The organism is Enterococcus sp. 7E2_DIV0204 (assembly GCF_002140855.1).
Classification (GTDB): domain Bacteria; phylum Bacillota; class Bacilli; order Lactobacillales; family Enterococcaceae; genus Enterococcus_L; species Enterococcus_L lemimoniae.
Window position 1 is genome coordinate 1,854,963 of record NZ_NGKY01000001.1, and the last position, 57,671, is coordinate 1,912,633.

Consider the following 57,671-nt stretch of genomic DNA (forward strand, 5'->3'; position numbering starts at 1 on the left):
TGATATAATGTTTTACCTATTTTGTCAATGCTGTTTTTTATATTTTAATATCTGTGTTTTTTTTATGAGTAACTATATTTTGTATGTTATACAATAATTTTTATTCGCCGTCAAATCGCCGTCAAACTAAAACGAAGGGGGAAATGATTTATGGTAAGAAAAGGTGAAAATATTTATAAACGAAAAGATGGTCGCTGGGAAGGAAGATACATAAAAGGAAGAAAAAGTGATGGAAGTGCTATATACGGTTATGTATATAACAAAACATATACAGATTTAAAAGAAAGACTCTTAACCATGAAAGCACTCTATTCACATAACTATACCTTTAAAACAATTGTCTATCAAGGCAGTCTAAATGATTGGACTATGTGTTGGTTAACTGAAATACAAGGACAATTGAAACCTAGCACATATGCTAGTTACACAAACAAAATGCTAAAACATATCCTCCCTTTTTTAGGGGACCTCCCGTTACAATCAATTAAAACAGCAGATTTAAATGACTGGATCAAGAAAATAGAGCAAAATTTATCGCCTAACTCTATTCGAATCGTCTTTCAAGTGTTGATGTCTTGCTGTACAGCTGCAGTAAAAAGGGAATTGATCACGGAAAACCCTTGTAAACATGTTGTATTGCCTAAAAAAACAGCAAATAATATAAACGCGATCACATCGCAAGATCAAAGAAAATTAAAGGAAAAAGCTACAGCACATCCTAAAGGACTTGCGATAATATTAGCATTAGAAACTGGCATGAGGATTGGCGAAATAGCTGGATTAAAGTGGGAAGATGTTGATTTTTCATCAAATCTGCTGACTGTCCAACGTACAATTCAAAGAATCCAATTAATCAATGGTGTGAACCGAAAAACACAAGTTATTGAAGGAACACCTAAAAGTATCACATCTAAGCGAACGATCCCACTGTCTAAAAGTGTCAGCAAACTTTTGAATGATCAAAAGAAAAAAAGTAAGGGGAACTTTGTTTTAGGAGGAGATAAGCCCGCAGAACCACGTTTGATTTCAGTGTGGTTAAAAAAAATATGTCAAAGTTTCCACTTTCCAGCGATTCGTTTTCACCAACTTAGACATAGCTTTGCTACACGCTGTCTAGAAAAGGGAGTGAATATCGCCACGATCAGTGCTTTATTGGGCCATCATTCTACTAAAATGACCCTAGATATTTATGTAAGTTCTTTTATGTCAGAAAAAAGAAAAGCGATCAATTTAATCAGTTAGTCTAGCTACTTTTCAAAAATTTTAACATTTGGAAAGTAACTAGCTTTTTCTTTATTTTCATTTAACGATCCTTTTTCAAAAAGAAATGATTTCTTGACCTATAAAAGTTATCCAGTCAAGTTTCTACTGAATGGGAATAGAACTTAAGCCGTCAAATTTGCCGTCAGAAAATCTTTAGATTTCTGCTATTGATGGGTTTTGAGTGCTAGTTCTTGTTTGTTAATAAAACAAGAAAATAAAGACTAGAAAAAAATGAAGAGGAGGGAGCCAGATGGAAAATACAATTGGCATATTACATATCAGAGATGATTCTGAACAGAACGATAACATAGGTTTGTTGATAAATAGGGCTCTCAACGAACAACATTACTCGCTGATTGAAATTACTGATAAAAAACAAATAGGAACATTAGATGGCTTGATTATTAATTTGGAGAAATCATCTGATTACGTTAAGGCTTTTCAGTGGCTCATTGATTTAAAAGAAGAGCATTCCTTATTTATTTGGATTCTCAGTGGAGAAAATGATTCGGAGCTGACAAAACTCTATCCTCATTTAAGCAAAAACTCAGTGATAGAAATCATTCGAGCTGATCAAGGATTGGAGACCCTTGGAATCGTCATAAAGAATGCGCTCAACTATAAAAATCAGTTACTAAATAGAGAGAAACCAAAGAAAGAATGTGACAGTCATTTCTTAGACGAATCAAAGCTAAGCCTAGTGGTTCATGACAAAATAATAGCACTAACCCGAAAAGAATTCAAAATAATAGAGCTGTTATATGAAAATGTGGATAGTGTCGTTACCTATGACGAAATCAACAGCGCAATCTATGGTACTTCAACAGGTGAGTCGCTAGAAAAATACAGGGTTGCAAACTTTATTTTTCATATCAGAAATAAATTAAAAGAACAATCCTATTTTGAAATTGAAATCATCCGAACCAAGGGATATCTTCTTACTTATTCAAAAAAAGAACCATTTCTTTCTAAAATCCAATTAAAGAAATCCTACAATGACCAAGTATTAAATAGAATTTAAAGAGCTCAAGCAATTATGTAAAGAAATGGATGGCTAAATGTGTGAAAGAAAAAAAGAATTATTATCAAAAATATCGAAATTATTATCTTTGTGAACTCCTCCTACTAATTGGATGGCTCACTAATTTTGTGCTTTTTTCAAAATTTTATGAAGCAGCCATATTTTACGTAGATAAAAATGCCAAGTTTATGATTCAGTTATTGTTTATGGTGAATTATTACTTAGATGATCTACTAAAGTATCTATTTGCAACTTTTCTATTGATGACGCTCAATCTCTTCCTAATGTTGATGTTTTATATCAAAAATCAACGAGAAGCAATCAAGCAAAAAGAAATGAACTATTCAATGGTTGGATTTCTATTGATTATTGGAATTAATGTTATAGCGTTAATGAAGACGATTTTGTGGCCGCTATTCTTGTTGTTGTTTATCGTGTCCTTGACAATTGTTTATATCATATATGTCATTACAACCTATTTATATGAGGAAAAAGATGAACAATATGAAGAAAATGAAATCGTTAAATTGGAAGGTCCATTTCAAACAAAAGAAGCAGCCGAAAGCTATACTAAAGAATTTTTAGCTCATTGGACGGACCATTTTGCTAAAAAAGACTATCGCTTAATGGAAAGTATCAACCAAGATGAAAAAAATGGCTGGCATGTAGAAATTATCGTTCAATCCATTAAATAAGAATAAATATTAGTAGTTAGGAGACCTTTTTTTCATGAGAAAGATTAATACGATCTATGCAGCGATCATCTGCGTCTTTTCATTATTTTTTTTTGCAGACCATGTAAGTGCTGCAGATGATGATAATAATTTAGGCTATACAGTGACACTTGTGCAGCCGAACACACAAATTGATCCAAACAAAAGCTATTTTTATGTGAAAACAACACCAGGAGAAGCACAGACCTTAGAAGTCAGAATAAAAAGTACGCGAAAAGAGAATGTACAAATCAAGATTTATGGAACCAATGCGATCACAGGAGATGGAGGAACGATCGAATATAGTGATGACAAATCATACTACGACTCGACCTTAAAAGAACCGGTCACATCGATGCTTAAATTTCCAACGCCAGAAATCACCGTGGGTAACTATGAAGAAAAAACGGTGAAAATCCAATTGACTCCGTCAAAAGAAAAATATGATGGGGTGAAAATGGGCGCCATTGTCTTTGCTTTGGATCAAGGCGAAAAAGCGAAGAGTGGTGTGTCAACCGAATTCTCTTATCGTGTTGGTTTGATCACTTCTCAATCAGGTGATGAATTCAACAATGCTCAGACGCTAAATATGATCTCAGCAAAAGCCTCAATTAAACGAGGCAAAAAAATGGTTTTAGCGAACTTGCAAAATCCAGAACCGAAAGTCTTAGAAAATTTAAGCATCGTAGGTACGATGACTAAAAAAGGCACCGATGAAGTTGTTAAAAGAAAATCCGTAGAAAATTATAGCATGGCTCCTAATAGTTCATTTGATTTTGAAATGGATTGGGGAATCGCTAACCTACCGTCTGGTACCTACACCTTGAAACTGGATGCCTCTAATGACTATCAAGAGTGGCAGCTTAGCAAAGAATTCACGATTACCAATCAACAAGCCAAAAAAATGAATGAAGAAAGTGCTTTTAAAATCATTACGCCAACTTGGATCAAAATCACGACGATCGTCTTGCTAATAGTTGCCGGCATGATCATGCTACTGATCCTTGTAAGAAGAAAAAAATGGGCCAAACAGTGGAAAAAAATCAGAATTGCTAAACGAAAAAAACAAGGAAGTCAAAAGAAAAAAAGAAAAAAAATCAATAGAAAAGCTGGTGAATAAGGATGAAAAAACAGTACGTTATTTGGCCGTTGTTGATTGTGATGTGCGTATTTGGGAGCTTATTAAGTCAGTCGTCTCAGGTGTTTGCGGAACAAGAAAAAACGGACACAGGTATTTCGTTTAATCAGTTTATCGAACCAGAAAAACCCAAACCCCCGATTTACGAAACAAAACCGACTGGTTATCCTGATACGGATGGTGCATTGCCTCATTTAGGCCAAATGATGACGTCTTTTATCCTATTACTACTAGGTGTCGCGTGTTTGATCGTATTTTTAGGCGTTATTAGTTTACGGAAAGTGTATAGCATACATGTATAGGAGTGTAAGATGAGAGATTATTTATGGATTTATATATTAGGAGGAATTGCTTCTGCTTCATTGCTCTTTTTTCTGGCAACTCTTTCCAAAGATGTATTTTTAGTCAGAAAACTAAGAAAAAAAAGACTGGACCTAGCGATTAATTTCGGCTTATTAGCAGTGTCAATTACCAGTCTTACGTTAATTATCTACCTATTCGTCTTATTAAAAGATCAAATCAAACTGATTGGGTAGCATTAAGCAAAAAATCATTCTGTGGACAATTTATAACAGTAACTGTCGCCAATCTTATTTGTCTAAATAAGAAGGGTGATTAAATTTTGAAAAAAATACTATTTACAACATTACTTGCTTCATCAGCTTTGCTGATTTTTGCAAAACCTGCGAATGCAGAAGTAGTTGGAAGCGAGCAAACAGACTTGGGGATTCGTTTTGATACTGATGGACCAGTAAAACCTGGACCAGGACCATTTAAAGATAACTTAGCATTGGTATGGACACCATCTAAATTTGATTTTGGTCGTCAAGCAGCAACAGCGAATATTGCTACATACAGCAATACTGTAGCCGGAGATCAATATATTGTCGTGAATGATGACAGACAAGGAACTGAAACAGGCGGTGAAGGAACAAGAGCTGTTACAACTTCTGCTTGGAAAGTTTCTGCTACATTGTCTAAACTAGTTTCTAAAGACAGTTCAGCTACAGAATTGCCATCAAAATTAACGTTTACTTTAGGTGATCCACAATCATACGATATTGGTGAAGTTGATCCAGATACAAATGACTTCTTACCAAATCCAATTGAAGGAAACCTAGGCACACTTGCAGATCCTAACAATATTGTTGTGGGCAAAAACGTAACGTTAGAAGCGGGCAATACAACTGCAACAAACATCATTGCTAAAACACAAGCAGATGCTGTTAAAGGCGGTTTCGCTACAAAATTATCAGACACTAAATTAACAGTTACAACAGGTACAGGCGCTGCTGGTAAAGCATTTAAAGCTAGCGTGAACTGGAGTCTAGATAACACATACTAAAAGAAGAACTATTCTTTAGTATGTTGATTTAAATAGGTAAGTAGATTGGTTGACAGTTATTGTTATAAATTGTTCACAGAACTGAGTTATACGATAAGCATTGATTATTTTAGGAAGAGAGGTCAGTAAATGAAGAAGTATTCTACCTGTTTATTATTAATGATTTGTCTAGCATTCTGCTTTGATCCTGTTACCAGTTGGGCCAAACAAGATTCAACGAATTTGATCGATGGTTTATCGTATGAAGTGTTATATCCAGAGAATCAAAAGAATAAAAAACTGGGCTACTTTGATCTTGCCATGCAACCGGGGCAAGAGCAAAAAGTTTCTCTCAAACTATACAACTCATTGTCCAAAGAACTAACAGTCAATGTTAGTTTAAATACAGCAAAAACGAATAGTATCGGTAAAGTTGAGTATGGGCCCAATGATTTAAAGGCGGATTCTTCCTTAACAACTGACTTTATAAAAATCGTGAAAGGCCCATCAAAAGTCGTGATTCCTGCCAGAAGTAGTAAACAACTGGAGTTAATGATCTCTTTACCCAAAGAGATGACCCCAGGTTCAATTGCAGGTGGTATTCAATTACAGCCAGTAGCAGATAGCACGATGAAAGACCAAGGCAAAAAAGATATTGTCGTAAACGAATTTGCATTTTTAGTCGGAATGTTACTAAGAGTCGGCGACACTAGCAGCATCAAACCTGAACTTAAATTAAATAAAACATACATAGCATTCAAAGATGGTAAAAGTCATTTATTTGTGAATATTTCCAATAGTCGACCAGCATATGTCGAAGGGATGGAAGTAGAGGTTCAAGTAAGAAAAACAAACAAACAAAAGGTGTTATTTGAGTATCAAAAAAAGGACATGAGAATGGCGCCAAATTCAGTGATTGATCTTCCAATTGATTTAGCGGATAAAGGCGTATCAGCTGGAGATTATTCTGCTCAAATAAGTATCATATCAAAAACTGGTGATCGGTGGTCTTGGACAGAAGACTTTAAAGTCAACGTATTAGAAGCAAATAGTTTTAACCAGCAGTCAGTTGAACATAAATCAGATAGTAAGCCGATGTTATGGATGATTGTTGTAATAGTAGGTGTATGCGGACTTGTATTCCTTTCAAGTTACAAATTGATTAAACATAAGAAGCATAAAAGAACTGAAACTGAAAAGGCTAGAAAATAAGTCATTTTTGGAACAAAAATCACAAAGAAGAGAACGATAGAATAGGCAATCGGAAAACAACGCTAAAATTCTTCTTGAGCCTCGCCTCTAATCAGCAAGCAGCATATCCCCATTAATGATCTGGTTCGAGCAGTTGAACGAAATAGGTGATAGTGATACAAAGGAGGTGTTGCGATAAGACTCTACTTGGTAGCTGAACAAAAATAACAAAGAAAGGAGAAGAAAATGGAGAACAAAAAAAAGAATCTTTCTAAAATGAAAATAGTTGGGACTCTCATTGGACTAACCGCACTTGGTATTTTTTCTGTCACCATTTTGTTCACCACAACCAACCCAATACTAGCGAAACCGGAAAACAGTCTGGAAAAAGCAATGGATAAACGTGCTGAGCAAACAACTGAAAAATCAACAAAAAAGCTCCAACCAAGAAATTATCTAGCGAAATCTTTAGATCCAGTGGAAAATGAAGAAGGGTTAAAAGCAACTCCAAAAGTGTTGACATTAAAACAAAATGAAGCATTTCCTGATCTCAACAGCGAGGCAGGTCTGACAAAACTTTTTTCTGAAAGAGTTATACCGCAGCCAGAATATGGTGCTTTATATGAATATGTCACGGCTGATGGGACACCTGTTAACCCTAGTAGTGAAACAGTTGGATTTCAAACGATTTATGTAGAAATCACCGAAAATTATAATCTAACCAGTATTCGCGTTCCTATACCGGTAACTGTTACGGATTTAGGGACTTCTTTTTTGTTGGACGATCAGATTGCCCTTCAAACAGATAATACAAATGGGAAAATAATTCTATATCCAAATGAGATTGCAAATAAAACAGCAGAACAGCTACAGCAATTAGTCAAAACAAAATCCAATGTTCGCTCGTGGAAGTTGGAAGATGGGATCGCTGTTCCAGTTGAGGTGATCAACACTACGATTAGCGCTACTTCGGTTGGTGCCTATAAGGCTGAATTTGAAATTACGGTTGGAACCGGTGCACAAGAGCGAAAGGCTTCAATTCAAAAAGATGTCGTCGTTTTTGGTGCTGTTCCGCAAGCCTTTGTATCAGTTGCTCAAAACGCAACATTGAGCTTGGGAACAAGTCCAACTAATTTATTTACAAAGTTTCAAACAGTAAATAACGCTACTGCAACCAATGCAGTTTATCAATTTGTTGATGAGAATGGTGAGGCGTTAGAAAAATTTGATACTACAATTGTCGGATTTCATTGGGCCTATGTCAAGATGACAGAGAAGACCGATGAGTCTGTAACAACGACGATCAAAGTGCCAATCAATGTGACGAGTGCCGATACCACCGCTCTATTAACGAATAAAGTGATGGTAAAATCGGATGCAACAGTTATTCTTTATCCTGATGAAACAAAAGGAAAAAGTAAAGAAGAACTGATTGCCCTGATTCAATCTAGAGCGCATTTAAGTGCTTGGAACATGAGTACCGGGGCGGCAGTTCCAGTATCGTTTACAGACACAACAACGCTCAATAATTCTATTGGTGCATATAATGGAACAATCAAAGTCGAATTAGATGGCGTACAAGCCACTACAACACGAAATGTTACGGTATTTGGTGCGAATCCTCAACCGTTTGTGTCAGTTGCTCAAAATGCGACATTAGGCTTAGGGACAAATCCAACCAATCTATTTTCAAAATTTCAAACGGTAAACAGTACAATTGCAACGAATGCACTCTACCAATTTGTTAATGAAAATGGCGAAGTCTTGGAAAAATTTGATACCACAACTGTTGGGTTTCGTTGGGCTTATGTCAAGATGACGGAAAAAAACAACGACTCTGTTACGACAACCATCAAAGTGCCAATAAATGTAACGAATGGCGATACTACAGCCTTATTGGCGAATAAAGTGATGGTGAAATCGGATGCGAAGGTCCTTTTTTACCCGAATGAAACAAAAGGGAAAAGTAAAGAAGAGCTGATTACAATGATCCAAGCAAACGCTCATTTAAGTGCTTGGAACATGAGTACAGGAGCAGCAGTTCCAGTATCATTCACCGACACGACTGTAGTCAATAATTCAGTGGGTTCATACACAGGCACGATCAAAGTCGAATTGGATGGCACGTCAGCCACAACGACTCGAAATGTCACTATTTTCGGTGCGGATGTGAAATCTCCCTACTATTTTAAAGTAGATCAAAATAAAGACATGGCAATGGGGACGAATGCCGCCAATATTTTTTCAAAATATCAGTCTCTAAATGATGCGACGGCTACTAGCGCCACCTATGAATGGGTCAAAAATCCAGCAGGTGAACCTACAGAACCTGCAAATAAGTTTGATACGAGCAAAACAGGATTCCGCTGGGGTTATATCAAAATGACAGATAAAAAGGATCCAACAGTATCGACCATTATTCCTGTTCCTATTACAGTGACACTCGATAATCAAACGGTCATTGTTGAGTCAAAAGCAGGGATGAGTTTTAATTATCTGCCATTTTTGAATACAAGCGAGATCAAAGGGAAAACAGTTCCGCAAATCATTCAATTACTCACCAAAAAACTAGCGCCCAAAGCTTGGGATCTGACGTCAGGACAAGAACTAGATGCACGAATCACGAAATCTATGATCGTTAATTCTAGTAGAGGATCCAAAGAGGTATCGATTACGATTACTTTAGGAGAGCAGCTACTGACTTACAAATTTGAGGTTTTGGTTCTGCCAGATCAAGTTTTTGGAGAGAATACGCTAGATGGCTGGAGAAATGTTCCTTTGAATTCTACGGATGGTGTGATTACCAATCCATTAAACAATTCTAAAATGGGCTTTCCTGAAAGAGGAATTTCTGTAACATCGCAAAAAAATGAATTTGGCTTTATTATCAAAGATGGTGCTGGTAGAGGCTATGTTTATAGTGGTGGTGAAGGAAGAGTTTCAGATATTCCAGGAGTGAATAAGAATCCTATATATGGAACTGGTTGGTCTAGAGGAAGTGGAATTGGATATGATGCAGTTACTTCAAAAATCACATCTAAATATTTTCTACGAAAAGGGAACGAACTGAAGCAAATTCTAATAGATGAACCAAATCAGATTCTCTATGTTTACAACTTATCCTTGAACCGAAATTTGAACTTTAGTGTCCAATTAGATATGTATAATTTGTCCAATTCAGCAAAGAGTTTTTCAATGTTGGAAAGTGTGGATACGGATTATTATACCGATTCAGTTCCAATCTATGCATTAGGAAATAATAGTGGTTTTTATATCCAGCCTTCATCAGGCAAACGATTTACAATTCGTTTAAAAGATTCCAGAGGAAATTGGTTATCAGACTATACTAAATACATTGCTGGAGCGTATGGGAGTATTGGCGTTTCTGGTGGTTTTAACTATTTTGGCAATGATTATATGGGAACAGGCTCTGAAAGTAAAAATTACACGACAGGTCAAGTGATTGCGTCGAATGTCGATTCAGCTTACCAGCTAGGTGCACCTTGGAAAGATATTGCTCCAGATAGTGCGTTAAATACGGGTTATGAAATTTTTGCGGGTGATGAGCTTCCCTATATGCAAATCAAAGCGGATCCGGAAGTCTTCAATATTTACCCAGATTATGTAGAAGATTTTAAGACGAGCTACAAACTAAGTAAAATTCCTACAACAACGGATCACGGGACTGTTTATGTTACGTATCCAACCGGTGTTGAAGTTACAATGCCTTTTAGTGCAAATAGTCAAAAAGAATTTGATAGTCTGTTGACGATTCCGAGAACAGGCTTACCAGAACAGTTAAATGAAGAACCAGGGACAATCAAACACTACGATACGTCTCTACTCGCAATCAATGAAGCAGAAGGTCCTTATAATGGTCTACCATCACAAGATTATGCCGTAAAAATCAATGTATACAATCTTGGTGCTAAACCGATTCCCCAAATCATCAAAAAAGGAACAGCCTTCAATAAAAAAGCAGCTGAAATCATTCAAGAGCCTGTCATTTTACCTGGACATACGGCTTCCTATGAATACGAAGGCGCAATGCCGGATACTTCAGTTACAGGCTTAACTAGCGTGATGGTGCGGATGACGGATGCAAACCAACCAGATAAGACGACCTTGATCAAAGTGCCAGTTCAAGTGATTGATGAAATACCGCCATCGAAAGGGTTGTATATTGCAGCGAATAATTTTAATAGCCGACCAGAGCCTTTTCAAGATTTAACTGAAAGTGAAATCAACCAGCTAATTCTTAAAAAATCAGAAGCAATTGCTTGGGATGTAGCAACGGGTTCAAGTAAAGATATCAAGCTTTCTGTAGAATCAACGACGCTACCGCAAAATCCTGAACAAGGTACCTACAAAGCTACCTTGAAGGCTACCAGAGGAACCGAAACAGTCAAAAAGACGATTACGATCGATATTCAAAGCAATCAAAAAGTGAATGTGGAATTTGTCGATGAAACAGGTGAGCCCTTACATGATAAAATTACGTTTGATAAAGTAATTGGTACAACAATTGACTTAACCGAGGAAAAGGATGTTCAAAAAGCACTTGAAAGCATTTTGGCCAAAAACTATCAACTAGTGAAGAAGCCAGATAATGAAACAGCTATTCCAGTTACGAGTGAAGAAAGTACTGTTCAATATCAATTTAAAGGGACACTGTTTGTACAGTCTTCTCCGACTTTCTTGAATTTTGGACGTAAGACATTAGGGATACCCTTTATAAAAGTAGAACAAGCAAAATATGACAAACCATTGATTGTTTGGGACAATCGTAAAAATGGTGGCGCATGGGATTTAACAGCGACCTTAAAGAAACCATTGACTAGCCAAGAAGATCCAAGCAAAATTCTACCTTCAGCGATCCGTTATAAGATAAATGAGACAGAAACGGTTATCTTATCGGAAAATACGACACAACCGATAGCGGAAAGAACACATGAATCTAAAGGACAGTACAATGTAAGTAATGAGTGGGATAAAAATGAATCAGGCTTATTACTAGAAGTACCTTCTGGTGAAGTGTTACAAGCAGGTGGTTATCGAGCAACGATTTTATGGCAAGTAGAACAAACACCATAATAGTAAATGAAAAAGTTTCGCCCAAAGAATTCACTAATGGGCGGAACTTTTTCTACTCATTGGAATGGCTATCATCCTTCATAAAAAAACAGTAATAATCCATATTATTCGTCAGATCCAAAGAAATTTTATACAATATTAAGTGAGCAACAAACAAAGCGCTAATGGAGGAGATCAAAATGAGTAATGTTATGGAGCAATTAAGGAAATATGCACTTTTACGTGGAATTGTTTATATTATTTTTGGGCTATTGATTGTGATTAATCCAAGAAGTGTTTTCCAACTAGCCGTCTATTTTATTTCTGCTTATATTGCAATTATGGGCGTGCTAAATCTTTATGATGGGTTCAAAGTTAAAAAGGCAACGGGTACCTATGGAATGAGTTTTCTTGGCGGGATCGTTTTATTAGTCATCGCAGGAATCGTATTGGTTTTTGCTAAAGGGATCGTCAGTATTTTACCGATATTCCTTGGACTTGTAATCGTCATTGTTGGTGTCACTCGTGCAATCCAGTCAGTTAATTTACGTACCTATGTTAACGTTAGTTGGATGCCAATGCTGATTTATAGCGTGATTTTGATTATTGCAGGATTAGTGTTAACATTCAATCCTTTCAGTAGTTTATTAGTACTATTCCAATTATTTGGCGGGATCTTGATCTTTATGGGAATCGGCGAGATTGTGTCCTATTTCCAACTACGTAATATTGATTAAAAAAAAGAGCTGACTTCAGCTCTTTTTTTTCGCTATTTTAATGCTTCCAATTCAGCTTCAGCTTTACTTAATTGACCTTGTAATTCTTCAAGTCCCTCTTTACCTAATGAAACAGATTCGTCAAAATTTGCTTGAAGATCATCCATCGTATTTTCTGTTGCCATTTCTTCTGTTTGTTTTTGAAGTTTAGTCATTGAAGCAATTGATTCTTTTAAAATTGAGATTTCTTGAACCAATTCTTGTTTTCTTTTGGCATCCTCTTCGCGTTTTTTAGACTCTTTTTCAAATTGTGCCTCTGTCTTGGTACTTTCAGAGGTCTTTTTGCTTTTGGTTGTATCGCCGCAGCCAACAAGTCCCAACATAGCTAAAGAAAGTAGTATTAATAGTGTCTTTTTCATTTTTTTCTCCTTTTTCCTAACAAAAGATCTGAATGAAATCAAATGAGTAGCCATTTGTTTCATTCATTATTAACGGTATCATAAAAAGAAACTTCACTCAATATGAAAAACACTTTTAAAGAGAGCAAACTGTAAGTTTATTTTTGGTATATAAGTAAAAAATGAAGATTTTTTCATCATGATTTGATTGACCTTGTTTTAAATACTGGGTACTCTATATAAAAGGTGGGTGGGTAGATGAAGGACATAGTCATTTTGCTAGTGGAAGATGAAGCAAGTCTCGCTAATTTTGTTTCGGAAGAACTTCGATTTGAAGGATATGAAGTACTACAGGCAACGGATGGTGAACAAGGGCTAGAGATATATGAACAAAATCAAGAGAACATCACGATGCTATTATTAGATTGGATGTTACCCAAATATGATGGAATCACTGTTGCAAGAAGGATTCGCCGAACAAGCCAAGTTCCGATTATCATGATGACTGCTAGAGACCAAGTAACAGATAAAATTATTGGGCTGGATGCTGGAACAGATGATTATATTACAAAACCATTCGATATCGAAGAGTTATTGGCTAGGATCAGAGTAATCATCCGCCGCAAAGAGCAACTACAGAAACTTCAACAAGAGCCTGTATTATTTCAATATCATGACTTAACGCTAGATATAACGAAACGAGTAGTTAAACGATACAGCGAAGAAATCCAATTGACTCAAAAAGAATTTGAATTATTGGCAGAATTGATCAAGCATCCAGAAGAAGTACTTTCACGGGATGAATTATTAAATGCTGTTTGGGGTTATGATTATTTTGGTCAAACCAATACGGTAGATGTGTATATACGTTCGCTAAGAAATAAAATGGATTATGACCCGACTGGTCGTTTGATACAAACGGTTCGTGGAGTAGGCTATGCATTGAGGAAAAACAATGAAAAAAAATAGAGCGACTTTAAAACAACGGAAAAATACAACACAATTCCAATTGACCATCCGTTTTATTGGGTTACTTATCTCAGCTGTATTGATTTTAAGCTTAGCGATTATGGGAATTACAGTAGTAGAATTATATGAATCAACTGAAAAACAAGCTGATTTGTTAGAAGATTCTTTAAAAAATAGTGGTGGGAAAGATGCCAAAGAGTGGCAAAAAGTTCTTGTTGAAAACGGCTCTAATGATAGTTCTCTTTACTTGGTTCACGTTCAGTTAGATACTGGAGAAGTTATTTACTCTTCTGAAGATGCTAAAGAGGTATTTCAGAAATTTTCTCAAATGAAACAGTTCCTAGTATTTGACAAAATCTTATGGACAAGTGAGATCGAGCCATACTATTATGCAAGTTTCCAAAAAGACGAATCAAAGGTGACACTTTTAGTAGATATGGAGGATCAATTTGATCTTATCGGGAGAATTTTTTCGTTAACGATTTTTATCACGTTGGCTGTGATTGTTTTGGGATCATTGATTACGCATCGTTTTTCTAAAAATTTAAGTGGTTCGTTAGTCGTTATGGATGAGGAAATCAATCGATTAAACGTTTCAGATTCGAAACAACAGCAACTAACCATTCCAAAAACACCGCAAGAAGTTCAAAATATTTCGAAATCATTTAACCAATTACTAGAGAAGCAAAGAATGTATTTGAAACGGGAGCAACAATTCGTAACAGATGCATCTCATGAATTAAGAACACCGATTGCTGCGGTTCGGGGTCATGTGAATTTGATCAAGCGTCGTGGAAAATCACATCCAGAGGTGATTCCAACCTCACTTTCTTATATCGATAAAGAATCGAAACGGCTGGAAAGCCTTGTAGAAAAGTTGTTATTATTAGGTCGACTAGACACACAATTTAATACAGAACAGCTAGATTTGTCATCGATCATTCAACAAACGATCAATGAACTGAAGGTTATGATGACACAAGAGGCCGTCATTAAAATTGAAACAGGCATTTTTTTAGAGGGACAAGTAGAGCATTTTTATCAGATTACCCGCAACTTGGTTGAAAATGCAATGAAGTATACAGAGGCTAGTGGGACGATCACCGTTACACTTTTCTCAGATGAGGGGACAATCCAATTGATTGTCGAAGATTCTGGTATGGGCATTCCAGATGAAGAGAAAGCCAAAGTATTTGAGCGCTTTTACCGAGTGGATCGATCACGCTCTAGTGAAATTTCTGGTACAGGAATCGGATTATCGATTGTGAAAGAGCTCGTTGAAAAATATCAAGGGGACATTGCTGTGACAGATGTATTGCCTCAAGGAACTCGATTTGCAGTAACATTTAAAACACAGATAAAATGAAGAATTCTTCATTTAACTTTCATGTTGCTTTATTTTTTAGTATGATTTACTTGCTAAAATAATAGTGTAAAGTAAATCACCTAAAGGAAAATTGAAAGGAATGGATAGAATGAATAAAAAGATGATGGTAGTAGGCACACTATGTTTAGGTTTTGCTCTAGCGGGCTGTACAAATACGGATAAGTCATTGGAGGCAAACAAAGAAAGTAAGATGAGTACGAAAGTGAGTCAGTCAACAACACAAGATGTTAGCGGTACTTCAAACAGTACCACGAAAAAAACATCACAAAGAAAAGTAAGTGTAGAGGATGCAATTAAAGCTTATAATGAAGCATACCCAAATACTTCAATCACTTCTCTGGATTTAGATCCTTCATTTGGCATCTATTATTATGAAATCAAAGGTGTAGATGACTCTAAAGAATACGAAGTTAAAATCAATGCAGAGACTGGGGAATTAAAAAAAGAGCGTGAAGAAACACTAGATCAAGATGAACAAAATGGTGTGGAAAAGAAAAATGAAGCATTAGAGTTGAAGGGTATCTTATCAATAGAGGATGTCTCAAAAATCGCTGAAGATAGTGTGGGAGAAGGAACGGCGAATGAATGGGCATTAGAACGAGACCTATCCCTTACTTATTGGGAAGTCAAAGTGCAAACTGGTAATAAGGAGATGACTGTAAAAATAAATGCTCAAACAGGAGATGTTCTAGAAAAAGAATTAGACGACTAAAAAGGAATTAGACGATGTAATATGGGATCAGAGCAACTTGCTTTGATCTTTTTTTGTTCAAGTAGGGTAAAAGATGTACATAGGTGCTTTCGCATTCTCATAAGCTCCTAAATGACTTATAATTTAACCAGCTTAACAAAGAAAGAGGTCTGCATATGAAACATGAAATGATTTCGCCAAATAAAAATTATCCGTTTAAATTATTTTCATTCACATCCAGAAATCCTGACCGAATGATCTCAACTCATTGGCATGAAAGTACGGAGTTATTGTATTGTTTGAAAGGAAATCTAGAGGTCCGTTTTCCACAGACAACGTATTTGCTAGAACCTGGAGATACACTTTTTATCAATTCAAATATCATTCATTCTTCTAGAAGCCCAATACCTAATGAAGTATTTGTGATACAGTTTCCACTTCCTTTTTTGAAAGAAATGACACAGCAACAGTACAATGATCGTTTTCTATTTAATTTGATCCCGATAAAACGAAAAGATTTGAAAGTTCAAACGTTATTGAATGAAATTTATCAAAAATATCAGGAAAATGATTTATCTATGAATCTACTCGTCAAAAGTCGCATGATAGAGTTTCTTTCTGTGTTAACTAAACATTATAGTATACCGATAGCAACAAAACAGACGATCAAAAGCTTAAAACATTTAGAGCGGTTGAAACAAATCAATGAATATGTGTTGAAACATTACAATCAATCACTGAAGTTAGAGCATGTGGCAGAAGCGTTTAATTATGATCCAGCTTATTTTTCACGCTTTTTCAAAAAATATATGGGGATTCCTTTTTCTGAGTATGTCAATACGGTTCGTTTGGAAAAAGCTTATTATCAGTTAAGAGATACAGATATGACAGTGTTGGCTATTGCGTTGGACAATGGTTTTTTCTCAGTGAAGTCTTTTTATAATGTGTTCAAAAAGCATTACACCTTGTCGCCACAACAATACCGACAAAAATATTTTAAATAAAAAGTCATTATTTTTCCGATTTGAAGACGGATTTAGCACAGAAATAAACTGTGATACTCAGTATACTAAAATCAAGTAAAGCGCTTACTGGATATTGAGAGGAGAAATAAAAATGAAGAAAAAGCTACTCAGTTTTTTTGATAAAGTCAGTCCGTTTTTTGATAAGATGGGGACGAACCCTTATCTACAAGCCATTTCTGGTGCTATGATGTCAACGTTAGGTCCAGTCTTTATCGGCTCGATCGCTGTTTTGCTAGTTGTTTTTATGAATATGTCAAAGACGTTGCAAGGATTTACACAGTTTATTTCATTATTAGGAAAAGTGAATACATTTACGATTGGTTCTCTGGCCTTATATATTTCTGTTTTGATGGCAATCAATTTAGTTCGTAAACTAGATGAAAAAGAAGACTATGTGGCTGCGGGTATTATTTCTTTGATGAGTTTTCTATTGATCACACCGCTTGATAAAACAGCGGATGATGTTGCGGCATTGCCAACAACTTGGTTAAGTGCACAAGGGGTTTTCTCAGCAATGATCGTAGGATTGGTCGTCGGGCGTTTGTTTTTAGCAATTAAGCGTAAAGGCTGGACCATTAAAATGCCAGAAGGTGTACCGCCGATGGTGACACGTATGTTTGAGTCCTTGATTCCCACCGTTTTGATCGGGATTTTGTTTATTTTAGTTGATTTTGGTTTTAGTTTAACTACTTTTGGGAATATGCATCAATTTGTTTATACGATTATTCAAGAGCCGCTAAAAGGAATCGGTGGATCAATTGGAGCCATGATCATTTTAAGTTTGTTACAGCAAATTCTTTGGTTTTTTGGAATTCACGGTACAAATGTGATCTTGCCTTTAGTGACACCGCTTTGGATGGCAATGGATGTGGAAAATATGAATGCTGTCACGGCTGGACAAACACCGCCAAATATTGTTGGATTAGCATTCTTTAATATCATTACTTTTGGCGGGATGGCATTAGGTTTAGTCTTATTGATGTTGAAAGCGAAAAGTAAACAATATCGAGAAGTTGGTAAAATTTCAATCGTGCCTGCTTTGTTTGGTATTACCGAACCTGTGATTTTCGGTTCACCTTTAGTTTTGAATTTTGATTTAGCGATTCCGTTTATTTTTAATAATAGTATCGGTTTGATTCTGGCCTATGTTTTAACGAAGATCGGTCTAGTATCAAGATTTGTAGGTGTGCAGGCGATTTTTGGTTTACCAGTCGGCTTTCATGCGGCTGTCCAAGGAAGTATTTCCGTCATCATTTTACAATTAGTGATCCAACTCGTTTTGTCACCGATTCTGTGGTATCCATGGTTCAAGCGTTTGGATAAGAAAACATATCTACAAGAGCAAAGTGAAGAGGTGTAGAGAATGGAAGAAAAAGCATTAAAAGAGCTACTTGACTCATTGACTTGGGAAGAAAAAGTTGGACAGTTGGTGCAACTATCTGGTGATTTTTTCCATGCAGATCAGTTAGCAGTTGGCCCACAAAAAAAATTAGGGATCGATCAAAAGATCGTGGATCAAGTAGGATCAGTCTTGAATGTCACGGGAGCGGATAAAACGCGGGAAATTCAAGAGCGTCATTTAAAGAAAAGCAGACATAAAATTCCGTTATTGTTTATGGCGGATATTATCTATGGTTACCGTACCATTTTTCCAATTCCTTTAGGCTTAGGTGCAACCTGGAACCCTGAGTTGGTTGAATTAGCTTATCAGCAGACAGCAGAAGAATCGAACGCAGCAGGTGCTCACGTGACGTTTGCGCCAATGGTAGACTTAGTTCGTGATGCACGCTGGGGCAGGAGTTTGGAATCAACTGGAGAAGATCCCGTTTTAAATGCAGCCTTTGCCAAAGCTATGGTAACGGGACTGCAAAAAGATTTGCTTAATGGTGGTGGTATTGCTTCTTGTGTTAAACATTTTGCGGCTTATGGGGCGGCAGAAGGTGGTCGGGAATATAATACTGTTGATATGTCCGAACGTCGATTACGTCAAGATTATCTGCCTTCATACAAGGCAGCAGTTGATGCTGGTTGCCAGTTAGTGATGACATCCTTTAATACGTATGACGGAATGCCGGTGACAGGTAGCAAGTTTTTACTTGAAGACATTTTACGGAAAGAATGGGGTTTTGATGGTGTGATTATTTCTGACTACGCCGCCATTCAGGAATTGATTGCTCATGGTGTAGCAGCAAATGATCGACAAGCGGCGAAATTAGCAATCGAAGCAACAACGGATATCGATATGAAAACCCCTTGTTATGCAAAAGAATTAGAACCATTGATTGAAGCGGGGGAAATCAGTGCTGATCTAGTAGATCGCTCTGTTTATAGAGTCTTAAAATTAAAAAATGATCTTGGGTTGTTTGAAGATCCGTATCGTGGTGCTAGTCAAATGCAAGAAGAGCAAGTCTTCTTAACAGAAGAAAAGCGGCAGTTAGCTAAAAAAGTGTCGTCTGAATCGATTGTTTTATTGCAAAATAAGCGAGCAGTATTACCTTTGAAACCCAATCAAGAGAAAGTTTTACTGGTTGGACCATATGGGGATAATCAAGAGTTGATCGGTTTGTGGGCAGTTCATGGACAGCGGGAAGATGTTGTAACGATCAAACAAGGCTTTGAAAACTATCTTGATTCGGACCACTTGGTTTACACTCAAGGCTGCGATATGCTAGAAGATTACACATTTTTAGGCGAATTTGGTGCAACTAAAGACCAGATTGAGCAATTAGGTTTAAATGAAGCGATAAAAAAACAAGAACTTACAAAAGCCTTAGAATTAGCCAAACAAGCTGATACGATCGTGTTCGCACTAGGTGAGCATACAATGCAAAGTGGTGAAGCAGGGAGTCGTACTGATATTACCATACCGCAAATCCAACAAGAATTTTTAGAAAAATTAACAGTGCTGAATAAAAAAACGGTGCTGATCGTCATCAGTGGTCGACCACTTGTCTTAACAAAGGAGATTGAACAAGTCGATGCGATTCTTCAGGCATGGTTCCCAGGAACTGAAGGTGGAAATGCGTTAGCAGATATTATTTTTGGACAAACGAATCCAACAGGGCGTTTAAGTATGAGTTTCCCTTATTCAGTTGGGCAGTTGCCGATTTACTATAGTGAGTTTAAGACGGGACGTCCATTAACGAGTCCAACACACAAAGGTCGTTTTGTGTCTAAGTATTTAGATAGCACAAATGATCCACTATTTTCATTTGGCTTTGGCTTATCATACAGTCAAGTTGAGTATCATGAGTTAACATTGAGCAGCGAAAAAATGGTGGAATCACTTGATGTATCGGTCAAAGTTAAAAATAATTCTAAACGTGCAACGGTAGAAACTGTTCAATTATATGTACAAGATGTGACGGGATCTGTAGTACGGCCGGTTAAAGAATTAAAAGCTTTCAAAAAAGTTGAGCTTGAATCTGGTGAAGAAAAAGAAGTAGTTTTCACTTTAACCAGAGCTGAGTTGAAATTCTATACGAAAGAAATGGCTTTCAAAGAAGAACTAGGAGCATTTATTGTTTTTGTTGGGGCGAATGTGAAAGAAACACAAGAATTACCATTTGAATTAGTGTAATGAAAAGCATCTAAAAAAGCACATTGAGGTTGGGACAGAAGTGTTTATTTCCGAAGGAGTTGCTTCTGCGTCTGCGGTTCTCGTTTCACTCCGATCCTCGAAGCATGGAGGACCGTGTGCTCCCACCGTTTATTTGGATTATAGGTGTTTGGGATATGACTCTATGAGTTATATCCCAAGCATCTATATTTTTTATGCTGAAAACTCAAAAGAGTCTTGCAAAAAAAATAGTGAAATGGTACTCTTAATTTCTAATTGAGAATGATTTTCATTTTCAATTGAAGCGATCAATTACTTTAAGAATAGGAGCAACAAGATGGACATGAATTCAATTGAACAAGTTATCCGGGAACGTCGTACGATTCGCACGTTAACCGATCAAACGATTGCTCTAGATGTTATATATGAACTATTGGAAAGTGCGAGTTATGCACCTTATCACTCTAAAGAAGAGCCTTGGGAAGTGATAATTGTCAGTGAGGAACAAGAACGACAAGTATTCGTGAAAGAAATCATGGACAGCTATGATCGTTTAGATATCTGGTCCCGCTATGATCAGCAAAACGTAGCAAAGGCTAAAACAAGGACGCAAGATTATTTCTTAGAAGTTCCCCTTAGTCTAGTTGTCACAGCGCCTATTGGTGAAAGTGAAAAATCGAACTTGGAAGCAATCGGTGCGGTGTCGGCTTTTATCCAAAACATTCAATTAGCCGCTTGGTCAAGACAGATTGGTGTGACTTGGCGCACGATTCCAGTGATTTTTGATAAAGTGTTTAAGCAAAATATTGGTGTGACTGAGGAACGACAAATCATTGGCTTGCTTGATATTAGCAAAATAGATGAAAAACAAAAATTACCAATAAGCCGTAGAAATCCAGTTTCGCAGTGGGCGATAGGCTTGACGGATAAGCTGTCAGGCTTTAGTGAAAATAACGAGTAGTTCTGATTTTTTAGGTACACAGGAGGCGTATTTTTTTGCAAGCAATCAAGACAAACAAGGTAAGGGTCAACGGGAAAATAAAACTGTATTATCCTTTGATCCTGCTGTTTTTAGTAGCTCTTATTCTTTTATCGATCGTCTATTCATTGATCAATGGACAGGCGAATATTTCAATTGAAGACATTGTGCAGATTCTTTTAAATAAGGTATCCGGTGGTAGAATCGGTTCTTTAGATGGCGTTGCAAGTAATTCTGCGGTGAATATCATTTGGTTCGTGCGTACACCTAGAGTAATTTTAGCTGTTTTTGTCGGGATGGGGTTGGCGATCACCGGAGCTGTTATGCAAGCAGTCGTTCAAAATCCTTTGGCGGATCCTTATATTTTAGGGATTTCTTCTGGGGCATCATTAGGGGCGACATTTGCAATTCTGGTAGGTTTTGGCACAGGAAGTATTTTTTCTCAGTTTGGTTTGGCTTTTGGTGCTTTTGTCGGTGCGATGGCCGCCGCATTTGGCGTATTGATTTTATCTGGAATTGGCGGGCGGATGACGTCAGTCAAACTGGTTTTATCGGGTTCTGTGATAGGAGCATTGTGCAGTTCGATTTCTAGTTTTATTGTTTACTTGGCCAATAACGCAGAAGGTATGAAGACGGTGACTTTTTGGGCGATGGGCAGTTTAGCTTCTGCAAGTTGGAATAAATTAGGTGTGTTGTCGGTTGTTGTAGTCCTGATTACTAGCTTCTTTTTGTTTCAGCACCGGATTTTGAATGTCATGTTGTTAGGAGACGAAGCGGCAATTACTTTAGGTGTTCCCTTGGCGAAATATCGGCAAATCTATTTATTGTTAGCAGCTCTTTTGACAGGTGTAATCGTAGCTTATTCTGGAATGATCGGTTTTGTGGGCTTAATTATTCCTCACATTGTCCGAGGCTTGATTGGTTCTGATCATAAACGGTTACTACCGATCGTAGCGCTGTCTGGATCGTTGTTTATGATTTGGGCTGATGTACTTTCTCGAATCATGATTCCAAACGTGGAGCTACCGATCGGGATCATCACATCAGTGATCGGTGCGCCATTATTTATCTATATCATTGTCAAAAAAGGCTACAATTTCGGAGGCTAACAATGGAATTAACTGTAAAAGACTTAGAAATCATGATTGGACAAGAAGCAATTGTTAAAAGTATTTCTTTTCAAACACAAAAAAAGCAATTTGTAGGGATTATCGGTGCGAATGGTTGTGGGAAGTCAACGATGCTCAAAGGTATCTACAAAGGCATCAAACCACAAGCAGGAAGTGTCTTTTTAGAAGAGCTTGATTTACTAACTGTATCTGAAAAGAAAGTGGCACAAAAGTTAGGTGTTGTGAACCAATTTAATGAACTAAACTTTGATTTAAGTGTCTTTCAAATGGTTTTACTAGGAAGGACGCCTCATAAGAAATTGTTAGAATCAGACACTCAAGATGACATCGCAATTGTGATGGATGCGTTAGCTAAAACGAATTTAACTAGCTACTCTGATCGAAGTTTCTTATCCTTATCTGGCGGAGAAAAACAACGAGTCATCTTGGCTCGAACGATTGCTCAGCAACCTAGCTATATGATTTTAGACGAACCAACCAATCATTTAGATATTCGTTATCAATTAGAAATATTGAGCTGTGTCAAGAATTTAGGGATTGGCGTTTTAGCGGCATTGCATGATCTGGAATTAGCTGCTCATTACTGCGATTATATTTACGCAATGAAAGCTGGTAAGATCATTGCTGAAGGAGAGCCAGAAGAGCTGTTTACTGAAAAGTTGATCGAAGAAATTTATGGCGTTAATTGTACGATCTATAAAAATCCAGTAACTGGACGTTTAGGTTTTGCTTATTCTTTAGACTAGTTACTAGGTTTAACATACATGAAGAGGATGGGACAAAATGAAAAAAGTACTAATTATTAGTTTAATGAGCTTGGCGATTATCACTGGCTGTGGGCAAAAAGAACAAAAAGCAACAGAGAAAAATCAAAGTGAAGGTTATCCTGTAACGATTCAAAATTTTGCAAAAGCAGAAGGTTCTGAAAGCTGGCAAAAGAAAGAGCAAACCTTTGATAAGGTTCCCGAAAAAGTTTTAGCGAATACCCAACCTGCTGCAGAATTATTGCTGCATTTAGGCTTAAAAGATAAAATCGTGGGTGTCGGTGCTGTTTTTGGCGAACGAGATAAAGCTGTGGAAAAAGAATTTGATCAGTTAAACCATTTATCAACAGACTATATTGGCAAAGAAACAGCTTTAAGTGTTGATCCTGATTTAGTCTATGGTCGTGGTGGTCTGTTTGACAATCAAGACTGGGGTGTGGGAACAGTTGATACATTGAATGAGATGGGCATCAAAACATTTGTTTTGAATTCTTCTGTGACAGGTGGTACGTTTAACTCTGTTTATGATGACATCGATAATTTAGGTAAGGTATTCAACGTAGCTGATAAAGCAGAGGACTTCAAATCAGAATTAAAAGAACGGCAAGCAACTGTAGAGAAAAAGCTAGCGAAAATCAAAGACGATCAAACATTCGCTTATCTACACACCACAGATCCAGAAGAATTATACATTTATCCAGCAAATAATGAAACGTTTTTCAATGATATTTTCAAAATGGTAAAACTGGATAACGTGTTTAAAGACGAAAAAGGTGAAGTCAGTGTGGAGAAATTGATTGAAACTGATCCAGATGTCTTGATTGTAGCGGATTGGAGCACGATGAAAGGTGGGATTTCAGGAGACACAATGATCGATGCTGTACTGAAAAATCCAAAGCTTTCCAGTATGAAAGCAGTTAAAAATAAAAAGGTTTATGCCGTTGATTACAATTATATGTTTGGATATGGCTATCAATCATTAGATGGAATTGAAAAATTAGCGGATGAGATGTATCCAGAAAAATAATAAATATAACTGACACAATGCTGAAAGAGCGCTGTGTCAGTTTTTAATTGCTGTTTTTTCACAATTGTTTCATTAAGATTAAAGCATAACAAGAATTCAAATGTAAACGAACGATAACAATTAGTAAAAAAACGATCAAACCTTACGTAATAAAGGTTTATTTTACCTTTTCGATAAAAAGAATTATGAGGAAAAAATAAGCGAAAAATGAAAACTGGTCTAGAAAAAAGTCGAAATTATGCTATACTGATTTTAGCTTGATACATTCATTTTTAATGAGAAATTCAGTGAGATTTACTGAAAGAAATCAGGCATTTGGACAATTGCTCTACACAAATAATGGAGAAGTGGATTTCAGAAATTTTACACAATATTTACTTCAATATTATGAGAAATTTACATCATTAAAATACAATAGGTATAGCTAAAGTAGCGAGATGATCGGATGTTCTAGCAATACCGAAATGCGAAGGGATGGAAAGAGTGAAAAAGAGAACGAAATTGTTAGGATTGCTGTCAGTTATTGGTTTAAGTGTAGGATTACTTACAGGATGTGGGTCAAGCAGCGATAAAAAAGCAGCAGATGATACCAAACCATTAGAATTACAATTTGTACCAACCAACAACGATGGCTCAATGGAAGCCAAAGCGAAACCTTTCGCAAACTATTTAACAGAAAAATTAGGTCGTGAGGTTAATGTTACGTTAGCAACAGACTATTCAACAATCGTTGAAGCAATGGCCTCAGGAAAAGTAGATATTGGGATCATGCCGCCATCGGCATATGTTCAAGCTCGCAATCAAAAAGCGGCAACAGCCATTTTATCTTCTGAACTAGGTGCTTTTAATCGGGAAACAGGCAAACCAGAACCAGACAAATTATCAAGCACCTTTAAAGGTGAAGTACTTGTTCGAGCAGATAGTGGCATCGATTCTTTAAAAGATTTAAAAGGGAAAAAAATTGCCAGCTTAAGCCCTAATTCAGCTAGCGGCTATATTTATCCAGTGGTTGAAATGAAAGAAGCGGGGATCGACCCAACCAAAGATGTTACCTTGACAACAGTCAATGATATTCCAAGTGAAATCACAGCAGTCTTAAATGGGCAACAAGATGCTTGCTTTGTTTTTGAAGGAGCACGAAATGTGTTTGCTTCAAAATTTGAAAAAGACGACTTATTCAAAGATTTAAAAGTGCTGTATCTAACAAAAGGTGATATTCCAAATGATGCAATCGCCGTTCAACCAAAAATGGATAAAGACTTGCAAACTAAAGTCAAAGACGTTTTCTTGGCAATGCCTAAAGATAAAGAAGGCGCTGAAGCCATGGCAATGTGGGGACACAAAGGCTATGTAGAAGCAGATGATAAAAATTATGATGCAGTGGAAGAATATACAGAAAAAGCAGCAGAATAAAGCTTTGCAACATGAATGAGTGACTTAAAAGCTGAACGGAATTTGTTCAGCTTTTCTATTTTTTAGAATAAAAAGGAGAAATCATGATTCAGTTTGAGAATGTAACAAAAACCTATAATAATGGGGTCAAAGGCCTTAAGAATATTAATTTAACGATCAATGACGGTGAGTTTGTTTCCGTGATTGGATTAAGTGGTGCAGGTAAGAGTACCTTGCTACGATCAATCAATCGTCTAAACGAAATTAGCGAAGGCAATATTATGATTGACGGTGCTTCAATCACGAAAGCAAATAAACGAGACTTGCGTAGAATCCGCAGAAATATCGGAATGATTTTCCAACACTTTAATTTAGTAAAAAAGAGTTCTGTTCAAAAAAATGTTATTTCAGGTAGATTAGGCTATTATTCAACATTCAAAAGTATTTTTGGGATTTTTTCAAAAGAGGATTACGCTTTAGTTAGTGATGCTTTAGGACGTGTGGGATTAGCAGAAAAACTGCATTCTAGAAGTGATGAATTAAGTGGTGGGCAACAGCAACGTGTGTCAATCGCAAGAACTTTGGTTCAACAAGCATCAATCATTTTAGCAGATGAACCAGTGGCTTCTTTGGATCCAATCACAACCCAAAAGATCATGAAAGATTTGAAAAAAATTAATCAGGAATTGAACCACACTGTTGTGATCAATCTGCATTCTGTTGACTTAGCTCGTGAATTCTCAAGCCGGATCATTGGCTTACGTGATGGCGAAGTGGTCTTTGATGGAACTGCTGCTGAGGCAACCGATGAAGTGTTGACTAGTATTTACGGTGCGGATATTTTGAAACAAGCTGAAGGTGTTGCGTAATGAAGTTAAAAGATACGATTCACCGTGATTTATATAAGCATCTATTCATTGTAGTGTTAGTTCTTTTGTGCGTCTTTTCAAGTGCGAGAGTAACAGGAGCACAAATGACAGATGTTTTTAATAACTTGGATCAGATGGGAATTTTTTTACAACGATTTCTTAGTCCAGATTGGGGTTATATTCCCAAAATCATTGAGCCGATGCTGAAAACAATCAAAATGTCAGTTGTTGGAACTACACTTGGGGTGGTTTTCGCTGTACCGTTTGCTTTTCTTGCAACAACAGTCGTTACCAGAAACTTTTTTGTAACCACAATCATCCGCTTTTTAATGAGTATTGTTCGTACGATTCCTAATTTATTATTGGCCGCTTTGTTTGTAGCTATGTTTGGGATCGGTGAATTTACAGGTGTATTAACGATTGCTGTGTTTACGTTCGGAATGGTTTCCCAACTAGTTTATGAAGCAATCGAAACGATTGATCATGGGCCAATCGAAGCAGCTGAATCTGTCGGTTCCACAAAGACACAGATTGCTTTTTGGTCAATAGCTCCACAAATATCTCATCAAATTGCTAGCTATTCTTTGTATGCTTTTGAAGTCAATATTCGTGCTTCCACTATTTTAGGTTACGTTGGAGCCGGCGGGATCGGCGTTATTTTAAATTCTTCGTTAAGCTTGATGCGTTATGACCGTGTATCGATTATTATTTTAGCTATTTTAGTTGTGGTGATCACGATCGATTGGATCAGTGAAATTATCAGAAAGAGGTTGGTATAATGAGCATAAATCGAAAATTAAAAAGCTATTTACCAATTATTGTTGTTTTAGCAATCATTCTTTATTCAGCAGCGGGTATCGATTATTCGGAGGCTGGAAACATGTCTTTTGATATGGTCAAATCAGTTCTTTCTGGGCTGTTCCATCCAGATTGGGGTTATATCTATGATGGTAGTGGCGAGGATCTAATGAGTTTACTACTGTTAACGATCGGTATTGCTTTTTTAGGAACTGTGATTGCGACGGTCTTAGCGTTGCCGCTAACGTTCATTAGTGCGCATAATCTATGGAAATCGAATACGATTGTTTCTAAAATTGGTAAGTTCATTTGTAACGTACTAAGAGCTTTTCCAGAACTTGTTTATGCAATCATTTTTGTGAAGATGGTTGGACCAGGTCCTTTTGCTGGTGTCCTAGCAATTGGGGTTCATCAAATCGGGATGCTAGGGAAATTATATACTGAAGAAATCGAATCAATGGATGAAGCACCTGTAGAATCAATGACGGCAGTCGGTGCTAATTTCTGGCAAACAATGTTTTATGCACGCTTGCCGCAATTGATCCCAACTTTTTTATCACTAGCCTTGAATCACTTTGAAATTGCAGTCCGCAGTGCAGCGACTCTTGGGCTTGTTGGAGCTGGGGGAATCGGGGCACCGATGATTTTTGCAATTCAATCCCGAGCATGGGATAAAGTTGGTATTATTTTGTTTGGCATTATAATTACCGTTTTCTTGATTGATGCTATAACTGGCTATCTACGCAAAAAACTACAATAATAAAAGTGCAGCGGGCTCGTCTGACTCTGACGGGAAAATAAGTAAAATATGACTGAAATGTTTTTTGCCTCATTCATAGTTTATCTTTTTCCCGAAGACCTTCACCAAGTAGGTACTACTCTATATCTATTCATTTTATTAGCAGCGTTTCCTAGCAATCTCTGGAGCGAAGTGATGAGATCGGAAGAGCGTAGTACTAGCCCGCGTAGCTAGATAATTCGTGAGGATAAAAAATGGATAAAATAACAGTTTTGAGTACGACAGACATTCATGGTTTTTTAACAGCAGCTGGACAAGAAGAGAGTGGCATTAGCTCTCTTCCTGCAATTGCTGAAAGCTACCATGAACCAATTTTGATTGACAACGGTGATTTTCTGGTAGGTAGTCCTCAGACTACTTTTTTTAATACAACTAAAACAATTTCACCTTTGATCAAGTTGGCGAATGAAATCGGATTTGATGTGATGGTTCCAGGAAATCATGATTTTGATTATGGAATTGATTTTTTGAAGCGTCAAGCAGAGGCTTTTAATGGGCACTATCTTTGTGCTAATGTTTTGGATTTAACTGATGAACAGATTTTTGAGCCATATACAATTATTGAACGAGGAAACTTGAAAGTTGGTGTGATCGGTGTGATCACCAGTGCAATGCCGCAAATTGCTGATTATGAACAAACCAAAGAGTTGAAATTTATCAATGTGATCGATAGCTTAAAGCGGTGGGTACCTATTGTAAAAGCACAAGTCGATGTTTTGATCGTAAGTTATCATGGCGGAATCGAACGTGATATGAGTTGCGGCCAACCAACTCAATATGATACTGGAGAGGATCAAACTTACCGAATCATTGATGAAATAGCGGAGATCGATGGTGTGATTTGTGGACACCAGCATCGAGTCAACGCGGGCGTGCTGAACGAAACAGCTTTTGTACAACCGGGATATCGGGGAAATTACATTGGAGAGTTAAGTTTCTCCATCCAAAATAATCAAGTAGTGGAGAAACAAGCACAATTGGTTGCGACTAAGAGGTATCCAACGATAGTTTTTTCTGTATATAACGAAGTTGACTATGAAAATTGGCTGGATCAAGAACTAGATGTAAGGCGTTTGGATCAGTATTTAGCTAAAAAAGTACCAGGAACTTTTTATGCAGTGACACTTAAAGGAAAAACGATTAGAGATTTCTTAGCTAGTTTTACTCCGCCCTATACACTTTCAACCTATCATGTGTCGCAGGAAGAACTAAGACAGTTGCTGATAAATCAATCGATTTCAGGCATCAAAATAGAGCACGATCACATAATACCTAAACAATCTGATTACCGAATAACAACGAATAGAGCGCTTTTTCCAAGCTATCGTTTAGAAACAAATTATATCTATAATGTGTTTGATGAGTATCTTGCTACTATCAATGGTAATGCAAAATAAAAAATAGACTTGGGGTGAGACAATGAAACAGCAATTGAAAATTTATTACACATCTGATGTCCATGGTTATTTATTTCCAACCAACTATGCTGATACACAAGAAAAAGAAATGGGTCTTTTAAAATGTATACCGAATTTTAAAAAAGATGAGAATACCCTGATTATTGATGGTGGAGATATGCTCCAAGGTTCAGCGTTGGCTTCTTATAGTCAGGCTCACCCTGAAGAAGGATTTCCCCAAGCAGAAGCATTAAATCATGCTGGCTATGATTTTGTCACTGTAGGAAACCATGATGTAAATTTTGGTACAAACTACTTATATCACTATTTAGAAGCATTAGATGCAACCTGTGTTTGTGAAAATATACTTGATGCTAAAAGTCAGACGAAAAAATTTCCGTGGACCATCAAAACCTTAACAAATGGATTGAAAGTCGGTATTGTCGGCGTAGTGACCGATTACATCAATGTTTGGGAAAAAGCTGAAAATATCAATGACATTACCGTCGCTGATCCATTTATAGCAGCTAAACAAGCTCTTATAGAAGTAAAACCACAGGTTGATTTTACGATTTGTATTTATCATGGTGGCTTTGAAAGAGATGTCAAATCGGGAAAACTATTATCAAAAACAAGCGAAAATGTTGGATATAGAATCTGTAAAGAACTTGATTTTGATTTACTATTAACAGGACACCAGCATTTATTGATTGAAGGGCAATTTTTACATGGGACTTACATTGTGCAGCCCTCTGCCAATGCGATGACCTACTTTCAGATCGATATTGAAAAGATCGAGGATAACATCGAAATTACCTCCGCTATCGGCAAGCCTAGCATTCAACCTGAAATAGATTTAGTGAAGCGGCTGCAACCTTTAGAAACAAAGGTACAAAATTGGTTAGATCAAGCAATTGGAAGCTTGAACCGTGACGCATTAGCCGAAGATAAATTAGCGATGGCTATGCATGGCAGTCCTGTTGTTGAATTGATCGGAGCCGTTCAATTAGCTGCCAGTCAAGCGCAAATCACGGTTGTTTCTTTAGCGAATACATCACCGGGCTTTCACAAAGAAGTAACTATGCGAGATGTAATCGCAACTTATCCATATACGAATCAGCTAATTACCTTAAAAATCACTGGTAAACAATTAAAAGAAGTTGTGGAAAAGAATACAGATTATTTTAGTGTTGATGAACAAAATAAGATGATTATTTCTCCTAGTTATTTGTATCCTAAAGTTGAACATTATCATTTTGACTTTTTTGTCGGCATTGAATACACAGTTGATCTTTGCCAAAAGCCAGGAAATCGCGTGAGTGCTTTACGCTATAAAGACCAAATGATCAAAGAGACGGATGAATTCACGATTGCGTTAAGCGATTATCGAGCGAGCGGTGGCGGTGGGTTTCCTACGTATCTTGAGTGTCCAGTAATCAATGAGGGAGCACAAGAAATCGTTGAATCCATTGTCAACTATATCCAGTCGCATGAGGAAATCGTAATCCCTAAAATGTTAGACTACAAAATAACATATTCTTGCAAGTAACTATTTACTTACTTTGGATGAAGAACAAAAATAGGCTGCAGTAAAACGGTTAGTTTTACTGCAGCCTATTTGTCATCAGATAAGATTATGTAGGGAAAGTAGTGGATTATTGCAACGATAAAACTTGACCAATATAAACGGTTGAATCAGTCAAATTATTTTTAAGCATTAAATCTTGCAGTGAGATCTTATTTTTCTCAGCAATCACAGAAAGTGTATCGCCGGACTGGACAACATAGCTAGTCGCTTGAGGTGTAGTCACGGGTTGTGTTGAGCGTTCAGTAACCTCTGATGATGGGGGCGTTTGAGCTGGTTGTGTAGAGCTTTCAACAATGGAACTGGATTCATCTGTACTACTTACATGAGTTGAACTTTCCCTTACAGGGACATTATGCTCTGTACTGTCAGTAGTTGCTTGATTCGGTGTTACCTGACCGTTATCAAGCTGACTAACTTGCTTTTCGATATTGCTTAATTGTTCTTCTTGCTTAGAGTTTGCTTGAACATTTAAGAACAGCAGAGTACCCAGGGCAAGAGTATTTATAAATAACAATAAAATAACAATCATGATAGTAGTTTTTGATGTTGATTCTGGACGTTGCTGTTTACGTCGCGAGTATTCTTCTTCCAAAATAGTTACACTCCTTTCCTAACAAATTAACAAGAGAAATACTGTAAAACAAAGCACTACTAGTATATCACATTGTTATAGCACTCTCAAAGGGGAAAATAAATAAGACTGAATAGTAGTTTTTTTGATTTCAAAAAATGTGAAATAAAAAAACAAACGAAGGTGAAAAAAATACTATTAATCATTAAAATGTTTATAAATGATATTTTTGTGATTAAATATTTTCATGTTTAGTATATTTATTTTGTTTTTTTATGTATGGAATTGGGTGTATTTTTTTTGGAAAATTGGTGGTTTTATGACTAAAAAGTCAATGAGGGATAAAATAAATTGATTCTCAAAGATTATTTTATCTGTTTTTAAGCCTTCCAAAAAAATGAATTTCATTTTTTTATTTGTCGAATATTTGCTGAATGTCGTTGGCTCTTAGAAATATACTGTTAATTCTTTGATAGTTAAAAAGTTCTGGCAGTATAAATAGCACATTAAAGTGTAGCTTCTGTGTATAAGGTCACCGTGTCCATTCTTTGTTAGTAACTAATTGTTTGATGGTTTTCATGAACAAGTTATGGTAAATAGTAGTGGAAATCCTCTTGCTAAGATTATAATAGAGAAGGATAATAAAAATGTGATGATTCTTACTAAAGGATTAGTCGGAGACATTACGTTTAGATCCACGAAAATAAACGTGTAATCGAAAATAAGCTTGAGTAAGAGGCACAGGTAATTTCGGTGAAAGCGTAATAAAACTGGAGGCAAGTAAGATGGAGCATAAACAACTGGATCAATTTCCAAAAGATTTTTTATGGGGATCGGCATCGGCGGCTTATCAAGTAGAAGGAGCTTGGCAAGCAGATGGCAAGGGTGTGTCAGTTTGGGATGAGTTTGTCCGAATTCCTGGGAAAACATTTAAAGGAACCAATGGTGATGTAGCAGTCGATCATTATCATCGGTATAAAGAAGATGTGGCTTTAATGAAGGAACAAGGGTTGAAAGCCTATCGTTTTTCAGTTGCTTGGACACGAATTTTTCCTAATGGTCGTGGAGAAATCAATCAAGCTGGCTTACAATTTTATATCGATTTAGTAGATGAATTGCTCAAAAACCAAATCGAACCTGTCTTGACGTTATATCATTGGGATTTGCCACAAGCACTTCAAGATGAATATCAAGGTTGGGAATCTAGAAAAATCGTTGAAGATTTTACTAATTATGCGACTGCTTTATTTGAAGCTTTTCGTGGAAAAGTAAAATATTGGGTTAGCTTAAATGAGCAAAATGTTTTTATCAGCCATGGCTATTTGATGGCATCCCATCCACCAGCAGTCAGTGATCCTAAGCGAATGTATCAAGCAAATCACAATGCCAATCTTGCCAATGCCTCTGTCATCAAGAAGTTTCATGAAATGGCTATGCCAGGTGGAATCGGTCCAAGTTTTGCTTATAGTCCAAACTATGCTCTAAATAGTGATCCCAAAAATGTAATGGCAGCTGAGGACTCAGAAGATTTAAATGCTCATTTTTGGATGGATGTCTATCTATTTGGCAACTATCCGATCGCAGCTTTAAAAATCCTGAAAGAGCAAGGCTTAGCACCTACAATCGAAGCAGGTGATGAAGAACTCTTAGCAGCTGGCAAACCTGATTTTCTGGGGATCAACTACTATCAAACCAATACAGTTGTCTTTAATCCGTTAGATGGTGTTGGCTTGGGTAAAATGAACACAACGGGTGAAAAAGGTTCGTCAGAAGAATCTGGTCTTCCTGGGGTCTTTAAACGGGTAGAAAATCCATTTGTAGAACGGACGAATTGGGACTGGGAAATCGATCCAGAAGGTCTACGGATCGGTCTAAGAAGAATTACAAGCCGTTATCGAATCCCTGTGTTGATTACAGAAAACGGTCTTGGCGAATACGATAAATTAACAGATGAAAAAGAAATTCATGACGATTATCGCATCGACTATCTAAAAGGCCATGTCCATGCAATCAGAGAAGCGATCTCAGACGGTGTAGAGGTTTTAGGGTACTGTACTTGGTCGTATACTGATTTATTAAGTTGGCTGAATGGTTATCAAAAACGCTATGGATTTGTCTATGTAGAACAAGATGAAAACCAAAATGGCAGCTTAAATCGTTATAAGAAAGATAGCTTCTATTGGTATCAAAAAGTCATTCAAGAAAATGGAAGCAATAGCTAAAATATAATTCTAAAAAGAATCATTTAATAAGGCTGTCTAAAACGCACTGAGTTTTAGACAGCCTTATATTGTTTTAAAAGAATATGAACACTATCACATGCTATAGGGGATTGAATCGATCATGAATTGCTGAGATTTTTTTGAACAAATTATCCCAAATAAACAGCACCTTTTACTTTTTATTCGTTTACTTGTAGACTTGTTTTAAAGATAGATACAAAATAAAGGAGGACTTTAAAGTGGATAGTTTCGACACAATCATCATTGGTAGCGGTCCTGGAGGAATGGCAGCAGCATATGACTTAGCTGCTGAAGGGAAAAAAGTAGCGGTAGTAGAAGCTGATCTTTGGGGCGGAACTTGCCCAAATCGCGGCTGTGATCCTAAAAAAGTTCTTTATGGTGCCGTTGAAGCGAAAGATAATCTAGCACAGTTGAAAGATCAGGGATTTGATACAATTCCCAAAATCAACTGGCCAGAGTTGATGGCATTTAAAGAAACCTTCACACAGGCAGTCCCTAGTGAACAAAAACAAGGATTGATCAGTGCGGGTATCCAAACGATTACAGGTAAAGCTACTTTTAAAGATTCTCACACAATCATAGTGGAGAATCAAGAATACCAGGCTAGCCAATTTATTCTAGCAACGGGGCAACGATCGGCTATTTTAGATATTCCCGGAAAAGAGCACTTTGGTACTAGTACTGAGTTTCTAAGTATGACAGAATTACCTGAAACAATCGTTTTTGTCGGTGGGGGCTATATTTCTCTTGAGCTTGCTAATATCGCAAACAGTAGTGGCAGTGAAGTTCATTTATTACACCATAATGAGCGACCGCTAAAGGGATTTGACCAAGGAATGACGAATGAGTTGATTGGAAATCTCAAAAAACGAGGCGTTCATTTCCATTTTAATGAGTCGGCGGCGTCTATTTCAAAACAAGGAGCACAGTATCGCGTAGCTTTAACGAGTCAAGGTTCACTGTTAGCAGATCGAGTTTTTTGTGCAACCGGTCGGATACCTAATGTAGAAGGGCTGAATTTAGAAGCAATTGGTGTGGCATTTAACCGCAAAGGCATTATCGTTAATGACCATCTGCAGACAACCATAGCGAATATTTATGCTTTAGGAGATTGTTTACAAAAAAATACGCCTAAATTAACACCGATAGCTAGCTTTGAAGGTAGCTATCTGGCAAAACTACTTAGTGGTAAACTCGAAACAGCAATCCACTATCCTGTCATACCAACCATTATTTTTAGTTCTCCTAAGCTAGCCCAAGTTGGCCTGGCAGATGAGGCAATGTTAGCGGATGATCGATACAAGCAACAGACTATTGACTTATCCCAATGGTTTACCTATAAACATCTTAATGAGCCCTTAGTCAAAGCCAAAATTATTACGGATAAAGTAACAGGTCTATTGGTTGGAGCGACTGTTTTAGGTAATGAGGCCGATCAGTTGATCAATTTATTTACGATGATGATCAATCAACACTTAACTGCAAGCAAAGTGAACGAAATGATCATGCTTTATCCAACTGTTTCAAGTGATTTGAGTTACTTCTATTAATTTTAAACTGTAAATGATCGTATAGTGATTGTTTACAGTTTTTTTATTTTGGGTAAATTAACTGTTGACTTGATACAAGGTCTAAGTAATAATAGGATAATTATGTTGACTAGAGCAATTAATTCTTTGTATCTAACTAAATCAATAAATTTTATTTATTAATTACATGAAAATAAAGCATTAGATATTATAGAGATTTCTTTTTAAACTATATATAGTGAAAAAGTGAGCAAGCTTCAATTTAAACAGCTAGGAGAATGGTAATGGAAACAACAAAAAGAAATTATACCCCTTTGATCGGTTCTTTATATACAAATTTTATTTTTCAAGGGATGGCAGCGATTATTTTATCGCAAAACCTTAATGCTTTGATGGAAAGTTGGCAGGCAACAGTTCAGCAAGTGACATTAGTTATCAGTGGTATCGGGTTGGGTCGTGTCCTGATTTTGTATTTTGCTGGCTATTTTTCAGATAAGTTTGGACGGAAGAAGACAGTTCAGTTAGGGATCATCAGTTATTTGATTTTCTTTATTGGGATATTAATTAGTCAGAACTATTTACAAGGACTTTTCTTTGCTGTCTTTGCTGGATTTAGCAATGCATTTTTAGATACGAGTACCTATCCAACTTTGATGGAAGCTTATCCAAATGAAAAAGATAATAGCTCTCTTAGTGTCTTGAATAAAGCCTTTATTTCTTTAGGGCAATTTATTTTACCGTTGTTAACCAGATTTATGTTGAATCACGGGATTTATTACGGGCTGGTTTTTATCGGATGTGCGTTGGGATTATTTCTTAATTTGCTATATATTTCTAGGCTTGGCTTTCCAGAAAGAGTAGAGGTGCAGGCGGAGCCGTTACAAATAGTGAATGAAAACGAAACAAGTGCTAAAAGTAAGCAACCGTTATTTAAAGTGGAAGGATTTGCATTACTGGTATTTAGTTTTACTTGTGTTTCAACGTTTAATATTTTTATTTTGTGGGTACCTACTTTTGCGGAATCATTAAATCTGATGAATCATTCAAACAGTTTAGTTTTGGTCAGTGCGTATAGTATCGGTTCTTTTGCATCTGTATTTTTAACGTCATTGATTGTAAAACGTGGTGTTGCTCCGACGTTATTGCTAGTATGGTGTACATTGATATCGTTGTTTTTATTGATTGGTATGACACTGTTTCCAAGTGTGCCAATGTTTTTAGTCGGTTCGATCGGGATTGGTGTTTTTGCGGCAGGCGGAATCTGGCAATTAGGGCTAGCGGTGTTGTTGGAGTTGTTTTCAAAAGGAAAAGGGCGGATCACTAGTTATTACTCAATTGCTACCTCAATTTCTGTGATGATCATTCCTTATATCACTGGTCTGCTAGAAAAAATAAATGTATCGATGATTTTTGGATTGAATATCGTATTGACTGCAATCGGTGTTATGGCGGCCGTGATCATTCGTTATCGTTATAAAAAAGTTACCAGTGATTGGCAAGAGGTAACGGAAGAAATAGTGGAATTAAAAGAGCTTTTAGATCAATAAATAGTTTAATAAAAATATACAAAGATGTGAAAGGAAGATCGACCATAATCTCACAGATTTCAAGCTCGTGTTTAGAAAAGTAGAGACAAAGTGTTGGAAAAGAGTTCTTAGTATTCGTGGTGTAATAATTTCGCATCTTTATAACGTAAAGAGAGCGAGACAAAACTAACGTTCAGTTTTGTCTCGCTCTCTTTTGTGTTTTAGTTTAAAAATGTTTTTGCAATGTTTTCGTTGATCGTAATCATTTGATAAAAGTCATTGATCGCAACAAATTCATTGGGCTGATGAGCGTATTTTGTTTCACCAGGTCCAAGAATTAAAATAGGAAATGCTTTTTTGACACGACCAAACTGTGAACCATCAGTATAGCCTGTCATACCAAAGGTGTTTGCTGTTTTCTCTGTGACCTCTGAAACGACTTTTTGAGTTAATACAGTGAACGGATCATCAAGTTCGGTTTTCATAGAAGGTAAGTCATTAATGAATTCAATCTCGGCTTTAAAATTAGGAACAGTTGCTGTTAATTTATCAAGCATCACTTTAAATTGTTGTTTTAATTCAGTGTGATCTTGTGCTTTGATCGTACGGATATCGATTTCTACAGTACATTTGTCGGGTACAACATTGGTTCCATTGCCGCCATTGATAATATCAAGACTAGATGTTGAGGCACCGACTAGTTCGTCTACTGACTGAGAAAAATCGAAGGTTTCTTTAAAAGCATTTAAAACGAGAAGCATATGTTCAATCGCATTTACGCCTTGATCTGGCATTGAACCATGGGCAGTTTTTCCATAGGTTGTAATTCGAGGCCATAAAGCGCCTTTGTGTGCTACACCGATTTCTACGTTTGTCGGTTCACCAATCACTAATGCGTCAAGGTCATCTGCGTACCCTTGATCAACTAATTGACCGGAACCGATGGCACTTGTTTCTTCTCCGACGGTTGCTAAAAGTTTTATTGTACCTTTAAAATTTGAGCCAGCTTCTTTTAAACGAATCATGGCAACAACGGCTGCAATCAGACCTGATTTCATATCACAGGTTCCACGACCGTACAGTAAGCCATCTTTTTCAAATGCGCTAAAAGGATCTTCATCCCAAGGAATTTCACCGACAGGAACGACATCCATATGGCCAGAAAATCCTAGAACTGGACCTGCTTCATTGCCTTTTAAAGTGGCAACTAATTGATTGCGTCCAGCGCTGTACTCTACTTGTTCACAAGGAATATCGTGTTTTTCAAAAAGAGTTTGTAATTTATCCGCAACTAATTTTTCGTCTCCTAAAATACTTTTGATTTGTACGACTTCTTTTAATAATTGTAATGCTTCTTGATTATTCATGGTTGATTTCTCTCCTTATACTTGTTTTTCCTTTGGAATGATAAATAGGATGGAACCTAAAGCTAAAACACAGAAAAGAATATTTGTCAGTAAGCCAAATGTAGCACCTTGTGTGTAATTCCCACCAGCACTAAAGCCGTTATAAACTGCTGCAGAAATAGCTACTCCTAAGGCACCGCCAAGTGAACTGGCCATTTTATAAATACCGGAAGCAACACCTGCTTTTTCATTTGGGACACTGGAAATCGCTGTATCTGTAGAGGGGGTAGCGTACATTCCTAGACCCATTCCAAATAGGCTGTAACCGATGAAAACTAAAATAAAATAGGCAGTTCCAGTAACCATTGTTAAAGCCATCAAGCCAACACCAGTACCAGAAAGAATGGTTCCCCACAACATTGGTTTTTTTGCACCAATTGTTTGTAATAACTTTTCGCCGATCCGAATCGTGATCAACACTAGACAGAGGTAACCAATCGATAACATCCCCGTTTTAGCAGAAGAAAGACCGCGTCCTTATTGAACATAGGTATTGATTACGATCAATGTACCAGCGACTGCATTCAACAAGAAATTAGAAATAGTTGCACCAAGATAGCCACGATTTTCAAATAGAGAAAATTCAACAAAACTATTATCGATTGTTTGTTCTACTTTATAAAAGGCAATCAACCCTATAATGACGATTACGGCTAAAATAAGCACAATTGGACTTGTCCAACCTAACTCAGAACCTTTAGAAACGACAACATTTAAAGCGACCATTGAAACGATAAATAGTAGCAAACCAATTGAGTCAAATTTACTATTACTATCACTAACGACTTTGCTTTCAGGAGTGCCAAAAATCAATAACGCACTACAAATTGAAACGATAATTGAAAAAATAAAAACGTAGCGCCAACCTAATGAACTTGCAATGGCTCCGCCAAAAAATGAACATAAACCTGAACCACCCCAAGAACCGATTGACCAATAACTTAAAGCGCGTTGACGATCTTTGCCTTCATAATAGGTTTTAACTAAGGCCATTGTTGCTGGCATGATACAAGCAGCGGATAGCCCTTGCAAAATTCGGCCACCGATAAATAAAACAGGTCCATGTGCGATAACTAATGCTGCAGAACCGATAACACTTAAAATAAGTCCAATATAGGTCAATTTCATTCTGCCTAATTTATCTGCTAAACCGCCGGCTACGACGATAAAAATACCTGAGAATAAACCAGTCATGGAGATTCCGATGTTTAAAACACCAGAAGAAACCCCTAGGTCACTTTGTACGGCTGGCGCCATATTTAGTAAAGATTGGGCAAATAGCCAATAGGTCAATACGCTTAATACGATTCCAATCAGTAATTTATTTGTCCCTTTGTATGTTGCAGTATCTGCTGTATGTGTTGCTGCTTTCATGATTAAACTCCTTCAGATAAATAATGTAAGACAGCTGCGCCCATTGATTTTGCAGCAATCAATAGACAGTCTTCATCTATATAAAATTTTGGATGGTGATGTGGATACATTGGTGTTCCTTCTTTGTGTGCGCCAACGAAAAAGAAACAACTTGGACGCTCTTTGGCATAATACGCAAAATCTTCAGAAGGAGTTTGTGGTCCACATTCAATAATTTGTTTGATCTCAGGGATTTGTGCGTCATTCAAAGCCTGTGCGACCATTTCAGTGGTCTTTTGATCATTGACGCAAACAGGATAATCATTGGCATAATCAAGTTCATAGCTGATACCAAAGGTTCGGCAGATTCCATCTAAAATTTGGTTGAATTCTTTTTCTACAATTGCCCGTGTTGTTTCTTTCATGATCCGTACGTCACCTTCAAGCGTAACAGAATCTTTGATCACATTTGCTGAACCTTTGCCGTCAAAAGATCCGATTGTAACGGTTGCAGTATCAAATGGATCGATTCTACGACTGACGATCGTTTGAACAGCTGTTACAAATTGAGAAGCTGCAACGATCGTATCATTGGCATCTTGAGGTGTTGAACCATGACCACCTTTTCCTTGCATGATGACTTTAAACGTTGCCCGACCAGTATGGACTGATCCTGGATGGTAAAGTACATCACCAAGTGGCATCAGACTCATAACGTGGATCCCTAACACATGATCGATACCATCTAAACAACCAGCTTCGATCATCCCTTTAGCTCCGCCAGGTGGTACTTCTTCGGCAGGTTGATGAATCACACGAATTGTTCCGGTTAACTGTTCTTTCAATTCAATCAAGGAATCAGCTAAAATCATCATGTAAGCCGTGTGCCCATCGTGTCCACAAGCATGCATCACACCAGCTGTTTTGGATGAAAATGGCAGACCTGTATCTTCTTGGATCGGTAAAGCATCGAAATCTGCTCGGATTGCCAAGCTTGGACCTTCTTTTCCGCCTTGAATATCAACTAAAATTCCATGACCGCCGCCAATATTCGTTTGAACAGTGCAATCCTTTCCTGCATAAAAATCAGCAATATATTGTGCTGTTTTAGTTTCATGAAACGATAACTCTGGATTCTCATGAAAATGGCGACGGATTGCAATCATATCCGCTTCTTTTTGTTGAAGCTTTGTAAATAGTTGTTTCTGTAGATCGTTCATTTAAACTGCTCCTTTCAAATACAATACATATTCTATGCTTAATTAAAAACTTCACAATGCTAGAAATTTCCTAATTTCAGAGATTTCTTTTAAAAAATTAATATGGGAAAAAAATGACATTATCAACGAACGTTATTTTCTTATTTGGATGGTATAATAGGAAAGAGATAGAAAGTAGAGGATTAAAAATGATTGTAAATGAAAATTATCAGATCAATTATCAACAATTAGATAAGGAGAAGCATGTTTTTTGTAAAGAAACAACCATTTTAGTTGTGTTAAAAGGATCGATGCTCATAACTATAGATGAAACAACAACTCAAATAGAAGCTGGTGAGTTGTTTTTAGTTAATACTGGTGATCAGTTCGTTTTAGCAGCTACTGTAGTTGATTCTTGTTCATATTTAGAATTAGGTATGAACAATCTTTTTTTCGCAACTCAATTTCCAGCATTTTTTTATACGCACTTTGAATGTCAGCCAAAACAAAAAGAGCACGGCAAAATGTATGCTATCGCTTCATTAAGAAGACAAGTTGCTGAATTATGCTTGGTTGAGCTTAGTGATGATCCATCGAAACGGTTGAAAATAACTTTATATTTAACGCAAATTATTTTGTCACTTGTTCATAATTTTCAAAAAGAAGAAATCTTGGACTATCATCCTTCCGACAATCAAAAACTTAGAGAAATTCTGGAATATATTGAAGAACATTATAAAAATGGTATTTTATTATCTGATGTGGCAGATCATTTCTTTATGTCAGAGTCCGCTCTATCTAAGTTTTTTAAAAAGGAAACTGGGGAATATTTTTCTCATTATGTGCGGACGATTTGTGTGAAGCATAGCTTATCTGAATTACTTTATACGAAAAAAAGTATTGAGCAAATCGCGTTGGATAATGGATTTAGCAATAGTAAAACGTACCGTGAACATTTCAAAAAAATGTTTAATGATTCACCTACGAATTACCGTTCAGCCCATTTACCAGAATCTCTTGCTCCGAAAAAAAACAATCAGAAAATCCAAACACCTGAACTTCAGGTGAAGGAAATTTTGATTCCATTATATAGCTATATCCAAACAGCAACAGATGATCTAAGACCGTCAGAATTATCCTTAAAAACGAAGCAATTGCATATCACAACAGAAAAGCAAGCAACCAACTATCAGAAAAAAGAAATCATTATTCACATTGGGTCATGGGAAGCTTTGGCGTCAAAAAAAATTCAAACAGAAATTTTAGAGTTGAAAAAGCAAATGGACATCAAGTACATCAGTATTCAGCGTTTATTTAAACAAATTCCTTTATCTGTTCAGGTTCATCAAGAAGCTTCTATGAACTCTTTTCCTGCATTTGAAAATTGGGATTATATTTTGACCTTTTTAGAAGAAGCAAACATCGCTATTTTTTATCAATTGTCCCTTGTAGAATTCAAAAAACTTAGTATGGGAGTCAAAGCACTTTATCCTAAGTTTTTCCAGTATATCCAAAATAATTTTGGCATAAGATCAACTGGGCAATGGAAAATCAATTGTCTGTTTAAAGGAGAAAATCTTGTAGAATACTATCCAGAATTCTTAGAAATAAAACAAATGATGGCAACTATTTCACCAAAAATCGAAATTGGGGCAGAGATTCCTTTACCTGATCCGTTCTTTGAGAAAAGAGATCAGAAGCAGACAGAATTTTTTTGCAAAACAATAGCGGCAGCTTGCGATTTTCTCTCATTTTCGGCGGAACCAAATTACGTGTTTCAAAATTTAGATAGCACTTTTCCTGATTTGAAAAACTATCATCAATATGTATTGAATAAAACTATGCATATCAAGCATATTCTAAAAGAATACGAAATCAAGTTACCGCTATACCTTACTGAATGGAACACGTTAACTGGGATGACTAGAAATAGTAATGGGACATTTTTTAGAGGTGCGATTATTTTAAAAGATCTTTTAATCTTGGACACGTTGGTAGAAGGGTTCGGATTTTGGTTGAATATTGAATTATATGAACAAGAAACACAAGAGCGGCCATTAAAAAATGATGGTTTGGAATTGTTTCACTATTATAGTGGCAAACGCCCAGCTTATTTTTGTTTATGGTTAGCAAGGAGAATGCGGGGAGGGGTTTTAGCTCAAGGGGAAGAATATATATTGACCTATGAAGAGGGGCAATATCAACTGCTGCTATTTAATAGGAATTATTTTGATCCTCATTTATCTTCGGAAGAAGCCTTTCTTAAAAGTCAGGCAGTGACGTTTGAAATTGAATTAGCCGCCATAAAATCAGCAAATTATCAGGTCAAGCAAATTGATTTTAATCGACACAATGGTGCATTGTTTTACACTTACGAAGAGTTTAGTAATGCCGGGACACTTGATTTAGAAGCGCAAGAATATATTGTGGATAATACTCGTCCTAAGATCAAAGTTTTTGATACTCAAATCGATAATAGCTTCAATTATTATGTGACGCTTGATACGAATGGTATCGTGTTACTGGAATTAAAACCGATTTTTGACTGAATGAAAGCTCGTTTCCTTGACGTAAAAACTTCTACTAGCTAGTATTTAATAAAACAAGCAACAGGAGAGGAAGAAATAAAATGAGTATTTATGACTACCAAGTAAAAACAACTAATGGTGAAACTGCATCATTAGAGAATTATCGGGGAAAAGTACTTTTGATCGTAAATACAGCGACTGGCTGCGGTTTTACACCTCAATATGAAGGCTTAGAGGCTTTGTATAAAAAGTATCGTGAACAAGGGTTGGAAATTTTAGACTTTCCTTGTAATCAATTTGGTCATCAAGCACCTGGAACGAACCAAGAAATCAGTGACTTTTGTCAATTGACGTATCAAACAACTTTTCAAACGTTTGGAAAAATCGATGTCAACGGAGAAAATGCTGATCCGTTATATGATTTTTTGAAGGGGGAAAAAGGTGGGATTTTAGGTGGCGCGATCAAGTGGAACTTTACCAAATTCTTAGTAGATCGTGAAGGCAACGTTGTGAAACGTTTTGCACCGACTGTTGAACCAGAAAAAATCGCTAGAGATATTGAAAAATTACTTACTGATTAATTATTAACATATAAAAAAACTTGTAATATACTATTTAAAAGGCTAAGGTTAGAACGTAAAGAAAAAATATTTGTAAAGGAAAAATTATGGGAAAAAGAATGATACTTAAATTATCAATTAATAGTTTTTGTTTATTATTGCTTGCTTTTTTAATTTGGAAAAAAAGTTCCTTTTTACTATTGTCCATCTTCTTAACGAGTATAATCATAACAAACAGTGTATTTATTTTAAAGTCATTATTTTCCAAAAAAGCTTAATTAAAGATTGTATACTAAATAAAGAACTTCAATAGTTAGGTGTCGTCTAACTGTTGAAGTTCTTTTGTCTATTAAATCAATTAGGTTAAGTTTATCTAAAGAATGTTTGATTAAAAATCGAATGTTAAGTAGACCAATTTCAGATAATTTAAAAATTTAAAAAAATTGAAATTTGTTGATACATCAACTATAAAGTGTTTTTTTGTTCGGTAATCAAAACAAATGAATAGGATATCAAGACAATAAGTATTATTATGAGTCTCAAGTTCAAAAAAAAAGAAATTGAGAGGTTGATAATATGAAAAAGAATTTTTTAAAAGGGTCTATTTTGGTGTATACCATTCTTGTTTTAGTAGCGACACTAGTTTTATTTATTTTATCGGATCAAGCAGAAAATTTTGCTGACACTAAAAAAAGTGAAGTGCTTGAAGTTAAAAGAACAGAGCTACCTTCTGGCACGCGATATAAAACGATTGAGTATGGCGAAAAAATTTCAGTGGAAGAAATATTTGATATCACATCAAAAGAAATTGAAGGGTTAGAAATTGAAACCACAAATTTTGATCTCACAAAAATTGGGACAACCAATATAAATGTTAGATTCAAAAAAGAAACTGATACGACTCAAGGGATTATTCGTTTAACAATTGTAGATACTGTGGCTCCTACCATTACGTTAAAGGATTCAACTATATATAAAGATCAAGAATTTGATCCTTTGGCTGATGTTAGTGTCAAAGATAATGTAGATGGTGATCTCAATAGTAAAGTGAACGTTTCTGGAATAGTGGATTCTTCGAAAGAAGGGCTATACCGATTAGACTATACAGTTTCAGATTCTAATAACAATCAAACGACGAAAACAAGAGAAATTACAGTTATCGCTGACCAAAACAGCCATACGGCTATCTCTTCTCAACCGTTTATATCAGAAGAACCAAAGAAAGAAGAGTCAAAAAGTATTGAATCGAGCGAACCGACAAGTAATTTTGAGCAATCCTCTCAAGTGAATGAAACGGTTCCTAAAGAACCAGTTGCTTCTGATAATCAACCCAATGTATTAATTATCAACGGTGTGACAATTCCTTATCAAAATGGCGGGCAGGGATCAGGGCAAGCAATAATTGATAATAATTCTAATGGTAGTGCATCAACATGGGGAGGAATGCCTATACAATCGGGTGATGATGGGGCAAACACACATTTTATAGGTCATAATCCTGGCGTCTTTTCTGTTTTGTTTAGTGTAAGGATAGGTCAGTCAATTACTGTAAGTGATAGCAGTGGGAAGATGACGAATTATACGATAAACAATATTTTGCATTTAGATGATTTTGGACAAGAACTAGCTACAGGTGTTGATTATTGGGATCAAACAGTTGGAACAACTGGAGGTGAAAGAATAACCTTGCAAACCTGTATTTCAGATACTGAAAATCTGATGGTTTTTGCATCAAAATAGTTTTGAATGAGACCGAAAAAAAAACGGGAAATGTCTATTTTCAAAAATTTTTTTCTTGCTGACTAAATAGATTAAGAGCGCAAAATAAAACGGATCTTTCGTTTTGTTCTGCTCTCAATTTTATCTATATATCATGCAAAATAGTATGTTTTTTTATTTTATTGGTTTATTATATAAGTGAACTCGTGAGTTTGGGTTTCTTCAATTTTTAGGAGGAGGAATTAAAATGGAACGTTTGATCCAAAATACGATGATCCGGCGAGTCAGATTATTAGATATTTTGATTCATTCAAATCAATGGACACCAATGAAAGAGTTGACCAAGCAGATGAAATGTTCGCAACAAACTTTATTATCAGATTGTAGCTATTTTGAAAACGAATGGCCAGATTATGTTATTATGGAAATCTCGAAAAAACGTGGTATTCGTGTGTTTATGAATAAAAATCACGCAGTTAGTGAATTGTATAAAAAAATGATGAAAAATTCTAGTGATTTAGCATTGCTTGAATCGTTCTTTTTTTATCCAAATAAAGATACATCATTTCATACAAAGCGTTTGTATATTAGTGAATCAAGTTTATATAGAAGCTATAGAAGGTTAAAACTTGTTTTAAAAGATCGCAATATTGAGATTACTCATAATCTAGATACATATGCTTTGTCAGGGGATAATGAATAACAAATCCGTTTGTTTCTAATGCTTTATTTTTGTGAAGCATATGAAGAATATGAATGGCCTTTTCTTATTGATAAAAACTATATTTATGAACTTGTCAACAGCGCAATAAAAATTTTTCCGTTTAAGATTACACTTAACTCAATGAAATTTTTGATGTATTCAATAGCTATTTCAATTATTCGCGAAGAACAAGGCTTTGCCTCTTCAATTGAGTATGAATTTAGTAAACATAGGCATACCAATAAAGATATTTTTGAAAAAATAGAAAAAACTTTGAGCTTGAGGTATCCAAAAATTAATTGTCAGAATTTTTGTCAATCTATATTTTGGTGGGAGTCTATTTGGGTAGATCTTGAAGAAAAAAATGTAGTTAAACAATGGAGTGATAAATATATAGAGCATCTTTGTTCTTTGTTAGACATAACTATTGCTGAAAAAAACAAAATTGAGCTTAGCCATTGGATACAATTTATTTATGCCAGACATAGGGTTTATCCTTTTCAAGAGTACATTATACATAATCGTTTTGCTCAATCTAGTGTGTCAATCAAAAGAAATTATCCTATCTATGCCCAGGCGGTTGAGGATACAGTAAGTTTACTTGAAAAACAAACGAAATTTCCTTGGTGTTCTGACTATTATGAAGAGTTAGTACATGAGACCTTTTTTCAATGGAATAAGCTTTATGAGCAGTTAGATAAAAAGCATTCTAAATTAGTGGTGTTTGTGTACAGTGATTTAGGAGCAGAACATGAAGTGTTTTTAGCATATTTGATGAAAAATAAGTTTCCTAAAATAGTAGATGTCTATTGTGGAAGAGAAGGATTTCTTTCAAAAGAAGTCGGGGATGAACTAAACTGTGATTTGTGTATTTCTAATTATACACTTGAAGATAGTGATTCCCAAAATTTTATTGTAGTAGAAGATATACCTTCAACGAAAAATTGGATTGATATCTCTTATTTTATGAATTTAAAAATTCATAAAGCTTTATAATGCTGATTAATTGCAAAGTACTTAAAAATGATAAAAAATAATGTTCAAATTTGGATTATGAAGGATTAGGCATAAGGAGCTAAATCGGAGTACCAAGTTCTTAAACTTCCATCGTTTTCACCTTTTATTTGGATACTAGTAGGCTGAGATATAACTCTTTGAGCTATATTTCAGCCTACTTTCTATGTTAAAGATTTTCTCCGTTCTATAATCATAAATACTATTTTCAATATAAAGATAGTATAAAGAACCACCCTCAACTTTAACACTATCTTTATATAAAATTTGATATTCTTATGTTATCAAATGAAGGAGAGGAATATTCATGACGATTATTTCTGGGATTATCGCAGGATTACTGCTTATTTATTTATTTTACCAACTATTTTGGGGGGATCAACAGTGAGTGCAATTTTTATCCAACAAGCAATCTTTTTTATCGTTTTGATAGGGTTAGCTATTCCGTTAGGTTTTTATATTCATAAAGTAATGACGAATCAAAAAACGTTTCTGACCAAAATCATTGGTCCACTTGAAACAAAAATCTATTCGTTTTTAGGAACGACGGCTCAAAAAGAAATGACCGCTAAACAATATAGTTTGAGTATTTTATTCTTTAGTTTATTTTCATTGATGTTCTTAATGGCGATGCTTTTAGGACAAGGCTTTCTACCGTTGAATCCAGAACAACTACCTGGAACCAGTCTTTCATTGGCGTTTAACACGGCGGCAAGTTTTATTACAAATACAAACTGGCAAGCTTATGCTGGGGAAGATACTTTATCACCCTTTACTCAAGCATTTGGTTTAACTGTTCAAAACTTTATTTCAGCAGGTGTTGGAATTGTAGTCTTATTTGTTTTACTTCGTGGCTTTACAAGTCGAACAACAAAACATATTGGGAATTTTTGGCAAGATTTAACAAAAATTATTTTGTATGTGTTAATCCCGCTTTCTTTTGTGATTTCTCTGATCTTGATTTCTCAAGGCGTGGTTCAAACGTTTGCAGGTTCTGTTGAAACTACGAGTTTAGAACTGGGGGAAAAAATCTTTTTACCTTTAGGAACGGTTGCCAGTCAAGTGGCGATCAAACAATTAGGGACAAACGGCGGTGGCTATTTTGGTGCCAACTCAGCTCACCCTTTTGAAAATCCTAACTTAGTCAGTAACTTTATCGAAAACATTGCTATTCTTTTGATCCCAGCAGCTTTGATCGTAGCGTTTGGACTATTTGTGAAGGACTGGAAACAAGGTAGAACGATCATGATTGTTTCTTTAGGCTTTTTGATTGCTGCTTTGATTGGTGTGACCTTGAGCGAATACTACGGACCGCAATTTGGGCACGTGATCGGTCAAATGAACATGGAAGGCAAAGAAACACGTTTTGGTATTGGCTGGTCTAGTCTTTGGGCTGTTAGTACGACAGCAGCTTCTAATGGATCGATCAATGCGATGTTGGATAGTTTTACGCCGCTGGGCGGTTTGATTCCAATGTTTTTAATGCAGTTGGGAGAAATCATCTTTGGTGGTGCTGGTAGTGGGCTTTATGGCATGATCGTATTCATCTTACTGGCGATCTTTATTGCTGGCTTATTAGTAGGAAGAACACCCGAATATTTAGGGAAGAAAATCGAGCCTTTTGATATGAAAATGGCGTGTTTAGTGATTTTAACGCCGTTATTACTGACATTGATCGGAACGATGTTGTTTATTTTGAATCCGCAAGCAATGTCTTGGCTGAACAATCAAGGACCGCATGGTTTTTCTGAAATTCTTTATGCATTTTCATCGCTAGCCAATAACAACGGCAGTGCGTTTGCAGGCTTGACGACAGATACGACATTCTTAAACATATTAGGTGGACTGATCATGATTCTTTCTCGTTTTATTCCGATGTTAGCAGTGATTTATCTAGCTTCCAATTTAGGGAAAAAGAAAATCGTTGCAACTGGATCAGGTACACTTTCAACGACAAATGCAACATTTGTCACCATGTTGATCATTGTGATCTTAGTGATTGGGGCTCTGAGCTTCTTGCCAGCTATGGCATTGGGACCGATTGCTGAACACTTTATGACAAAATAAGGTAAAGAAGGGGAAACAAGTGAAAAATACACAAAGCAAACGTCATGTTTATATCGATGCTTTTCGATCATCCTTTAAGAAACTTGCACCAACCATTCAATTAAAAAATCCAGTCATGTTGGTTGTTTATTTGGGCGCAATTTTGACTACGATTCTATACGTTTTAACCTTTGCAGGGTATACAGATGCAGAACCATTCTTTATTTTAGCCATCACCGTTATTTTGTGGCTGACGATTTTATTTGCTAACTTTGCTGAAGCGATTGCTGAAGGTCGGGGGAAAGCGCAAGCAGAGAGTTTAAAACAAGCCAAAAAAGAGGTTATTGCTCATAAAGCTGCTTCACTAGAAGATGCGGCATTAAAAAAATTTACTGAAATCCAGTCCTCAGAATTAAAAAAGGGAGACCTTGTTTATGTAGCGGTCAATGAACAAATTCCAATGGATGGAGACGTGGTCGATGGTGCAGCTTCGGTGGACGAAAGTGCCATCACAGGAGAATCTGCACCAGTAATTCGGGAATCTGGCGGCGATCGTAGTGCTGTTACAGGTGGTACAACGGTTGTTTCTGACTATTTAGTGATCAAAGTGACCGCTGAAAATGGAGAATCGTTCTTAGATAAAATGATTTCGATGGTGGAAGGGACGGAACGTAAAAAAACACCGAATGAAATTGGACTGCAAATTATTTTGATTATGTTGACGATTATTTTCTTAGTCGTTTCAGCAACGTTATTGCCTTTTACAAAATTCTCAAGTGAGCTTGTAGGCAATGGTTCAGCCCTAGCGTTAACGACGATTATTGCTTTACTAGTTTGTTTGGCACCAACAACGATCGGCGCATTGGTTTCATCGATCGGGATTGCTGGTATGAGTCGCTTAAATAAAGAAAATGTTATTGCTATGAGTGGACGTGCAATTGAAGCCGCTGGTGATGTGGATATTTTATTATTAGATAAAACTGGAACTATCACTTTAGGTAATCGCCGAGCTAGCGAATTTATTCCTGTAACAAGAATTAGCGAATATGACTTGGCTGATGCAGCCCAGCTATCCTCATTAGCAGATGAAACAGCTGAAGGACGCAGTATCGTTATTTTAGCGAAAGAAAAATTTGATATTCGTGGTCGGGAATTAAATCATGTTGACGTTGAGTTTATTGAATTTACAGCAAAAACTCGGATGAGCGGGATCGACTATCAAGGTGATGAAATTCGTAAAGGTGCTGCTGATACAATGAAACAATATGTTGAAGCTAAAGGAAATGTTTATCCAGAAGAATGTGATACGATCGTTCAGCGTGTAGCCAATGAAGGTGGAACCCCACTGGTTGTGGTTAAAAATAATCAAGTATTTGGTGTGATCTACTTAAAAGATATCGTAAAAAATGGGGTCAAAGAAAAGTTTGAAGATATGCGTAAAATGGGCATTAAAACAATCATGATCACAGGGGATAATCCCATGACGGCCGCGGCTATTGCAGCTGAAGCAGGTGTCGATGATTTCTTGGCAGAAGCAACACCAGAAAATAAAATGAGCTTGATTCGTGATTATCAGGAAAAAGGCCATTTGGTTGCTATGACGGGTGATGGGACCAATGATGCTCCAGCATTAGCTCAAGCAGATGTTGCAGTAGCGATGAATACAGGAACACAAGCAGCCAAAGAAGCGGGGAATATGATCGATCTAGATTCCAGCCCAACGAAATTAATCAGTATCGTCAAAATTGGCAAACAATTACTGATGACGCGTGGTGCTTTGACGACATTTAGTATTGCGAATGATATTGCAAAATATTTTGCGATCATTCCAGTTTTATTCTTTAGTATCTATCCATCATTGGATGCTTTAAATATTATGAAACTAACTAGTCCAACAACCGCCATTTTATCCGCCATCATCTACAATGCTTTCATTATCGTAGCGTTGATTCCATTAGCCTTAAAAGGGGTATCTTATAAAGAAAAACCAGCTAGCAAAATTTTAAGTCACAACTTACTTGTCTATGGATTAGGCGGTGTCATCGCTCCATTTATCGCTATCAAGTTGATCGATATCATTTTGACTTTGATTTTGAATTAAAGCATTAACCTTTCAATAAAAGATAGGAGAAAAGACACATGAAAAAAATAATGATTGCTTCACTAAAAAGTTTACTACTGTTTACCATTATCTGTGGTGTAATCTATACAGCGGCTGTTACGGCGGTTGGTCAAGTGCTGTTTCCAACACAGGCAAATGGTAGTCTAGTCAAAGAACAAAAGGACGATAAAATGGTTATCAAGGGCTCAAAATTAATTGGACAACCCTTTAAAGAAGCAAAATATCTACATGGACGTTCAGAACCAGCTAGCCAATTATCACCAGTTTCAAAGGAACAACAATCTCGAGTTGAAGAGCGTGTGCAAAAGGCTGATACAACAGAAGTTCCGATTGATTTAGTCACAGCTTCCGCAAGTGGTGTGGATCCTGAAATCTCAATTGAAGCGGCAATGACTCAAGTTGAGCGGATTGCTGCTGCCAGAAATATGAAAAATACCCAAGTCCGTGTTATAATCAAACAAAATATCACTGGACTTAAAATCGGACCGGTCGATTCGCAACGTGTGAATGTATTAGGTGTCAATCAATTATTAGACGAGTCTGAATAAATGATTGATATAGAAAGAATTCCAATTTATTTTTGGAAGTTAACTATTTCTGTTTCAATCTAGGCATAAAGGGTGGCATAAAAAGTGGAAGAGCAACGTTTAGATCCGGAACACTTATTAGAAAAATGGAAGAAAAACGAACAAAGCCTGAGGTCTGGTCGACTGAAGGTTTTCTTCGGTTATGCAGCTGGCGTAGGGAAAACTTACGCTATGTTAAAAGAAGCCCATGAACAACAAGGAGAAGGTAAAACTGTTTTAGTTGGCTATGTAGAACCACATGCCCGTCCAGAAACAGAAGCATTAGTAGCCGGTTTGCCTGCTTTAGCAATAAAAGAGTATGACTATAAAGGGATCACGATCAATGAATTCGATGTAGATGCTGCTTTACAAGCTAAACCAGATATTATTTTGGTTGATGAATTAGCGCATACAAATGCGATCGGTACTAGGAATAAAAAAAGATACCAAGATATTGAAGAATTGTTGAAAGCGGGGATCGACGTTTATACAACGGTCAATGTCCAGCATATTGAAAGCTTGAACGACGTAGTTGAACAAGTTACGGGTGTTCATATTTCCGAAACCGTACCAGACACTTTTTTTGAAACAAGTTCATTAAAAGTCGTCGATATTGAAACAGAAGAGCTGTTGGAACGCCTGAAACAAGGGAAAATCTACCACTCAGAAAATGCCAAAAAAGCAATGGCTAATTTTTTCAAAACAGATAATTTAACCTTATTACGGGGGTTGGCGATTCGTAAAGCTTCAGATCACATCAATACAAGTAACCAGCAGGAAACACAAAAAAATACAGGTATCCATTCTAAATTACTGACGATTATTGATGAAACGAATCCTGATATGACAAAAAAATGCCTCCGCTGGACCGCTCGTTTGGCACAAGCATTAGGGACCGAATGGATTGCATTGGAAATTTTGGAAGATATGTCTGAGCATTCAGAATCAGATAATTCAAAATTAGCTGTAAAACTTGGTGGTGAAGTGATCACCTTAGAAAGTGATAATCAAAGAGAAACGATCATTCAATATGTGCAGATGCGTGGTGTTACCGATTTGGTAATGGGAAAAGCCATCAAGCGTTCCCGTTTTATTCGTCTGTATCGTCCAGATTTAGAAGATGAATTAGTCGGTTTTATTCCAGAGGTCGATATTCATTTAGTTCCCTATCAGTCTGATAAATACTTATTAAATAAGTATGCTGCCAAGAAAAAGAACCTCCAAAGTATTTTTACCTGGAAAGACTTTTATATGACGATCGGATTGCTAGTAATTGCAACGTTGTTATCTGAATTAGGTTCTTATTTTCACATCGGAGATCAAAATTTGATCTTGATCTACATTCTTTTTGTGTTGCTGGTAGCACGAATAACCACAGGCTATTTGTGGGCGGCGTTGGCCTCGATTGCTAGTGTTTTGATGTTCAACTGGTTTTTTGTTGAGCCACTATATTCCTTAACCGTTTATAAACAAGGGTATCCAGTGACGTTGATTTTCATGCTTTTAGTGGCATTATTAGTTAGTAACTTGATGATGCAAATCAAAAAACAAGCTTTTTACGCAATGAAACGTGAACATCAACTAGAAATTTTATATGAACTCAACAAGAAATACCTTGTTACTCACGATCAAAAAGAAATTTTAGCGACAACCGCTGACTATTTATCGAATATGTTGGATAGAGAAGTTGTTTTATATGGGGAATATGAGCTAAAAAATCCAACTGGTGCACCAATTAAAGGACCTTTGAGAAGTTTGGAGGAATTGGCGGTTGCTAACTGGGTATTTGTCAATCAAAAACAGGCAGGTTATGGAACAGATACATTAATGGGTGCCAAAGCACTCTATTTACCCGTGTTATCAAATGGAATCACCTTAGCAGTTATTGGCATCGAAAAAAATAAAGAAAATCCAATCACAGATGAAATAATCAGCTTTTTAGAACTGATTTCTACGCAACTAGCTTTAGCTATCGAACAGAACAAACTAACCTCAGAACGGCAGCAAATTTTATTCGAAAATGAAAAAGAACGGATGCGTGGTAATTTATTACGGGCGATTTCTCATGACTTACGAACACCGCTTACTGGAATTTCCGGTTCTGTAGAAACGATTTTAGATGACAGCGATACGAGTAAACTCCCAGAAGAAACGAAGCGGAAACTACTTGTCGGAATCAAAGAAGATGCAGATTGGCTGATCCGCATGGTCGAAAACTTATTGTCGATTACACGGATCAATGAAGAAACGATGAAAGTTGCCAAAAGTAAAGAAGCCGCGGAAGAAGTCGTTGCTTCAGCGATTCAGCGGATCAGAAAAAGTTATCCAGACAGTGAAATCATCGTAACGTTACCAGATGAATTTGTTTTAGTTTCAATGGATTCTATTTTGATCGAACAAGTTTTGTTTAATTTGATGGAAAACGCGATTCGCCATTCAGACACTCACACTTCAATTCATGTTTCAGTTTCATTATCCGAAAAAGAGATCATCTTTGAAGTAGCGGATCAAGGGAAAGGTTTAACCGCAGAACAAATCAAGGTATTATATAATGGGATGGCGAAACAAAGTGCGCCAGTGGACTCTAAAAGTGGAATGGGCATCGGATTATCGATTGTTAAAACGATCATTATGGCGCATGATGGTACCCTTAATGCGGCCAACAAACCGCAAGGCGGCGCAATTTTCACCTTTACTTTACCGCTTGAGAGAAAGGAGCAAAAATAATGGCCACGATTTTGATTATTGAAGACGATGATGTGATTGCTGAATTTATTGGTGCTGTTTTAGAAAAAGAAAAACACACGATTCATTTAGCGCATTCTGCGTTAGAAGGTCTATCGACATTTCGGATGTGGTCAATGGATCTGATTTTATTAGACCTAGGGTTGCCTGATCAAGATGGAATCGAAGTCTTGAAAAAAATTCGGGAAACATCTCCTATACCGATCATTATTATCTCCGCTCGTGATCATGAAAATAACAAAGTCGAAGCGTTGGATCTAGGTGCGGATGACTACATTACCAAACCTTTTGGTACGCCAGAATTACTTGCTAGGATCAGAACAGCGTTAAGACATGCCAGTAATAATATTAATGCTCCAGCAGAAATAAAAAAAATCATCAATGGTGAGTTATGCATCGATATTGAACATCATACCGTTACTAAGCAAGGAAAAGTGATCCACCTAACGCCAAATGAATACAAAATCATCCAAGTACTCGGTGAAAATATTGGAAAAGTACTGACACACACGTCTATTTCGCAAAAAGTTTGGGGACCTTATAGTAATGAGAGTCAAACCTTACGAGTCAATATGTCGAATATTCGCAAAAAAATCGAAGATAATCCAGTTGAACCAGAATATATTTTGACAGAGATCGGGATCGGTTATCGAATGTTGGAAAAATAGAGTAAAACAGGCTAAGATAAAAACAGAAATGTTTTGTCCTAGTCTGTTTTGTTCCGCTACAGCTAAGAAAATTGATGGTAAAATAAAGAGAAGAAACGTATACAAAAGGTGGGCTGAAGATGAAGGTTGTAACAGCGATTGATTCTATGAAAGGATCAATGTCCAGTATTGAAGCGAATCAAATCATTACGGACCTATTTACTGAAAGAGGACACGAAGTCAAAGCCGTCGCGATTGCTGATGGTGGTGAAGGAACCGTTTCAGCCGTTGTGAAAAATGGTAATGGACAAAAAGTAACAGTTCCCGTTCAAGCGTTAAACGGAAAAATAGTGAATGTTGATTTTGGCTGGTTTGATTCAAAAAAATTAGCTGTGATTGAATCAGCTGCAGCTTCTGGTATTCAGTATTTAGATGGGACTGAAAAGACTCATCCGGCAAATACCTCTTCATATGGGACTGGAGAACTGATTTTGGCAGCGGTTGGTCACGGAGCTCAAACGATTGTGATTGGGTTAGGCGGAACAGGAACTGTTGATGGCGGACTTGGTTTGCTTAGTGCCTTAGGTATTGAATTTTTTGACCATGAAAACCAGCTGTTGTCAGCTAATGGTGGTAGCCTGGGGAAAATCGCTCATTATTCGACGCACCGTTTAGATCCATGTCTAGCAGATATTACGTTTTTGATTGCTTCTGATGTGGAGAGTCCTTTACTTGGTCCATCAGGCGCTGTCTACATGTTTGGGCAGCAAAAAGGATTAACTAAGGATGAATTGTCCAACTACGAAGGCAATATGAAACATTATCAAAAAGTAGTAAGTGGAATAGATGCTTCTTTTGTGGGAGATGGTGCAGCGGGCGGACTTGGCTTTGCTATCAGAGTCTTTTTAAAAGGAACTATTCGTTCTGGGTTTGAATTTATTTCGGAACAAACCAATTTAGAAACAGCGATTGAACAAGCTGATTTAGTCATTACTGGTGAAGGTCAGTTGGATGATCAAAGCCTTCAGGGAAAGGTACCTGTTGGAATTGGGCGGATCGCTCAAAAATACAATGTACCAGTGATCGCTTTCGTAGGTAGTTTTACTGGGGAGCAAAAACGATTTAGTGAGGAAGGTGTTTCGGTGATCATCCCAATCATTGATCGTATTACGACACTGGCTGAAGCGATGGATGAGGCCAAATCAAACTTGCATAAAGCAGCAATTCGAACCTTAACTTTATTGATGTTGCTGAAGAACTGAGGTATCCTATGTGAATTTATGCTCAGTTGCTTGTTATAAAAAGTATTGTAAAACAATGTTTGTTAGCGCTAACAGCTGATGGATGTTGTTTTTTTATCAAACTTAAGTCCGTAAAATATAGGTCTTAGGTACCATGACAAGAGGGAGTAATTACCGCAAAATGATAAGAGAAAGAAGCAGGAAGGAGTAAATGAAAATAGGGGAAACTGGTTTGGGAAAAAATAATGTAATCAAACAATGATAGAATCAATGGAGGGGAAAACATGTCTGTAATTGAAGCAAGAAATATCAAGAAAAGCTATGGCCGTAATGAATCAAAGTTTGATGCATTAAAAGGTGTGGATCTAAAAGTAGAAGAAGGTGAATCGGTTGCGATCATCGGGAAAAGTGGATCAGGAAAATCAACATTTATGCATATTTTAGCATTGTTAGATAAACCATCATCAGGTGAAATTTTATTAAATGATCAAGATGTAACGAGTATCAGTAAAAAAGAGTTAGATAAAACAAGAAATAAACAATTTGGATTTGTGTTTCAGCAATTTTTCATGAATTCTAAAGATACAGTCTTAAATAATGTTATGTTACCGTTAAAAATCGGCGGTATTTCAAATAGTAAACGTAAAGAAATGGCACTTGAAGCACTGAGAGCCGTTGAATTAGATGACAAAGTCAATAATAAAGCCAACAACCTATCTGGTGGCCAAAAACAACGAGTTTG

45 protein-coding genes and 1 pseudogene (1 of these 46 only partly in view) are annotated in these 57,671 nt (G+C 36.6%); 41 read left to right on the plus strand and 5 right to left on the minus strand.

Features of this window, described 5'->3' with window-relative positions:
- The first annotated feature begins 150 nt into the window (after positions 1-150).
- From A5819_RS08660 to A5819_RS08705, 10 genes are all read left to right on the plus strand, one after another.
- Positions 151-1,242 carry a site-specific integrase gene (locus A5819_RS08660; protein ID WP_086353040.1) on the plus strand — a complete coding sequence of 364 codons (1,092 nt, stop codon included), beginning with the start codon at positions 151-153 and terminating at the stop codon, positions 1,240-1,242.
- 271 nt (positions 1,243-1,513) lie between these two features.
- The gene (locus A5819_RS08665; protein ID WP_086278399.1) at positions 1,514-2,284 is read left to right on the plus strand and encodes a winged helix-turn-helix domain-containing protein; all 771 of its coding nucleotides are present in this window, start codon (positions 1,514-1,516) and stop codon (positions 2,282-2,284) included.
- A 41-nt stretch (positions 2,285-2,325) separates the two neighbouring features.
- Positions 2,326-2,979 carry a hypothetical protein gene (locus tag A5819_RS08670; RefSeq protein WP_086278401.1) on the plus strand — a complete coding sequence of 218 codons (654 nt, stop codon included), beginning with the start codon at positions 2,326-2,328 and terminating at the stop codon, positions 2,977-2,979.
- Between the two features lie 34 nt (positions 2,980-3,013).
- Entirely contained in the window at positions 3,014-4,117 is a 1,104-nt protein-coding gene (locus A5819_RS08675; RefSeq protein ID WP_086278403.1) for a DUF916 and DUF3324 domain-containing protein, read from the plus strand.
- A 2-nt stretch (positions 4,118-4,119) separates the two neighbouring features.
- Complete coding sequence (locus tag A5819_RS08680) at positions 4,120-4,437, plus strand: hypothetical protein (protein ID WP_086278405.1); 318 nt, start codon at positions 4,120-4,122, stop codon at positions 4,435-4,437.
- A gap of 9 nt (positions 4,438-4,446) precedes the next feature.
- Positions 4,447-4,671: a hypothetical protein gene (locus tag A5819_RS08685; protein ID WP_086278408.1), complete on the plus strand. Its 225-nt coding sequence runs from the start codon at positions 4,447-4,449 to the stop codon at positions 4,669-4,671.
- A gap of 86 nt (positions 4,672-4,757) precedes the next feature.
- Positions 4,758-5,480, plus strand: coding sequence for a WxL domain-containing protein (locus A5819_RS08690; RefSeq protein ID WP_086278410.1), 723 nt, complete (start codon positions 4,758-4,760; stop codon positions 5,478-5,480).
- Positions 5,481-5,609: 129 nt separating this feature from the next.
- On the plus strand, positions 5,610-6,671 hold the full coding sequence (locus A5819_RS08695; RefSeq protein ID WP_086278412.1) for a DUF916 and DUF3324 domain-containing protein: 1,062 nt from the start codon (positions 5,610-5,612) through the stop codon (positions 6,669-6,671).
- A 225-nt stretch (positions 6,672-6,896) separates the two neighbouring features.
- A complete protein-coding gene (locus tag A5819_RS08700) occupies positions 6,897-11,744 on the plus strand; it encodes a MucBP domain-containing protein (RefSeq protein ID WP_086278414.1) in 4,848 nt (1,615 codons plus the stop codon).
- Positions 11,745-11,923: 179 nt separating this feature from the next.
- Positions 11,924-12,460: an HdeD family acid-resistance protein gene (locus A5819_RS08705; protein ID WP_086278416.1), complete on the plus strand. Its 537-nt coding sequence runs from the start codon at positions 11,924-11,926 to the stop codon at positions 12,458-12,460.
- Between the two features lie 32 nt (positions 12,461-12,492).
- Here A5819_RS08705 and A5819_RS08710 read toward each other — a convergent pair whose 3' ends face one another.
- Positions 12,493-12,858, minus strand: coding sequence for a hypothetical protein (locus A5819_RS08710; RefSeq protein ID WP_086278418.1), 366 nt, complete (start codon positions 12,856-12,858; stop codon positions 12,493-12,495).
- Between the two features lie 237 nt (positions 12,859-13,095).
- Here A5819_RS08710 and A5819_RS08715 point away from each other — a divergent pair, with 237 nt between their 5' ends.
- The 16 genes from A5819_RS08715 to A5819_RS08790 all read left to right on the plus strand — a co-directional run bounded on the left by A5819_RS08715 (position 13,096) and on the right by A5819_RS08790 (position 31,172).
- Positions 13,096-13,806: a response regulator transcription factor gene (locus tag A5819_RS08715; RefSeq protein ID WP_086278420.1), complete on the plus strand. Its 711-nt coding sequence runs from the start codon at positions 13,096-13,098 to the stop codon at positions 13,804-13,806.
- Positions 13,793-15,172: a cell wall metabolism sensor histidine kinase WalK gene (locus tag A5819_RS08720; RefSeq protein ID WP_086278422.1), complete on the plus strand. Its 1,380-nt coding sequence runs from the start codon at positions 13,793-13,795 to the stop codon at positions 15,170-15,172. Before A5819_RS08715 ends, A5819_RS08720 begins: the two co-directional genes overlap by 14 nt.
- Positions 15,173-15,281: 109 nt before the next feature.
- Entirely contained in the window at positions 15,282-15,905 is a 624-nt protein-coding gene (locus A5819_RS08725) for a PepSY domain-containing protein (RefSeq protein ID WP_369596904.1), read from the plus strand.
- A gap of 155 nt (positions 15,906-16,060) precedes the next feature.
- Positions 16,061-16,888 carry an AraC family transcriptional regulator gene (locus A5819_RS08730; RefSeq protein ID WP_086278427.1) on the plus strand — a complete coding sequence of 276 codons (828 nt, stop codon included), beginning with the start codon at positions 16,061-16,063 and terminating at the stop codon, positions 16,886-16,888.
- 112 nt (positions 16,889-17,000) lie between these two features.
- The gene (locus tag A5819_RS08735) at positions 17,001-18,269 is read left to right on the plus strand and encodes a PTS sugar transporter subunit IIC (RefSeq protein ID WP_086278429.1); all 1,269 of its coding nucleotides are present in this window, start codon (positions 17,001-17,003) and stop codon (positions 18,267-18,269) included.
- A 3-nt stretch (positions 18,270-18,272) separates the two neighbouring features.
- On the plus strand, positions 18,273-20,489 hold the full coding sequence (gene bglX, locus A5819_RS08740; RefSeq protein ID WP_086278430.1) for a beta-glucosidase BglX: 2,217 nt from the start codon (positions 18,273-18,275) through the stop codon (positions 20,487-20,489).
- Between the two features lie 316 nt (positions 20,490-20,805).
- Positions 20,806-21,429, plus strand: a complete 624-nt coding sequence (locus A5819_RS08745) for a nitroreductase family protein (protein ID WP_086278431.1) — start codon at positions 20,806-20,808, stop codon at positions 21,427-21,429.
- Positions 21,430-21,464: 35 nt separating this feature from the next.
- Positions 21,465-22,556 carry an iron ABC transporter permease gene (locus A5819_RS08750; RefSeq protein WP_086278432.1) on the plus strand — a complete coding sequence of 364 codons (1,092 nt, stop codon included), beginning with the start codon at positions 21,465-21,467 and terminating at the stop codon, positions 22,554-22,556.
- 2 nt (positions 22,557-22,558) lie between these two features.
- Positions 22,559-23,323, plus strand: a complete 765-nt coding sequence (locus A5819_RS08755; RefSeq protein ID WP_086278433.1) for an ABC transporter ATP-binding protein — start codon at positions 22,559-22,561, stop codon at positions 23,321-23,323.
- Positions 23,324-23,360: 37 nt separating this feature from the next.
- The gene (locus A5819_RS08760; protein ID WP_086278434.1) at positions 23,361-24,368 is read left to right on the plus strand and encodes an ABC transporter substrate-binding protein; all 1,008 of its coding nucleotides are present in this window, start codon (positions 23,361-23,363) and stop codon (positions 24,366-24,368) included.
- A gap of 474 nt (positions 24,369-24,842) precedes the next feature.
- Entirely contained in the window at positions 24,843-25,781 is a 939-nt protein-coding gene (locus A5819_RS08765; RefSeq protein WP_086278435.1) for a phosphate/phosphite/phosphonate ABC transporter substrate-binding protein, read from the plus strand.
- An 83-nt stretch (positions 25,782-25,864) separates the two neighbouring features.
- Positions 25,865-26,629 carry a phosphonate ABC transporter ATP-binding protein gene (gene phnC, locus A5819_RS08770; RefSeq protein ID WP_086278436.1) on the plus strand — a complete coding sequence of 255 codons (765 nt, stop codon included), beginning with the start codon at positions 25,865-25,867 and terminating at the stop codon, positions 26,627-26,629.
- Positions 26,629-27,408: a phosphonate ABC transporter, permease protein PhnE gene (gene phnE / locus A5819_RS08775; protein ID WP_086278437.1), complete on the plus strand. Its 780-nt coding sequence runs from the start codon at positions 26,629-26,631 to the stop codon at positions 27,406-27,408. Before phnC ends, phnE (A5819_RS08775) begins: the two co-directional genes overlap by 1 nt.
- On the plus strand, positions 27,408-28,187 hold the full coding sequence (gene phnE, locus A5819_RS08780; protein ID WP_086278438.1) for a phosphonate ABC transporter, permease protein PhnE: 780 nt from the start codon (positions 27,408-27,410) through the stop codon (positions 28,185-28,187). Before phnE (A5819_RS08775) ends, phnE (A5819_RS08780) begins: the two co-directional genes overlap by 1 nt.
- A 233-nt stretch (positions 28,188-28,420) precedes the next feature.
- Positions 28,421-29,623 carry a bifunctional UDP-sugar hydrolase/5'-nucleotidase gene (locus tag A5819_RS08785; protein WP_086278439.1) on the plus strand — a complete coding sequence of 401 codons (1,203 nt, stop codon included), beginning with the start codon at positions 28,421-28,423 and terminating at the stop codon, positions 29,621-29,623.
- Positions 29,624-29,645: 22 nt separating this feature from the next.
- Positions 29,646-31,172 carry a bifunctional UDP-sugar hydrolase/5'-nucleotidase gene (locus tag A5819_RS08790; RefSeq protein WP_086278440.1) on the plus strand — a complete coding sequence of 509 codons (1,527 nt, stop codon included), beginning with the start codon at positions 29,646-29,648 and terminating at the stop codon, positions 31,170-31,172.
- Between the two features lie 106 nt (positions 31,173-31,278).
- Here the strand turns inward: A5819_RS08790 and A5819_RS08795 are convergent, their stop codons facing one another.
- Positions 31,279-31,803 carry a LysM peptidoglycan-binding domain-containing protein gene (locus tag A5819_RS08795; protein WP_086278441.1) on the minus strand — a complete coding sequence of 175 codons (525 nt, stop codon included), beginning with the start codon at positions 31,801-31,803 and terminating at the stop codon, positions 31,279-31,281.
- 764 nt (positions 31,804-32,567) lie between these two features.
- On the opposite strand from A5819_RS08795, the gene A5819_RS08800 reads away from it, so the two are divergent.
- From A5819_RS08800 to A5819_RS08810, 3 genes are all read left to right on the plus strand, one after another.
- Positions 32,568-34,004 carry a glycoside hydrolase family 1 protein gene (locus A5819_RS08800; RefSeq protein ID WP_086278442.1) on the plus strand — a complete coding sequence of 479 codons (1,437 nt, stop codon included), beginning with the start codon at positions 32,568-32,570 and terminating at the stop codon, positions 34,002-34,004.
- A gap of 239 nt (positions 34,005-34,243) precedes the next feature.
- Complete coding sequence (locus tag A5819_RS08805) at positions 34,244-35,575, plus strand: NAD(P)/FAD-dependent oxidoreductase (RefSeq protein ID WP_086278443.1); 1,332 nt, start codon at positions 34,244-34,246, stop codon at positions 35,573-35,575.
- Positions 35,576-35,838: 263 nt separating this feature from the next.
- On the plus strand, positions 35,839-37,101 hold the full coding sequence (locus A5819_RS08810; RefSeq protein ID WP_086278444.1) for an MFS transporter: 1,263 nt from the start codon (positions 35,839-35,841) through the stop codon (positions 37,099-37,101).
- A 200-nt stretch (positions 37,102-37,301) separates the two neighbouring features.
- On the opposite strand, the gene A5819_RS08815 is transcribed toward A5819_RS08810, so the two are convergent.
- The 3 genes and pseudogenes from A5819_RS08815 to A5819_RS08825 all read right to left on the minus strand — a co-directional run bounded on the left by A5819_RS08815 (position 37,302) and on the right by A5819_RS08825 (position 41,059).
- On the minus strand, positions 37,302-38,447 hold the full coding sequence (locus tag A5819_RS08815; protein ID WP_086278445.1) for an ArgE/DapE family deacylase: 1,146 nt from the start codon (positions 38,445-38,447) through the stop codon (positions 37,302-37,304).
- 15 nt (positions 38,448-38,462) lie between these two features.
- Positions 38,463-39,860, minus strand: a pseudogene (locus tag A5819_RS08820) (MFS transporter).
- Positions 39,861-39,862: 2 nt separating this feature from the next.
- Positions 39,863-41,059 (minus strand): M20 family metallopeptidase, encoded by a 1,197-nt coding sequence (locus tag A5819_RS08825; protein ID WP_086278446.1) that lies wholly within the window; start codon positions 41,057-41,059, stop codon positions 39,863-39,865.
- A gap of 188 nt (positions 41,060-41,247) precedes the next feature.
- Between A5819_RS08825 and A5819_RS08830 the strand changes: the two genes are divergently transcribed.
- From A5819_RS08830 to A5819_RS08885, 12 genes are all read left to right on the plus strand, one after another.
- The gene (locus A5819_RS08830; protein ID WP_086278447.1) at positions 41,248-43,587 is read left to right on the plus strand and encodes a helix-turn-helix domain-containing protein; all 2,340 of its coding nucleotides are present in this window, start codon (positions 41,248-41,250) and stop codon (positions 43,585-43,587) included.
- Positions 43,588-43,667: 80 nt separating this feature from the next.
- A complete protein-coding gene (locus tag A5819_RS08835) occupies positions 43,668-44,147 on the plus strand; it encodes a glutathione peroxidase (RefSeq protein WP_086278448.1) in 480 nt (159 codons plus the stop codon).
- Between the two features lie 555 nt (positions 44,148-44,702).
- Entirely contained in the window at positions 44,703-45,866 is a 1,164-nt protein-coding gene (locus A5819_RS19770) for an immunoglobulin-like domain-containing protein (protein ID WP_086278449.1), read from the plus strand.
- Positions 45,867-46,092: 226 nt separating this feature from the next.
- Positions 46,093-46,548: a helix-turn-helix domain-containing protein gene (locus A5819_RS08845; protein WP_086278450.1), complete on the plus strand. Its 456-nt coding sequence runs from the start codon at positions 46,093-46,095 to the stop codon at positions 46,546-46,548.
- A 9-nt stretch (positions 46,549-46,557) separates the two neighbouring features.
- Positions 46,558-47,544 (plus strand): hypothetical protein, encoded by a 987-nt coding sequence (locus A5819_RS08850; RefSeq protein ID WP_139843290.1) that lies wholly within the window; start codon positions 46,558-46,560, stop codon positions 47,542-47,544.
- A 402-nt stretch (positions 47,545-47,946) separates the two neighbouring features.
- A complete protein-coding gene (kdpA, locus tag A5819_RS08855) occupies positions 47,947-49,629 on the plus strand; it encodes a potassium-transporting ATPase subunit KdpA (protein ID WP_086278452.1) in 1,683 nt (560 codons plus the stop codon).
- Between the two features lie 19 nt (positions 49,630-49,648).
- The gene (gene kdpB / locus A5819_RS08860; protein WP_086278453.1) at positions 49,649-51,709 is read left to right on the plus strand and encodes a potassium-transporting ATPase subunit KdpB; all 2,061 of its coding nucleotides are present in this window, start codon (positions 49,649-49,651) and stop codon (positions 51,707-51,709) included.
- Between the two features lie 38 nt (positions 51,710-51,747).
- Positions 51,748-52,278, plus strand: a complete 531-nt coding sequence (locus A5819_RS08865) for a potassium-transporting ATPase subunit C (protein WP_086278454.1) — start codon at positions 51,748-51,750, stop codon at positions 52,276-52,278.
- A gap of 84 nt (positions 52,279-52,362) precedes the next feature.
- A complete protein-coding gene (locus A5819_RS08870) occupies positions 52,363-55,023 on the plus strand; it encodes a sensor histidine kinase KdpD (protein ID WP_086278455.1) in 2,661 nt (886 codons plus the stop codon).
- Positions 55,023-55,709 carry a response regulator transcription factor gene (locus A5819_RS08875; RefSeq protein WP_086278456.1) on the plus strand — a complete coding sequence of 229 codons (687 nt, stop codon included), beginning with the start codon at positions 55,023-55,025 and terminating at the stop codon, positions 55,707-55,709. The genes A5819_RS08870 and A5819_RS08875 overlap by 1 nt, the downstream gene beginning before the upstream one ends.
- Before the next feature lie 119 nt (positions 55,710-55,828).
- Positions 55,829-56,950, plus strand: a complete 1,122-nt coding sequence (locus tag A5819_RS08880) for a glycerate kinase (RefSeq protein ID WP_086278457.1) — start codon at positions 55,829-55,831, stop codon at positions 56,948-56,950.
- A gap of 263 nt (positions 56,951-57,213) precedes the next feature.
- A protein-coding gene (locus tag A5819_RS08885) for an ABC transporter ATP-binding protein (protein WP_086278458.1) crosses the window boundary here: on the plus strand, positions 57,214-57,671 show its 5' portion. It continues 223 nt past the right edge of the window; only the first 458 of its 681 coding nucleotides appear in the window; its start codon is at positions 57,214-57,216; the stop codon falls past the right edge of the window.

Coding starts and splice junctions, on each gene's coding strand:
- A5819_RS08660 (WP_086353040.1), top strand. CDS start 151: ATGGTAAGAAAAGGTGAAAATATTTATAAACGAAAAGATGGTCGCTGG.
- A5819_RS08665 (WP_086278399.1), top strand. CDS start 1,514: ATGGAAAATACAATTGGCATATTACATATCAGAGATGATTCTGAACAG.
- A5819_RS08675 (WP_086278403.1), top strand. CDS start 3,014: ATGAGAAAGATTAATACGATCTATGCAGCGATCATCTGCGTCTTTTCA.
- A5819_RS08680 (WP_086278405.1), top strand. CDS start 4,120: ATGAAAAAACAGTACGTTATTTGGCCGTTGTTGATTGTGATGTGCGTA.
- A5819_RS08685 (WP_086278408.1), top strand. CDS start 4,447: ATGAGAGATTATTTATGGATTTATATATTAGGAGGAATTGCTTCTGCT.
- A5819_RS08695 (WP_086278412.1), top strand. CDS start 5,610: ATGAAGAAGTATTCTACCTGTTTATTATTAATGATTTGTCTAGCATTC.
- A5819_RS08700 (WP_086278414.1), top strand. CDS start 6,897: ATGGAGAACAAAAAAAAGAATCTTTCTAAAATGAAAATAGTTGGGACT.
- A5819_RS08705 (WP_086278416.1), top strand. CDS start 11,924: ATGAGTAATGTTATGGAGCAATTAAGGAAATATGCACTTTTACGTGGA.
- A5819_RS08710 (WP_086278418.1), bottom strand. CDS start 12,858: ATGAAAAAGACACTATTAATACTACTTTCTTTAGCTATGTTGGGACTT.
- A5819_RS08715 (WP_086278420.1), top strand. CDS start 13,096: ATGAAGGACATAGTCATTTTGCTAGTGGAAGATGAAGCAAGTCTCGCT.
- A5819_RS08720 (WP_086278422.1), top strand. CDS start 13,793: ATGAAAAAAAATAGAGCGACTTTAAAACAACGGAAAAATACAACACAA.
- A5819_RS08725 (WP_369596904.1), top strand. CDS start 15,282: ATGAATAAAAAGATGATGGTAGTAGGCACACTATGTTTAGGTTTTGCT.
- A5819_RS08730 (WP_086278427.1), top strand. CDS start 16,061: ATGAAACATGAAATGATTTCGCCAAATAAAAATTATCCGTTTAAATTA.
- A5819_RS08735 (WP_086278429.1), top strand. CDS start 17,001: ATGAAGAAAAAGCTACTCAGTTTTTTTGATAAAGTCAGTCCGTTTTTT.
- bglX (WP_086278430.1), top strand. CDS start 18,273: ATGGAAGAAAAAGCATTAAAAGAGCTACTTGACTCATTGACTTGGGAA.
- A5819_RS08745 (WP_086278431.1), top strand. CDS start 20,806: ATGGACATGAATTCAATTGAACAAGTTATCCGGGAACGTCGTACGATT.
- A5819_RS08755 (WP_086278433.1), top strand. CDS start 22,559: ATGGAATTAACTGTAAAAGACTTAGAAATCATGATTGGACAAGAAGCA.
- A5819_RS08760 (WP_086278434.1), top strand. CDS start 23,361: ATGAAAAAAGTACTAATTATTAGTTTAATGAGCTTGGCGATTATCACT.
- A5819_RS08765 (WP_086278435.1), top strand. CDS start 24,843: ATGGAAAGAGTGAAAAAGAGAACGAAATTGTTAGGATTGCTGTCAGTT.
- phnC (WP_086278436.1), top strand. CDS start 25,865: ATGATTCAGTTTGAGAATGTAACAAAAACCTATAATAATGGGGTCAAA.
- phnE (WP_086278437.1), top strand. CDS start 26,629: ATGAAGTTAAAAGATACGATTCACCGTGATTTATATAAGCATCTATTC.
- phnE (WP_086278438.1), top strand. CDS start 27,408: ATGAGCATAAATCGAAAATTAAAAAGCTATTTACCAATTATTGTTGTT.
- A5819_RS08785 (WP_086278439.1), top strand. CDS start 28,421: ATGGATAAAATAACAGTTTTGAGTACGACAGACATTCATGGTTTTTTA.
- A5819_RS08790 (WP_086278440.1), top strand. CDS start 29,646: ATGAAACAGCAATTGAAAATTTATTACACATCTGATGTCCATGGTTAT.
- A5819_RS08800 (WP_086278442.1), top strand. CDS start 32,568: ATGGAGCATAAACAACTGGATCAATTTCCAAAAGATTTTTTATGGGGA.
- A5819_RS08810 (WP_086278444.1), top strand. CDS start 35,839: ATGGAAACAACAAAAAGAAATTATACCCCTTTGATCGGTTCTTTATAT.
- A5819_RS08815 (WP_086278445.1), bottom strand. CDS start 38,447: ATGAATAATCAAGAAGCATTACAATTATTAAAAGAAGTCGTACAAATC.
- A5819_RS08825 (WP_086278446.1), bottom strand. CDS start 41,059: ATGAACGATCTACAGAAACAACTATTTACAAAGCTTCAACAAAAAGAA.
- A5819_RS08830 (WP_086278447.1), top strand. CDS start 41,248: ATGATTGTAAATGAAAATTATCAGATCAATTATCAACAATTAGATAAG.
- A5819_RS08835 (WP_086278448.1), top strand. CDS start 43,668: ATGAGTATTTATGACTACCAAGTAAAAACAACTAATGGTGAAACTGCA.
- A5819_RS19770 (WP_086278449.1), top strand. CDS start 44,703: ATGAAAAAGAATTTTTTAAAAGGGTCTATTTTGGTGTATACCATTCTT.
- A5819_RS08845 (WP_086278450.1), top strand. CDS start 46,093: ATGGAACGTTTGATCCAAAATACGATGATCCGGCGAGTCAGATTATTA.
- A5819_RS08865 (WP_086278454.1), top strand. CDS start 51,748: ATGAAAAAAATAATGATTGCTTCACTAAAAAGTTTACTACTGTTTACC.
- A5819_RS08875 (WP_086278456.1), top strand. CDS start 55,023: ATGGCCACGATTTTGATTATTGAAGACGATGATGTGATTGCTGAATTT.
- A5819_RS08880 (WP_086278457.1), top strand. CDS start 55,829: ATGAAGGTTGTAACAGCGATTGATTCTATGAAAGGATCAATGTCCAGT.